Source organism: Amycolatopsis sp. (genome assembly GCF_036008905.1).
Lineage (GTDB): Bacteria > Actinomycetota > Actinomycetes > Mycobacteriales > Pseudonocardiaceae > Amycolatopsis.
In genome coordinates this window covers 1-57394 of the sequence record NZ_DASYMU010000020.1, presented here as the reverse complement: position 1 = coordinate 57394, position 57394 = coordinate 1, and the positions used below count along the sequence as shown (strand labels likewise).

At 66.4% G+C, this 57394-nt stretch carries 54 protein-coding genes and 1 tRNA gene (1 of these 55 cut by a window edge); 27 read left to right on the top strand and 28 right to left on the bottom strand.

The window, feature by feature from the left end; translation table 11 throughout:
* Together VGP60_RS03785 and VGP60_RS03780 are read left to right on the top strand one after the other, a co-directional pair.
* On the top strand, positions 1–93 hold the 3' end of the coding sequence (locus tag VGP60_RS03785; protein WP_327546416.1) for a hypothetical protein. It extends 399 nt beyond the left edge of the window; only the last 93 of its 492 coding nucleotides appear in the window; its start codon lies beyond the left edge, outside the window; its stop codon occupies positions 91–93.
* Positions 94–190: 97 nt separating this feature from the next.
* Positions 191–2752, top strand: a complete 2562-nt coding sequence (locus VGP60_RS03780) for a CHAT domain-containing tetratricopeptide repeat protein (RefSeq protein WP_327546415.1) — start codon at positions 191–193, stop codon at positions 2750–2752.
* A 291-nt stretch (positions 2753–3043) separates the two neighbouring features.
* Here the strand turns inward: VGP60_RS03780 and VGP60_RS03775 are convergent, their stop codons facing one another.
* A complete protein-coding gene (locus VGP60_RS03775) occupies positions 3044–3634 on the bottom strand; it encodes a dihydrofolate reductase family protein (RefSeq protein ID WP_327546414.1) in 591 nt (196 codons plus the stop codon).
* Positions 3635–3777: 143 nt separating this feature from the next.
* Here VGP60_RS03775 and VGP60_RS03770 point away from each other — a divergent pair, with 143 nt between their 5' ends.
* On the top strand, positions 3778–5031 hold the full coding sequence (locus VGP60_RS03770) for a cytochrome P450 (protein WP_327546437.1): 1254 nt from the start codon (positions 3778–3780) through the stop codon (positions 5029–5031).
* Positions 5032–5100: 69 nt separating this feature from the next.
* Here the strand turns inward: VGP60_RS03770 and VGP60_RS03765 are convergent, their stop codons facing one another.
* On the bottom strand, positions 5101–5625 hold the full coding sequence (locus VGP60_RS03765) for a hypothetical protein (RefSeq protein ID WP_327546413.1): 525 nt from the start codon (positions 5623–5625) through the stop codon (positions 5101–5103).
* Between the two features lie 142 nt (positions 5626–5767).
* Between VGP60_RS03765 and VGP60_RS03760 the strand changes: the two genes are divergently transcribed.
* From VGP60_RS03760 to VGP60_RS03750, 3 genes are read left to right on the top strand one after another with little or no spacing between them, the layout of a single operon-like run.
* Positions 5768–6079, top strand: coding sequence for a metalloregulator ArsR/SmtB family transcription factor (locus VGP60_RS03760; RefSeq protein ID WP_327546436.1), 312 nt, complete (start codon positions 5768–5770; stop codon positions 6077–6079).
* Between the two features lie 13 nt (positions 6080–6092).
* Positions 6093–6536, top strand: coding sequence for an SRPBCC family protein (locus VGP60_RS03755; RefSeq protein WP_327546412.1), 444 nt, complete (start codon positions 6093–6095; stop codon positions 6534–6536).
* A gap of 1 nt (position 6537) precedes the next feature.
* Complete coding sequence (locus VGP60_RS03750) at positions 6538–7848, top strand: MFS transporter (protein ID WP_327546411.1); 1311 nt, start codon at positions 6538–6540, stop codon at positions 7846–7848.
* Here VGP60_RS03750 and VGP60_RS03745 read toward each other — a convergent pair.
* The gene (locus tag VGP60_RS03745) at positions 7832–8545 is read right to left on the bottom strand and encodes a FadR/GntR family transcriptional regulator (protein ID WP_327546410.1); all 714 of its coding nucleotides are present in this window, start codon (positions 8543–8545) and stop codon (positions 7832–7834) included. The genes VGP60_RS03750 and VGP60_RS03745 overlap by 17 nt on opposite strands.
* A gap of 102 nt (positions 8546–8647) precedes the next feature.
* On the opposite strand from VGP60_RS03745, the gene VGP60_RS03740 reads away from it, so the two are divergent.
* A complete protein-coding gene (locus VGP60_RS03740) occupies positions 8648–9499 on the top strand; it encodes a carbon-nitrogen hydrolase family protein (protein WP_327546409.1) in 852 nt (283 codons plus the stop codon).
* The gene (locus VGP60_RS03735) at positions 9496–10812 is read left to right on the top strand and encodes an APC family permease (RefSeq protein WP_327546408.1); all 1317 of its coding nucleotides are present in this window, start codon (positions 9496–9498) and stop codon (positions 10810–10812) included. The genes VGP60_RS03740 and VGP60_RS03735 overlap by 4 nt, the downstream gene beginning before the upstream one ends.
* On the opposite strand, the gene VGP60_RS03730 is transcribed toward VGP60_RS03735, so the two are convergent.
* Positions 10809–11588 carry a TetR/AcrR family transcriptional regulator gene (locus VGP60_RS03730; RefSeq protein WP_327546407.1) on the bottom strand — a complete coding sequence of 260 codons (780 nt, stop codon included), beginning with the start codon at positions 11586–11588 and terminating at the stop codon, positions 10809–10811. The genes VGP60_RS03735 and VGP60_RS03730 overlap by 4 nt on opposite strands.
* 74 nt (positions 11589–11662) lie before the next feature.
* Between VGP60_RS03730 and VGP60_RS03725 the strand changes: the two genes are divergently transcribed.
* Both VGP60_RS03725 and VGP60_RS03720 read left to right on the top strand, forming a co-directional pair.
* A complete protein-coding gene (locus tag VGP60_RS03725) occupies positions 11663–13930 on the top strand; it encodes an excinuclease ABC subunit UvrA (protein ID WP_327546406.1) in 2268 nt (755 codons plus the stop codon).
* Between the two features lie 2 nt (positions 13931–13932).
* The gene (locus tag VGP60_RS03720; protein WP_327546405.1) at positions 13933–14784 is read left to right on the top strand and encodes a siderophore-interacting protein; all 852 of its coding nucleotides are present in this window, start codon (positions 13933–13935) and stop codon (positions 14782–14784) included.
* Positions 14785–14895: 111 nt separating this feature from the next.
* On the opposite strand, the gene VGP60_RS03715 is transcribed toward VGP60_RS03720, so the two are convergent.
* The gene (locus VGP60_RS03715) at positions 14896–15594 is read right to left on the bottom strand and encodes a TetR/AcrR family transcriptional regulator (RefSeq protein WP_327546404.1); all 699 of its coding nucleotides are present in this window, start codon (positions 15592–15594) and stop codon (positions 14896–14898) included.
* Positions 15595–15727: 133 nt separating this feature from the next.
* Here VGP60_RS03715 and VGP60_RS03710 point away from each other — a divergent pair, with 133 nt between their 5' ends.
* Positions 15728–16660: an NAD-dependent epimerase/dehydratase family protein gene (locus VGP60_RS03710; RefSeq protein ID WP_327546403.1), complete on the top strand. Its 933-nt coding sequence runs from the start codon at positions 15728–15730 to the stop codon at positions 16658–16660.
* A 53-nt stretch (positions 16661–16713) separates the two neighbouring features.
* Positions 16714–17157, top strand: a complete 444-nt coding sequence (locus VGP60_RS03705) for a VOC family protein (RefSeq protein ID WP_327546402.1) — start codon at positions 16714–16716, stop codon at positions 17155–17157.
* On the opposite strand, the gene VGP60_RS03700 is transcribed toward VGP60_RS03705, so the two are convergent.
* Positions 17135–18301, bottom strand: a complete 1167-nt coding sequence (locus VGP60_RS03700) for a hypothetical protein (RefSeq protein ID WP_327546401.1) — start codon at positions 18299–18301, stop codon at positions 17135–17137. The two genes, VGP60_RS03705 and VGP60_RS03700, sit on opposite strands and share 23 nt — an antisense overlap.
* A gap of 83 nt (positions 18302–18384) precedes the next feature.
* Positions 18385–18765 (bottom strand): YciI family protein, encoded by a 381-nt coding sequence (locus VGP60_RS03695; protein WP_327546435.1) that lies wholly within the window; start codon positions 18763–18765, stop codon positions 18385–18387.
* A gap of 153 nt (positions 18766–18918) precedes the next feature.
* Here VGP60_RS03695 and VGP60_RS03690 point away from each other — a divergent pair, with 153 nt between their 5' ends.
* Entirely contained in the window at positions 18919–19629 is a 711-nt protein-coding gene (locus tag VGP60_RS03690; RefSeq protein ID WP_327546400.1) for a DUF899 domain-containing protein, read from the top strand.
* Between the two features lie 251 nt (positions 19630–19880).
* Here the strand turns inward: VGP60_RS03690 and VGP60_RS03685 are convergent, their stop codons facing one another.
* The 3 genes from VGP60_RS03685 to VGP60_RS03675 all read right to left on the bottom strand — a co-directional run bounded on the left by VGP60_RS03685 (position 19881) and on the right by VGP60_RS03675 (position 22596).
* On the bottom strand, positions 19881–21488 hold the full coding sequence (locus VGP60_RS03685; RefSeq protein WP_327546399.1) for a GMC family oxidoreductase: 1608 nt from the start codon (positions 21486–21488) through the stop codon (positions 19881–19883).
* A 94-nt stretch (positions 21489–21582) separates the two neighbouring features.
* On the bottom strand, positions 21583–22065 hold the full coding sequence (locus VGP60_RS03680; RefSeq protein WP_327546398.1) for a nitroreductase/quinone reductase family protein: 483 nt from the start codon (positions 22063–22065) through the stop codon (positions 21583–21585).
* A 153-nt stretch (positions 22066–22218) separates the two neighbouring features.
* Positions 22219–22596, bottom strand: coding sequence for a DUF5997 family protein (locus tag VGP60_RS03675; RefSeq protein ID WP_414640288.1), 378 nt, complete (start codon positions 22594–22596; stop codon positions 22219–22221).
* 58 nt (positions 22597–22654) lie between these two features.
* On the opposite strand from VGP60_RS03675, the gene VGP60_RS03670 reads away from it, so the two are divergent.
* Positions 22655–23407, top strand: coding sequence for a LysR family substrate-binding domain-containing protein (locus VGP60_RS03670; RefSeq protein WP_327546397.1), 753 nt, complete (start codon positions 22655–22657; stop codon positions 23405–23407).
* Between the two features lie 109 nt (positions 23408–23516).
* Here VGP60_RS03670 and VGP60_RS03665 read toward each other — a convergent pair whose 3' ends face one another.
* From VGP60_RS03665 to VGP60_RS03635, 7 genes are all read right to left on the bottom strand, one after another.
* The gene (locus tag VGP60_RS03665) at positions 23517–24440 is read right to left on the bottom strand and encodes a hypothetical protein (RefSeq protein WP_327546396.1); all 924 of its coding nucleotides are present in this window, start codon (positions 24438–24440) and stop codon (positions 23517–23519) included.
* On the bottom strand, positions 24437–24784 hold the full coding sequence (locus VGP60_RS03660) for a PadR family transcriptional regulator (RefSeq protein ID WP_327546395.1): 348 nt from the start codon (positions 24782–24784) through the stop codon (positions 24437–24439). Before VGP60_RS03660 ends, VGP60_RS03665 begins: the two co-directional genes overlap by 4 nt.
* 222 nt (positions 24785–25006) lie before the next feature.
* Positions 25007–26584 carry a bifunctional 3-(3-hydroxy-phenyl)propionate/3-hydroxycinnamic acid hydroxylase gene (locus VGP60_RS03655; RefSeq protein WP_327546394.1) on the bottom strand — a complete coding sequence of 526 codons (1578 nt, stop codon included), beginning with the start codon at positions 26582–26584 and terminating at the stop codon, positions 25007–25009.
* A 4-nt stretch (positions 26585–26588) separates the two neighbouring features.
* Positions 26589–27839, bottom strand: a complete 1251-nt coding sequence (locus VGP60_RS03650; RefSeq protein ID WP_327546393.1) for a VOC family protein — start codon at positions 27837–27839, stop codon at positions 26589–26591.
* Positions 27836–28738, bottom strand: a complete 903-nt coding sequence (locus VGP60_RS03645) for a fumarylacetoacetate hydrolase family protein (RefSeq protein WP_327546392.1) — start codon at positions 28736–28738, stop codon at positions 27836–27838. The genes VGP60_RS03650 and VGP60_RS03645 overlap by 4 nt, the downstream gene beginning before the upstream one ends.
* A gap of 26 nt (positions 28739–28764) precedes the next feature.
* Entirely contained in the window at positions 28765–29364 is a 600-nt protein-coding gene (locus VGP60_RS03640) for a carboxymuconolactone decarboxylase family protein (RefSeq protein ID WP_327546391.1), read from the bottom strand.
* 43 nt (positions 29365–29407) lie between these two features.
* A complete protein-coding gene (locus tag VGP60_RS03635) occupies positions 29408–30007 on the bottom strand; it encodes a TetR/AcrR family transcriptional regulator (protein ID WP_327546390.1) in 600 nt (199 codons plus the stop codon).
* A gap of 1070 nt (positions 30008–31077) precedes the next feature.
* Between VGP60_RS03635 and VGP60_RS03630 the strand changes: the two genes are divergently transcribed.
* Positions 31078–37278 (top strand): PA14 domain-containing protein, encoded by a 6201-nt coding sequence (locus VGP60_RS03630; protein ID WP_327546389.1) that lies wholly within the window; start codon positions 31078–31080, stop codon positions 37276–37278.
* A gap of 459 nt (positions 37279–37737) precedes the next feature.
* On the opposite strand, the gene VGP60_RS03625 is transcribed toward VGP60_RS03630, so the two are convergent.
* The gene (locus VGP60_RS03625; protein WP_327546388.1) at positions 37738–37908 is read right to left on the bottom strand and encodes a hypothetical protein; all 171 of its coding nucleotides are present in this window, start codon (positions 37906–37908) and stop codon (positions 37738–37740) included.
* Positions 37909–37949: 41 nt separating this feature from the next.
* The gene (locus VGP60_RS03620) at positions 37950–38942 is read right to left on the bottom strand and encodes an IS481 family transposase (RefSeq protein WP_327546387.1); all 993 of its coding nucleotides are present in this window, start codon (positions 38940–38942) and stop codon (positions 37950–37952) included.
* Positions 38943–39338: 396 nt separating this feature from the next.
* Between VGP60_RS03620 and VGP60_RS03615 the strand changes: the two genes are divergently transcribed.
* Together VGP60_RS03615 and VGP60_RS03610 are read left to right on the top strand one after the other, a co-directional pair.
* Positions 39339–39800: a hypothetical protein gene (locus VGP60_RS03615; protein WP_327546386.1), complete on the top strand. Its 462-nt coding sequence runs from the start codon at positions 39339–39341 to the stop codon at positions 39798–39800.
* A 150-nt stretch (positions 39801–39950) separates the two neighbouring features.
* Positions 39951–40403, top strand: coding sequence for a DUF488 domain-containing protein (locus tag VGP60_RS03610; RefSeq protein WP_327546385.1), 453 nt, complete (start codon positions 39951–39953; stop codon positions 40401–40403).
* A gap of 236 nt (positions 40404–40639) precedes the next feature.
* Here the strand turns inward: VGP60_RS03610 and VGP60_RS03605 are convergent, their stop codons facing one another.
* Positions 40640–41245, bottom strand: coding sequence for a hypothetical protein (locus VGP60_RS03605; protein WP_327546384.1), 606 nt, complete (start codon positions 41243–41245; stop codon positions 40640–40642).
* A gap of 638 nt (positions 41246–41883) precedes the next feature.
* On the opposite strand from VGP60_RS03605, the gene VGP60_RS03600 reads away from it, so the two are divergent.
* The gene (locus VGP60_RS03600) at positions 41884–42756 is read left to right on the top strand and encodes a site-specific integrase (protein WP_327546383.1); all 873 of its coding nucleotides are present in this window, start codon (positions 41884–41886) and stop codon (positions 42754–42756) included.
* A gap of 242 nt (positions 42757–42998) precedes the next feature.
* Here VGP60_RS03600 and VGP60_RS03595 read toward each other — a convergent pair.
* From VGP60_RS03595 to VGP60_RS03585, 3 genes are all read right to left on the bottom strand, one after another.
* Positions 42999–43071 (bottom strand) — tRNA-Lys (locus VGP60_RS03595).
* A gap of 7 nt (positions 43072–43078) precedes the next feature.
* Entirely contained in the window at positions 43079–43507 is a 429-nt protein-coding gene (locus VGP60_RS03590) for a hypothetical protein (RefSeq protein WP_327546382.1), read from the bottom strand.
* Entirely contained in the window at positions 43491–43856 is a 366-nt protein-coding gene (locus VGP60_RS03585) for a hypothetical protein (RefSeq protein ID WP_327546433.1), read from the bottom strand. The genes VGP60_RS03590 and VGP60_RS03585 overlap by 17 nt, the downstream gene beginning before the upstream one ends.
* Positions 43857–44318: 462 nt before the next feature.
* Here VGP60_RS03585 and lanKC point away from each other — a divergent pair, with 462 nt between their 5' ends.
* The 4 genes from lanKC to VGP60_RS03565 all read left to right on the top strand — a co-directional run bounded on the left by lanKC (position 44319) and on the right by VGP60_RS03565 (position 50635).
* Positions 44319–46898: a class III lanthionine synthetase LanKC gene (lanKC, locus tag VGP60_RS03580; RefSeq protein ID WP_327546381.1), complete on the top strand. Its 2580-nt coding sequence runs from the start codon at positions 44319–44321 to the stop codon at positions 46896–46898.
* A gap of 39 nt (positions 46899–46937) precedes the next feature.
* Positions 46938–47072: a SapB/AmfS family lanthipeptide gene (locus tag VGP60_RS03575; RefSeq protein WP_327546380.1), complete on the top strand. Its 135-nt coding sequence runs from the start codon at positions 46938–46940 to the stop codon at positions 47070–47072.
* A 141-nt stretch (positions 47073–47213) separates the two neighbouring features.
* Complete coding sequence (locus VGP60_RS03570; RefSeq protein ID WP_327546379.1) at positions 47214–48881, top strand: ABC transporter ATP-binding protein; 1668 nt, start codon at positions 47214–47216, stop codon at positions 48879–48881.
* Positions 48878–50635, top strand: a complete 1758-nt coding sequence (locus tag VGP60_RS03565) for an ABC transporter ATP-binding protein (protein WP_327546378.1) — start codon at positions 48878–48880, stop codon at positions 50633–50635. The genes VGP60_RS03570 and VGP60_RS03565 overlap by 4 nt, the downstream gene beginning before the upstream one ends.
* Here the strand turns inward: VGP60_RS03565 and VGP60_RS03560 are convergent.
* Both VGP60_RS03560 and VGP60_RS03555 read right to left on the bottom strand, forming a co-directional pair.
* A complete protein-coding gene (locus VGP60_RS03560; protein WP_327546432.1) occupies positions 50589–51002 on the bottom strand; it encodes a thioesterase family protein in 414 nt (137 codons plus the stop codon). The two genes, VGP60_RS03565 and VGP60_RS03560, sit on opposite strands and share 47 nt — an antisense overlap.
* Positions 50996–52228, bottom strand: a complete 1233-nt coding sequence (locus VGP60_RS03555) for a hydroxyacid-oxoacid transhydrogenase (RefSeq protein ID WP_327546431.1) — start codon at positions 52226–52228, stop codon at positions 50996–50998. Before VGP60_RS03555 ends, VGP60_RS03560 begins: the two co-directional genes overlap by 7 nt.
* A 203-nt stretch (positions 52229–52431) precedes the next feature.
* Between VGP60_RS03555 and VGP60_RS03550 the strand changes: the two genes are divergently transcribed.
* The 5 genes from VGP60_RS03550 to VGP60_RS03530 all read left to right on the top strand — a co-directional run bounded on the left by VGP60_RS03550 (position 52432) and on the right by VGP60_RS03530 (position 56160).
* Positions 52432–54081 carry a thiamine pyrophosphate-dependent enzyme gene (locus VGP60_RS03550; protein WP_327546377.1) on the top strand — a complete coding sequence of 550 codons (1650 nt, stop codon included), beginning with the start codon at positions 52432–52434 and terminating at the stop codon, positions 54079–54081.
* A 218-nt stretch (positions 54082–54299) separates the two neighbouring features.
* On the top strand, positions 54300–55247 hold the full coding sequence (locus VGP60_RS03545) for an acyl-CoA desaturase (protein WP_327546376.1): 948 nt from the start codon (positions 54300–54302) through the stop codon (positions 55245–55247).
* 9 nt (positions 55248–55256) lie between these two features.
* The gene (locus tag VGP60_RS03540) at positions 55257–55433 is read left to right on the top strand and encodes a hypothetical protein (RefSeq protein WP_327546375.1); all 177 of its coding nucleotides are present in this window, start codon (positions 55257–55259) and stop codon (positions 55431–55433) included.
* Between the two features lie 238 nt (positions 55434–55671).
* Positions 55672–55875 (top strand): cold-shock protein, encoded by a 204-nt coding sequence (locus VGP60_RS03535; protein WP_315654129.1) that lies wholly within the window; start codon positions 55672–55674, stop codon positions 55873–55875.
* Positions 55876–55941: 66 nt separating this feature from the next.
* Positions 55942–56160, top strand: a complete 219-nt coding sequence (locus VGP60_RS03530) for a heavy-metal-associated domain-containing protein (protein WP_327546374.1) — start codon at positions 55942–55944, stop codon at positions 56158–56160.
* Here the strand turns inward: VGP60_RS03530 and VGP60_RS03525 are convergent, their stop codons facing one another.
* From VGP60_RS03525 to VGP60_RS03515, 3 genes are all read right to left on the bottom strand, one after another.
* A complete protein-coding gene (locus tag VGP60_RS03525) occupies positions 56161–56580 on the bottom strand; it encodes a YciI family protein (RefSeq protein ID WP_327546373.1) in 420 nt (139 codons plus the stop codon). It abuts the gene before it with no gap.
* A gap of 67 nt (positions 56581–56647) precedes the next feature.
* Positions 56648–56806, bottom strand: a complete 159-nt coding sequence (locus tag VGP60_RS03520; protein WP_327546372.1) for a DUF397 domain-containing protein — start codon at positions 56804–56806, stop codon at positions 56648–56650.
* On the bottom strand, positions 56766–57394 hold a 629-nt coding region (locus VGP60_RS03515; protein ID WP_327546371.1), incomplete at its 5' end, for a DUF5753 domain-containing protein. The genes VGP60_RS03520 and VGP60_RS03515, both read right to left, overlap by 41 nt.

Genomic DNA, 57394 nt, shown 5'->3' with positions numbered 1-57394 from the left:
GTCGTCGACGGCGTTCCCCATGGCATGACCCAGCTGGTCGTACGGCCGGATTCACAGCGCAAGACGGTCAGCACGCCGACCATTTCCCTGTAACTGTTACGAGATAACCGATATGCCTCCCGGTATGTCGGTTATCTCGAGTGCCCAAAAGGTGGATTGTGCCGCGGGGATCGATCCAGATACTTGATAGGTGCCCCAAGTCAGTCACTCGGAAATCGCCACGCGTGTACGTGAGCTCCACAAGCGCGGCGTCGAGCTGACCAATGGCGGGCATCCGGTGGCGGGCGCGCAGTCGCTCCGCGCCGGGTTGTTGCTGCTCGGCTGGCCGGAGGCCACGCAGACGGCGCCGTCGAACTGGCCGGAATGGGGGCTGCTGACGGCGAGGCTGCTCGGCGGCCTCGCCGTGATGGAAGTCGCGCAGGGCAACAGCGAACTCGGCTTCAGTCTGGTGGAGCGCGCGGAGGCACTGGTTCCCCCCGAGGATCGCGGAATCCTGCTGCAGAACCGCGGCCTGATGCTGACCCTGATCGGGCGGATGGAAGAGGCACTCGGCTGCTTCGACGACGCCATCCCCTTGTTGCGGCAGACGAACGAGCAACTCGTCCTGACCAGATCGCTGCTGAACCGCGGCATGCTGCACCAGATCGCCGGGCGGGTCCGGCTCGCGGTGGCGGACCTCGAACAATGCGAGCAGGTCGCGATGGCGCTGGGCGGCGTCGGTGACGGTATTCCGCGCACGATCGCCAAGGCCGCGCACGGCCGTGGGCAGTGCCTGGTCATGACCGGGGACATCCCCGGCGCGCTGCGGGAATTCGACAAGGCCGGTCTGGTCTACGCGGAGCAGGGGGGCGGCATGCTGCCGGTGCTCGCCGCGGACAAGGCGCGCGCGTTGCTCGCCGCCGGGCTGCCCACCGAAGCGGCCGCCGAACTCGACGTCGCGCTGGAGAAGTTCCCCGGCTCGCGGATGAACCAGGAGCACGCCGAGGCCGAACTGACCCGGGCCCGGGTGGCCCTCGCGCTCGGCGACGCGGCCACCGGCCGCAGCTGGGCGGTGCGCGCGGAGCGGCGGTTCGAGCGTCGCGGCAACGCCACCTGGGCCGCGGTCGCCGCGCTGACCAGGCTGCGAGCGGATTTCGTCGCGCGGCGCCGGCTGTCCGCGGTCGCCTCCGGGGCGGCCGAACTCGCCGTCCGGCTGAAGGCGCTCGGGCTGCCCAACGATGGTGAGGTCGCCGAACTGCTGGCCGCGCGGGCGAACATCGCGCTCGGCCTGTTCGGGGAAGCGCGGGGTCATCTCGGCGGGCGTGACCGGGCAGGCGCACCCTTGGAAACCCGGCTCCTGCGACGGCTCGCGCTGGCCGAACTCGGTGCGGCGACCGGGGAAACGCGCGAGACGTTCGCCAACGCCCGTGCCGGGCTGACCGTGTTGCGGGAGCATCGTGGCCGGTTCGGGAGTGTCGACCTGCAGACCGGCGCGACGCTGCTCGGTGGTTCGCTCGCCGAAGCCGGGCTCGCGGCGGCGCTCGGGCAGGGCAGTCCGCCAGTGGTCTACCGCTGGCTGGAACGGTCGCGCGCGCAGGCGTTCCAGATCCGGCCGGTGCATCGGCCTGCCGATTCCGCGACGGTTGACGCCGTCGCGGAACTTCGCCTGCTGGCGCAGCAGGTCCGGCTGGCCGAGCTTGACGGTCGGAAGGAACCCGAGATGCGGCGCCGCTGTGTCCAGCTGGAGCGGGACATCCGCGCCAAGGGCTGGCAGCTCGACGGCACCGGCGAGTACCACGCCCCGGCCGGGCTGGGCGAGCTGAGCGCGGAGCTCGCCGTCGCGAACAGCGCCGGGATCAGCTTCCTGTCCGATCGGGGCAGGCTGCGCGCGCTCGTGATCTCCGGCGGCAAGCCGTCGCTGGTCGGCTTGGGTGACGCCGCAACGGTTTTCGAGTCGATCTCGCGGCTGCACAGTGACCTCGACGCCTTGTGCGGCCGCCGCTTGCCCGCCGCGCTCGACAAGGTGATCCGGTCTTCGGCGCAGAGCCAGCAGCAGATGCTCGCGAAACATCTGCTCGAACCGTTGATGCCGCTGGTCGGTGATCTCGACGTCGTGCTGATGCCGACGGGCGCGCTGTCCGCGGTGCCGTGGGGTTTGTTGCCGGGGCTGAGCGGCCGTCCTGTCACCGTGACGCCGTCGCCGTCCGCCTGGCTCGCCGCGAAACTGGGGGAGCCGCCCGCGAGACGACCGCTGCTGATCGCCGGGCCGGGGCTCGAACACGCCTCGGACGAGGTGGCGAAGCTGGCCGAAATCTATCCGGAAGCCATTGTGCTGCAAGGAGAAGCGGCCACCGTTGAGGCGACGCTGAAGGCGTTGGATGGCAGCACGTCGGTCCATCTCGCCGCGCACGGGCACCACGAACAGGAGAACGTGTTGTTCTCCCGGCTCGATCTCGTCGACGGCCCGCTGATGGCGTACGACATCCACCAGCTCGACGCGGCACCGGACCACGTCGTGCTCTCCGCTTGCGATGTCGGGCAGACCGTGGTGCGCACCGGTGACGAAGTCCTCGGCTTCACCGCGGCGCTGCTCTACAGCGGGTGCAAGACCGTGGTTTCCAGTGTGGCCCGGGTGGACGATCAGGCGGCCGAGAGCGTCATGGTCGCCTATCACCGCGCGCTGACGCAGGGCTACGCGCCCGCACGGGCACTGGCGGACGCGGCGCTCGTCGAACCGCTCGTGCCGCTCGTCTGCTTCGGCCGCGGCAGCTAACCCCCTTCGCCATCTGTCGACAGATGGCGATCTCTTGGAAACTAAGAGATCACGTTATGTCGACATCTCGCGGGGCTAGTGGAGCTGTCACCGGCGGAGATGCCGTAGTTGACCTCGTCCGCCCTGACGCGGAGGCCGGGTTCGAAGACCGTGCCGAACCTGCCGGGCGAGACGCGGAGCCGGATCTTGCCGTTGATTTTGTGCTGCGGCCCGGCGAGGACCAGCTCCGCGATGCCGTGCAGCTAGCGGCGCGTCACGGCGAATTCGTTCTGATCGGCCATTGGCCCGAGATTACGCGGACTTCCTCACGTAGGTGAGGTGCATTACACCGCTGGTGAAGATCTTGGTGTCGGACAGCGTGAAGTGCTGCGACTCGAAGCCGCCCGCGAACAGCGGGACGCCGTCACCGGCGATCACCGGATTGAGCTTGAGGATGAGTTCGTCGATCTCCGGGCGCAGTACGCCGGCGAGCTTTCCGCCGCCGCACAGCCAGATGTCCTTGCCGTCTTCGGCTTTGAGTTCACGGACCTTCGCGAGCGGATCTTCGGAGATGATCTCGACGGCCGGGTCGGGGCTTTCGGTGATCGAGCGCGAGACGACGTACTGCCGAAGATGCGCGTATGGGCTGGTGACGCCGAGTTTGAGCCCGGGCTCGTAGGTCACGCGGCCCATGATCACGGTGTCGAAATGCTTGTTCTCGACGTCGGTCAGCCCCAGGTGGGCGCGGGCGTGTGCCGGGATGATGTCGGGGAATTCGGTGAGGACCTCGGTCTGGTGGTCGCCCTCGTCGACGAAGAACCCGATGCCGGTCGGGTCTTGGCCGTCCGGCGCGGCGATGAAACCGTCGAGCGTCGACGCGACGAAGTAGATGAGTTTTCGCAACGGTGCCTCCCAGGCTGGATCTTGACCACTGCGAACGTAGTACTACGTGCGTAGTGGTGTCAACCGGGAACCGGGACGGCGTGCGTGCCGACTACTGACACATGAGCGGGTATTCTTTCGGCGTGGGGAGTATTAAGTCACGCATTGTCGGCTGGGTCGGGCGCAAGTATTTGGCGCGTACGCAGAAGGACGGCTTCGACTTGTCGAAGATTTCGTTCCTTCCTGATTCCGTGCTCATGCCACTGAGACGTGACGGTTTGGATCCGGTGAGTGAGCTCGGCAGTATTCGTGCCGAAGCTCCCATCAGTCGGCTCGACCTCCCGTTCGGCATGAAGGGCTGGCTCGTCAGCGGATATGACGAGGCCAAGGCCGTGCTGGGCCGGGCGACCGGGGTCAGCAGCGATTTCACGAATCTTGTGGGTAACGCCGGTGTGACCGAGGAGCAAAATCCCGGTGGACTCGGTTTCGCGGACCCGCCAGTACATACTCGGCTGCGTAAGCTGCTGACTCCGGAATTCACCATGCGGCGCCTCGGCAGACTGACACCGAGAATCGAATCCATTGTCGAAGAGCAACTCGACGCGATGGAAAAGGCCGACGGCCCGGTCGATCTTTGGCAGGCCTTCGCATTGCCCATTCCGTCCCTCACGATCTGCGAACTGCTCGGCGTGCCCTATGAGGATCGCGACGACTTCCAGCGGTTGAGCACGGTCCGGTTCGACCTGTTCGCCGGTGCCGGTGGCGCGCTCGGCGCGATCTCCGAGTCGCTGACCTACCTGATGGAGATCGTCAAGAAGCAGCGTGAGAACCCGGGCGACGGGCTGCTCGGCATGCTCGTCAAGGAACACGGCGACGAGATCTCCGACCGCGAACTCGCCGGTCTCGCCGACGGCGTGCTGACCGGTGGCCTGGAGACGACGGCGAGCACGCTGGCGCTCGGCGCGCTCGTGCTGCTCCAGGATCCGGGTGCGTTCAAGCTCGTCCACGACGACGACACCGCGATCAACAACTTCGTCGAGGAAGCGCTGCGGTATTTGACCGTGGTGCAGATGGCGTTCCCGCGGTTCGCGACCGAGGACATGGAGATCTGCGGCGAACAGATCTCGGAGGGCGACATCCTGCTCGTGTCGCTGAGCGGCGCGAACCGGGACGCGGCGCTGGGCACGGACATGGAGAAGTTCCTGCCGGCGCGGAAATCGCCGTCACACCTGGCTTTCAGCTACGGGATCCACCGGTGCATCGGCGCGGAACTGGCCCGGATGGAACTCCGCGCGGCGTACCCCGCGCTGCTCCGCCGCTTCCCGAACATGCGCCTCGCGGTACCCGCCGACGAGCTCAAGTTCCGCGAGATCTCCATCGTCTATGGCCTCGATTCTCTGCCCGTCCTGCTGAAGTAGCCGCCATCTGTCGACAGATGGCGATCTCTTGGTCCCTGAGAGATCCCCATCTGTCGACATCTCGTGGCGTCAGCGGTACTGGCGTGAATCCCGTACCTGCGCGATGTACGCGCTGGAGCTGGGCATGAACGACAGCACCGCGGCGACGATGGCCGCGAACTGGCCGATGTAGCTCACGATGTTGCCGCCGGTGCCGAGCAGCAGCGAGATCAGCGCCAGTGCGGCAAGCACGGTCAGCACGATCCGGGCCCAGTTGCGGCCGGCCTTGAGCTTGAAGGCGAACAGGGCGTACAGCGCCGAGATCACCACGGCCACCACGATGACGATGATCACGCCGACGTTGGCGGCGGTTTCGATCTGCGTCTCGGTGAGTGCGCCGCCCTGGTTGTTGGCGTCGCGCAGCGCGTCGGCGATCTGCTGCTTCTGCCCGATGACCAGCAGACCACCGACCAGCCAGGTGATCGCGGCGACGAGGTAGGCCCAGAAGGCGCCGATGATCTCCGTCGGCGGTGTCGTTGGCGCGGCCGCGGAGCCGGTGTTGATCGGCGGCGGAGGCGGGTAGGCGAACGGTTCTTGGTCCGGTGAGTTGGTCATGGGAAAAATCTAATCCGGTGGGTTCGTGCCCGCATACCGAATATGTCGTTTTCCTGCGTAAAGACCAAGAAAGTTAAGCAACTACTTGACTATCAGGCTGTCCGCGGTGATAGTTAAGGATGTGGTTAACCAATCGAAACCGCTGGACAAGGTGTTCCAGGCCCTCGCCGACGGCACGCGCCGGGACCTGGTCGAGCGCCTGATCCGGGGCCCCGCCTCGGTCAGCGAACTCGCCCAGCCGCTGGCGATGTCGTTGCCCGCGGTGATGCAGCACCTCCAGGTGCTGGAGGCGAGCGGTCTCGTGCGGTCCGAAAAGACTGGCCGTGTCCGCACCTGCCACATCGAGCCCGCCGCCCTGCGCCTGGCCGAGGCCTGGCTGGGCGAGCAGCGCACCGGCTGGGAACGCGGGCTCGATCGTCTCGGCGACTTCCTGACCGAGAAAACCGATGAGTGACAAGGAGAAAGTCATGACCGACAACTTCGTCAAGCACACCACTTTCACCCTCGAGCGCACCTACGACGTCAGCCCGGCCAAGGTGTTCGCCGCCTGGTCCGACCCGACCGCGAAGGCGCGTTGGTTCGCCGCGCCGGATGGCGAGCACGAGCTCGACTTCCGCGTCGGCGGCCGGGAGAGCAACCACGGCATCCTCGGAGGCAACCGGATCAGCTTCGAGGCGTGCTACCACGACATCAAGCCGGGCGAGCGGATCGTTTACAGCGGAACGCTTTCCGGTGGCGGTGAGCTGGCGACGGTGTCGATCACGACCGTCGAGTTCGAAGCCGTGGGCGACGGCACCAAGCTCGTGCTCACCGAACAGGACACCTTCCTCGACGGCCAGGAAGAGCCGGAGTGGCGCCGTCAGGGCACCGGCGACTGGCTCGACAAGCTGGGCACGGAATTGGGTCGCTGACATGCCCGGCCGCCGCTGGTACGTACTTTCCTTGCTGGGCACGGCTTTCTTCATGACGATCCTCGACGGTACGAGCCTGCTCACCGCGCTGCCGTCGATCGAGCGGGACCTCGGTCTCGACGGGCCGGGCATCCAGTGGACCGTGACGGTGTACGCACTCGCCTTCAGCGGGCCGTTGCTGTTCTGCGGCCGGGCGGCGGATTTACTCGGCAGGCGCCGGGTTTTCCTGGTCGGCATGGTCTTACGCGTGGTGGCTTCGCTGCTGTGCGGGCTCGCGCCGTCGGTCGAACTCCTGGTGGCGGCCCGGGCGCTGCAAGGGTTTTCGGTGGCGATCATCGCGCCCGCCGCGTTGTCGATGGTGATGAACGTCTTCAGTGAAGGCACCGAGCGCAACAAGGCACTTGGCATCTGGGGCGGGCTCGGCGGTATCGGCGCGACGGCCGGGCTGCTGCTCGGCGGGGTCGTCACCGAAGGCCTTGGCTGGCAATGGGTTTTCTGGATCAACGTCCCCATTGGACTCTTCGTTCTCCTGCTCGCGCCGGCGCTGCTGCCCGAGAGCCGCGACCGTGAGCGTGCCCGCACCTTCGACCTCGCTGGAGCGTCGACGATCACCGCCGTGCTTGTCCTGCTCGTTTACGCGATCACGCGAGTGCCGCTGGCGGGTTGGGGGAGCGCTGTCGGGCCTCTGGTGGGCGCGGTGGTACTGGCGACGGCGTTTGTGCTGATCGAACGTCGTTCCGCGGCTCCGCTTATGCCGTTCCGGATACTGCGTTCGCGCACGCTGGTCGGCGGGAACCTGGTCGTTCTCGTGGCCGGGATGGCTGTCGACGGCATGCTCATCACGGTGACCGCCTACGCGCAGCAGACACTCGGCTGGTCCGCGGCGCATTTCGGCCTGGTGGCCGCGGTGATGACGGTGACCGCTGTCGTGGGGGCGTTGGTGGGTCAGCGATGCGTGACGAAGTTCGGCATCCGGCCGGTGGCCGCCACCGGCACGATTCTGCTTGCCATGGCGTGCCTGCTGTTCGCCCAAGGCCTGCTGGTCGTCCCGCTGCTCGTGTTCGGCGCGGGTATGGGCGGTGCCACGGTCGCGGCCCAGATCGCCGCGCTCAGCGGTGTCGCCGAGAAGGAATCCGGGCTGGCAGCGGGGCTGGTGGACACGTCGTTCGCCATCGGCACCGCACTGGGCGTGGCGGTTTGTTCCAGTATTGGCGGGCAGACAGCGTTTGTCGCCGCCGCCGCGTTCGCCGTTGCCGGACTCGTGAGCGCGCTGACCCTGCTGCGGCCCGCGCCGGTCAAGCTCGCGGTGTGAGTCCGACGAACATCGTTTCGTGCAGCGCTTCGACATGCTTGCAGGTCAGCTCCACGGCGTCGGCCGGGTCCTGCCGGGTGAGCGCGTCGACCAGCGCCGCGTGCTCGCGGTTGGAGTCGCGGAGGAATTCGACCGGGTACGGCAGGTAGTAACCGTAGAGCTCGCCGAGCACACCGGCATACCGCTTCGTTGTTGACTCGAGGCCGCTCGCGGCGGCCGCGGACCGGTGGAACTCGGCGTCGAGATCATGGAATTCCGCCCAGCTCAAGACTTTGTCCATTTTGTCGACCAGCTCGCGCAGGTGCTTGAGCTGCGGTTTGTCGCGGCGGAGTGACGCGAGGTGGACGAGACCGCATTCGAGGGCGAGACGATGGTCGATCAGCTCGTGGACTTCGGTGGCCGCATCGGTGTAGACCGCCATTTCCTGGACCCGGCCCAGCGCCGGGGGATCGGCGACCAGCGTGCCGCCCGCGCGGCCGCGACGGCGTTCGAGCACGCCGTCTTCGCAGAGTGACACGAGTGCCCGGCGAACGGTGATCTCACCGACGTCCAGTGCCCGCGCGATGTCGGCGTTCGACGGGAGCCGTTCGCCCGGTGCGAGCAGGCCAAGTTCGACGGCGAGGGCGATCCGGGCGCGGACGGTGTCCAAAGCGGACAGTCGTCGGATACCGGTCAGCGCGGGCACGTCGAGGGTCACCAGCACACCGTACCGGACAAAAGTGTTCAAAGTGAGCGCTCTTGTTTAACTGCTCAAGATGAACTAGTTTGCGGACAACCTGAATCGACGGAAGGTGTCCCTGTGTCGCGTCTCCTGCCGGTGGCACTCGTGCAATCGCCGCCGCGGCCGCTTTCAGGCTTCGCCGGCGACGTCGAAAAGCTGCTGGACCAGCATCGCGATACCCGTCTGGTCGCCTATCCCGAGCTGCACCTTTGCGGAGCGGGTAGTACCGAAGAGCTGCAGGCGTTGGCCGAACCGCTCGGCGGCCCGCGCGACCGTCAGCTCGCCGAACTCGCCGGTGACCTCAAGATCTGGCTCGCCCCCGGCAGCGTCTGCGAGCGCGGCGACGGCGGCGAGCTGTTCAACACCGCGCCGGTCTACTCACCCGGCGGTGAACGGATCGCCTTCTATCGCAAGATCTTCCCGTGGCGGCCCTATGAGCCGTACGACCCCGGCGACCGGTTCGTCGTCTTCGAACTCCCGGAGATCGGCCGGATCGGCTTCTCGATCTGTTACGACGCTTGGTTTCCCGAGGTCGCCCGGCACCTGGCGTGGCTCGGCGCCGACGTGGTTTTGAATCCGGTCCAGACGACGACCCGCGACCGCGAGCAGGAACTCGTGCTCGCCCGCGCGAACGCCATCGTCAACCAGGTCTTCGTGGCCAGCGTGAACACCGCGGGCCCGCTGGGCGTCGGCTCCAGCCTGGTGGTGGACCCCGAAGGCAAGGTGCTCGCCGAGGCACCCGGGCCCGATGAAGCTGTGCTCGTCCTGGAACTCGACCTCGACGAGGTCACCCGCGTGCGCCGCGACGGCACCGCCGGGCTCAACCGGATGTGGGACCAGTTCACCGAAGCCGACGCACCACTGGAACTTCCGCTCTATCAGGGGCGGATCGATCCGCGCCGGTGGCACCCGCGAGGAGACGCGAAATGACCGAACCCACAGGGCTCACCCGGCATCTCGGACTGCGCTCGGTTGTCCTTTTCGGACTCGCCTACATGACCCCGTTGATCGTGCTCGGCACGTTCGGGATCGTCGCGGACACGACAGCGGGCACCGTCCCGACGGCGTATCTCCTTGCCCTGGTGGCAATGCTGTTCACCGCCGCGAGCTACGGCAAGATGGCTGCCGCGTACCCGGTCGCCGGTTCGGCGTACACCTACGTGCGCAAGGCGATCGACTCGCGGCTCGGGTTCCTGGTCGGCTGGGCGGTGTTGCTCGACTACTTCTTCCTGCCGATGGTGATCTGGCTGATCGGCAGCGCGTATCTCTCCGCGCAGTTCCCCAGCGTGCCCAGCTGGCTTTGGCTGATCACGTTCATCCTGCTCACGACCGTCCTCAATGTACTGGGGATCAAGGTCGCGGCGAAGGCGAACTTCGTGCTGATGGCGTTCCAGATCCTGGTGATCGGCTTCTTCGTGGTGCTTTCGGTGCGCGATGTGGTGTCCGGCGGCGGTGGGCTGCTCAGCTCCACGCCGTTCTTCCACGGCGGTGCCTCGCTGACCACGGTTTCCGCGGGCGCGGCACTGGCGGCGTACTCGTTCCTCGGCTTCGACGCGGTCACGACGTTGACCGAGGAAGCCATCGAGCCACGCAAGACGATCCCGCGGGCGATCCTGCTGACGGCGTTGATCGGCGGTGGCGTGTTCGTGCTGCTGGCCTACGTGACGCAGCTGGTGCACCCGGGCAGTGTGTTCGACGACCAGTCGTCGGCGGCCTTCGAGATCGCGAGAACCATTGGTGGCAACGCTTTCGCCGCGTTGTTCCTGGCCGGGCTCGTGGTGGCGCAGTTCGCTTCGGGGATCGCCGCGCAGGCCGGCGCGTCACGGCTGATGTACGCGATGGGCCGCGACGGCGTCTTGCCGAAGAAGCTTTTCGGTTACCTGCAGCCAAAACTGCACACCCCGGCGTTCGCGATCGTGCTGACCGGGGTGGTGGGGCTGGTGGCGCTTTCGCTGGACGTCAGCACATCGACGTCGTTCATCAACTTCGGCGCGTTCACCGCGTTCACCTTCGTCAACCTGGCGGTGATCGCGCGGTATGTGCGGCATCGTGGGCCGGTGGTGACGAACCTCGTGTTCCCGGCGATCGGTGCGATCGTCGACGTCTGGCTGCTGTTCAACCTCGACGGGGTCGCCATCACCTTCGGGCTCGTGTGGCTCGGTCTCGGTGTCCTGTACCTGGCCTACCTGACGCGCTTCTTCCGCGTCTCGCCGCCGGAGATGTCGTTCGCCGAGGTCGTCTAGGTCGTGCGGGCTTCGATGCCGTCCAGGATGACGGCGAGCCCGGCGGTGAAGGTCTCGATGGCTTCCTGCTCCAGGTACGGCACGGTTTCGTCCTCCATCTGGTAGGCCTGCTCACTGTCGAGCAGCGTCACCAGCGGGAACTGCTCGGCGAAGTCGCCCGCGACCTCCATCAGCAACGCCGAGCGCGTGTACCACCACTCGTCGTCGGACATACCCGTCGCCGCCGGGGCCTGGCGTGATTCCGCGACGACCTGCACCGCACCGCGCACGAACCCGGTCAGCGTCCCGACCAGCCGCTTCACCATCTTGGGCGGCAACCCGGTCGCGAAGAGGATCCGCAGCAACGTCTCGAGCAGGACGTATTCGTTCGGCCCCAGCACCGGCCGCGCCTGCGACACCTGCAGCACCCACGGGTGCTTGAGGTAGAACGCCCAGTGGTCCCACGCCCACGCCGTCGCGGCCGTGCGCCAGCCCGCGTCGAGGTCGTAGTCGGTGGGCAGTTCGATGAGCACCTTGTCGTACATGAGGTCGACGAGCTCGTTCTTGCTCGGCACATAGGTGTACAGCGCCATGCCGGTGCGCCCGAGCTGCTCGCCCACCGTGCGCATCGACAGGCCGGCCATCCCGGCGGAGTCGGCGACGGTGATCGCCGCGTCCACGATGATGTCCACGGTCAGCGCCGGTTTCGGCCCCGGGCGCACGTCCTCGGTCCGCGCGCCACGCCACAGCAGGCCCATCGAACGGCGGGCGTCACCTTGCCCGGCGTAGACGACCACTTGCAACTCCTTACAGCATAAAGTAACTTCGTCAATCCATCCCTTTATGCCGTAAAGATATCAGGAGAACCCGTATGCGCCCGGCTGCCGCCGACAGTCACGACGTCATCGAGGTCCGAGGCGCCAGGGAGAACAACCTGGCGAACGTCTCGCTCGACATCCCCAAACGCCGCTTGACCGTGTTCACCGGCGTGTCCGGCTCGGGGAAGTCCTCCCTGGTCTTCGGTACCATCGCCGCCGAGTCGCAGCGGCTGATCAACGAGACCTACACCGCGTTCATCCAGTCGTTCATGCCGAGCCAGGGCCGCCCCGACGTCGACGCGCTGCGCAATCTCAGCGCGGCGATCATCGTCGACCAGGAGCGGATGGGGGCCAACTCCCGCTCCACGGTCGGCACCGCGACCGACGCCCACACCATGCTCCGGATCGTGTTCAGCCGGCTCGGAACGCCGCACGTCGGGCCGTCCACGGCGTTCAGCTTCAACATGGCCGAGGGCATGTGTCCCGCGTGCGAAGGGATCGGGCGCGTGTCGGCGATCGACGTCGACGAGATCGTGGATCGCGAACTTTCGCTCAAGGAAGGCGCGATCACCGTTCCCGGGTTCACCCTGGACAACTGGTACGTGCTGAGCTACATCAACTCCAGCTTCCTCGACCCGGACATGAAGCTGAAGGACTACAGCGCCCAGCAATGGGAAGACCTGCTGTACAAACCCGCCACGAAGGTCAAGATCGGCACCACCAACATCACCTACGAAGGCCTCGTGGTGAAGCTGCAGCGGCTGTTCCTCTCGAAGGAACGGGAGTCGATGCAGCGGCACATCCGGTCGTTCGTGGATCGCGCGGTGGCGTTCACGACCTGCGGCAGCTGCGAGGGCGCGCGGCTCAATCCGGCCGCGCTGTCGTCGAAGATCGACGGCCGCAACATCGCCGAGTGCTCCGCCATGCAGATCAGTGACCTGGCCAAGTTCGTGCGCGGCATGGACGACCCGTCGGTCGGGCCGCTGCTGGTGACGCTGCGCGAAACGCTGGACTCGCTCGTCGAGATCGGGCTGGGCTATTTGAGCCTGGATCGCGAGTCCGGCACGCTCTCGGGTGGTGAGTCGCAGCGTGTGAAGATGGTGCGGCATCTGGGTTCCAGCCTCACCGACGTCACGTACGTCTTCGACGAGCCGACGATCGGGCTGCACCCGCACGATATCGAGCGGATGAACAAGCTGCTGCTTCTCTTGCGGGACAAGGGAAACACGGTTCTCGTCGTGGAGCACAAGCCCGAGGTCATCGACATCGCCGACCACGTCGTCGACCTCGGGCCGGGCGCGGGCCCGTCCGGCGGGCAGATCTGTTTCGCCGGCAGCGTTGGCGAACTGAGGCAGTCGGGGACGTTGACCGGGCGGCATCTGGACCACCGCGCGCAACTGCGTGACGAGGTCCGCAAGGCGCAGGGACAGCTGTCGATCAAGGGCGCGAACTCGCACAACCTCAAGAACGTCGACGTCGACATCCCGCTCGGTGTGCTGACCGTGGTCACCGGGGTGGCCGGTTCGGGTAAGAGCTCGCTGATCCACGGCTCACTGTCCAAACGCGACGACATCACCGTGGTCAACCAGGCCGCGATCCGCGGCTCCCGCCGTAGCAACCCGGCGACCTACACCGGATTGCTCGACCCGATCCGGACGGCGTTCGCCAAGGCCAACGGCGTCAAGGCGGCCCTGTTCAGCGCGAACTCCGAAGGCGCGTGCCCGAAATGCAAGGGCATCGGCCTGATCTACACCGATCTCGCCATGATGGCCGGGGTGGCGTCGGTGTGCGAGCAGTGCGAGGGAAAGCGGTTCACCGCCGAGGTGCTGACGTACAAGCTGCGTGGCAAGAACATCAGCGAAGTGCTGGGCATGTCGGTGACCGAGGCGCACGAGTTCTTCCCGAACGGCCAGGCCAGGGCGATCCTGGACCGGCTGATCGACGTCGGCCTCGGCTATCTCGGGCTCGGGCAGCCGCTCACGACGTTGTCCGGCGGGGAGCGGCAACGGGTGAAGCTGGCGATCCAGATGGCGGAGAAGGCGACGACGTACGTGCTCGACGAGCCGACGACCGGACTGCACCTCGCTGACGTCGACAAGCTGCTCGCGCTGATGGACCGGCTCGTCGACGTCGGCAACACGGTGATCGTCATCGAGCACCACCAGGCCGTGATGGCGCACGCCGACTGGCTCATCGACCTCGGTCCCGGCGCTGGTCAGGACGGTGGGCAGGTGGTGTTCACCGGCACCCCGGCCGAGTTGGTCGCCGACGGAAAGTCGCTCACCGCGCAGCACCTGCGCGAGTACATCGGAGGGAAGTAGCCGTGGAAGCCTTGCCGATCTGGTACGTCCAGGTCACCGGCGTCCGGCGGATCACGCCGCGGATGGCGCGGATTTCGTTGGGCGGTAAGGACTTGGCCGGGTTGTCCGGGATCGAGCCGGACCAGCAGGTGAAGCTGTACTTCCCGAAACCGGGTCAGTCCCGGCCGGTGCTGCCTTTGCCGGGCGGCGACTTTATGGGGTGGTACCAGGCTTTCGCCGCTCTTTCCGAAGCGGAACGGCCGTGGACGCGCAGTTACACGATCCGCGCGTACCACCCGGAGAACGACACCGTCGACGTCGACTTCGTGCTGCATCACGACGCGGGTCCGGCGACGAAGTGGGCGCTGTCGGCCAAACCCGGTGACACGCTCGGCATGTTCGGCCCGTCGACGACCTTCGCCCGGCCGGTTCCGCTCCAGACGTCCATCGCCGCCGCCGATTGGCTCCTGCTCGCCGGAGACGAAACCGCGCTTCCGGCGATCGGCTCCCTCATCGAGTCGTTGCCTTCGGGAACCCGAGCCGTGGCTTACATCGAGGTCGCTGACGCCTCCGACGAACAGCCACTTCGCGGTGACGTCACCGTCCACTGGCTACATCGCAACGAGGTCCCACCCGGACACTCCGACCTGCTGGTCAAGTCCTTACAGAGCGCCGAATTCCCGCCAGGTTCGCCCTTTGCTTGGCTAGCCGCCGAGTCCACCGCCGTCCGCGCGCTACGCCGTCACCTCGTCAACGAACGCGGCGTCCCGAAACGCTCCATCGAGTTCACCGGCCACTGGCGCCTCAAACTCACCCAAGACGACGCCCTCACCCCCGAAGACCTCGCCGAAGCCCAAGAGCGCCTAACCCCCTGACCCCCCGGGGAATATGTCGACACTTTCCCCACCTCCGAGCCCCCAAACTTCCGAATATGTCGACAACTCTTGTTAGCTTGCCTAACGGAAGTTGTCGACATATTCGGAAGTTCAGGCCGTGTGGTGGGGGACGCCGCAGAGGTCGGCCATGAGCGACATGTGGTGGTCGAAGTACTCGGCGCGGGCTTCGACGAGGCCGTTCATCCGGCCGAACACCTCGAAGTTGAGGACCCCGAACAGGTGCGCCCAGGCGACGAACGCCCGGTCGAGCCACTCTTCTGGGAGCTCACCGGGGCTCTGCTCGATCACCCGGCGCAGGTCGGCGCGGACGGCGTCGGGCAGCGCTGACGGCATCGGTGCCGGAGCCACCTCACCGGCCCCTTCGGCGAGCACGCCGACCAGCAGGAAGATCACCTGCTCGGCCAGCGCCGTGGTTTCCTCCGGTGCCGCGTAACCGGGCACCGGACTGCCGTACAGCAGCCCGTACTCCGCGGGATGTTCAAGCGCCCACTCGCGGACCGCGCGGCACGTCGTCAGCCATCGGCCGCGCAGGTCCTCGCGGGGCACGGCCGCTTCGGCCTCGATCGCCGCCGCGCCCAACGCGCCGTACGCGTCGATGATCAACGCCGTCAGCAGCGCGTCGCGGCTCGGGAAGTACCGGTACAACGCCGACGCGACGATGCCCATCTCCCTCGCGACCCCGCGCAGCGACAGGTTCGAACCGTCCACGGCGAGGTGTTTCCGCGCGACTTCCTTGATCTCGTCGTTCATCTCCGAGCGGACCCGGGCGCGCAAGGAAGGTGCAGGCATACCCGCAGTGTCGCACAGCCGGAGAACACTCGAACTTACCGAGAACACTGTTCTTGACGCGGTGACCTGGTCGTGAGTACGGTGTACTTATTCGAGAACACTGTTCTCGGTCAACTTGAAGAGGGGTTTCCGCATGTCGCTTCACGTTGTTGTCGGAGCCGGTCCCGTCGGCTCGGCCACCGCCCGGCTGCTCGCGGACCAGGGTGAGCAAGTTCGTCTGCTGACCCGTAGTGGCAGCGGGCCGGAGCACGCCGGAGTCGAGCGCGTCGCCGCCGACGCGTCGGATTCCGACGTCCTCGCCCGCCAGACGAAAGACGCCGTCGCGCTCTACAGCTGCGCCGGCCCGGCGTACCACCGCTGGCTCACCGACTGGCCGCCGCTCGGCGCGGCCATGATCCACGCCGCGGAGGTCACCGGCGCGGTGCTCGTCACCACCGGAAACCTTTACGGCTACGGCAAAGTCGGCGCGCCCATGACCGAAGAACTCCCGCTGAACCCCAACTCGGTGAAGGGCGAAGTCCGCGTCAAACTGTGGCGCGGCGCGCTCGCCGCGCACGAAGCCGGGCGCATCCGCACGGCCGAGGTCCGCGGGTCCGACTACCTCGGTGTGGGCACGCTTTCCCCGTTCAGCGCGATGGTCCTGCCCAAGGTGCTCACCGGAAAGCGCGGCTCTCTGCCCGCCGACCTCGACGCGCCACACAGCTGGACCTATGTCGGCGACGTCGCCCGCACGCTGGTCGCGGTCGCCGCCGACGAATCCGCCTGGGGCAGGCCTTGGCACGTGCCGACGGCGCCGCCGTTGTCCGTCCGCGCGCTCGCCACCCGCGCGGCCGAACTCGCCGAAGCGCCGACGGCCAAGGTCGGCACCATGCCCGCCTTCGCGCTCCGGCTCGCCGGGCTCTTCAACCCGGCCGCGCGGGAGATGCTGGAGGTCCAGTACCAGCTCCAGGCGCCTTTTGTGCTCGACTCGTCCGCCGCGACGGCCGCTTTCGGCATCGAGCCGACGTCGACCGACGACGCCTTGCGCGAGACCATCGCGGGCCTGCGTGCCTTGGCCATCCGCTGAAATCTTCCCGATAGCGGACGAAAACTGACCGGAATAGGCGTCAGGGTGGTCGGATGACAGAGACCGCCCCACGCCCCGCTTCCTTGCACGCCTACCTCGCTTACCGGGACGCGCCCGCTGCCCTCCGCTGGCTCGAACGCGCCTTCGGCTTCGAAACCGCCTTCGAATTCCCCGACGAGGACGGCGGGATCATGCACGCCGAAGTGCGGTTCGGCAACGTCGCTTTCTCCCTGTTCAGCGACCTCGCCGGCTACGACCGGCCCGCGCTGAAGGACGTCACCGTCGGACACGGGCTGTACGTCGTCCTCGACAACGACGCGGCCATCGACGCCGTCCATGCCACGGCCGTCGAAGCCGGGGCGACCGTGGTGCTGACGCCCGAAACCACCGAGTGGGGCTCGTACCGCTTCCGGGTGCTCGACCCCGAAGGCTACGAATGGACCTTTGGCACTCTGCGCTTCGGCGAGGACGTCGCTACAGGAGACGATTCCTGGTGAGCTCCGCCTGTTCGGTGGTCCGTGCCGCGAATGCGATGTCGAGCGCCTGATGCACGGCTTGGTGATCCTGTGTGGCCGGCCACGCCACGCCCTCCGGGTGCGGCAGTACCTCGTTGGCGATCATCGGCGCGCCGTCGTCGGCGAAGGTGGCCTCGGCGTGGAAGAGCGTGTTCGCGGACTGGAGCCCGTCGAGCAGGTGCTCGAGAAGGTCCCGCGCGGGGCGCCGCGGATCCAGCGGCGTCAGGTGCGTGGGCAGTAGCTCCGCATACGCCTGCTCGCGGACGTCTTCCGGGTACGCCTCCGCCTGCTCCTGGGCTTCGACGACGTGCTGGATGAGGTCGTCGAGGTCCGGGATTTCGCCGTCACGGACCCGTGCCGCGCCCAGCAGCAGCGATGTGACGACCTCGTGCGGCGCCGCGTCGTCTTCGTCGATCGCGTGGACCACGAGCTGGGGCACGTCGATCGAGCAGGGCTCGATGTTGTTGGCCTCGGCGAAGATCGATGACGGCGGGATCTTGAGCGTGCCGCCGACGGTCACGGCCGCGGCCGTCAGCCAGTGCGCCGCGGCGACGCAGGCCGACGCGGGGTCGAGCGAGATGAAGAGGTCGTCGTCGCCCAGTGGGTCGCGGGCGAACACGGCGTTGGCCGCGGCGACCTGCGACGGCGAAGTGTCGAGATGGTCGAGCGAAGTGGCCTGCGCGGCGCGCCCGTTCAGGTCGCCGAGCTCGGCCCGCTCGACGGCGTCGATCTCCCGCTCGAGATCGGCTACCACGGCGTCGGTCAGCGCGGTGTCGTTGATGCGCAGCAACGCCCGGCCGGTGCGGTGGCTGGCCTCGTCGAGGACGTCGTAGGAGACGACCAGTGCGCCCTTTTCGTCAGGCAGGCGCGGCTCGCGGATGCCGGCGGTGATCTGGTTGAGCGGCATGACCGCGTGATCGTGCTCGTCGTCCGGTTCCGGCGGCGGATCGGTATAGGTCTGCCACATCGTGGTCGACAACTCGGTCAGCTCTTCGCACAGGATCGCGACGTCGGCGAGCTCGGCCGTCTCGGCGATTTCGGTGATCCGCGAAGCATGGTGGCCGCTTCCCTTGGGCCAAACGGCGATCAGCTGCCGTTGTTCGGGATCGTGTGCGTAGATCGTCACCGGTGTTCCCTCGCATGTCGCCCGAACTTACTGTCGGTGGCGAGTATGCCGTCTTATGCCGACAAGACCGCGCATTAAGGCGTTCACATCTCGAGCCCGGACATGTCCATGATCGGCCGCACCTCCACCGCGCCGTACCGCGCGTCGGGAAACCGGCTCGCCAGTTCGACGGCCCGCTCGACGCTGTCGCAGTCGACGACGAAGTACCCCGCGAGATGTTCCTTGGCTTCGAGGTAGGGCCCGTCCGTGGTCAGCACGTCTTCGTCGCGAACCCGGACGGTCTTGCTCGTCTCCGGTGCGGCCAGCGGGGCAGACTCGACGAGTTCACCCGATTCGGTGATCTCCTCGATCAACGCCGTGAACGCCGCCATTCGCTCCTCGCGTTCTTCGGGGGTAAGGGTTTCCTGCTGGTACAGGAACATCGGATGTCCCCAGGCCGCCGGGTTGCCGCGGATCAACAGCATGTACTTCACATCGCACCTCTCGTCTGGCTCGTCTGCCACCAAGTCGGAGCCGAAGTCCCGATTTCGACATCCTCGCGCATGTCGAAATCCGCTTGCCGGTTCCGACCTACCCGCGAAGGCGAAGAAGTCCGGCGTCCATAGGAGGAGACCGACATGACAAACGCCCAGGTGGTGTCCCCGGCCGAGTGGCTGGTCGCCCGCAAGGACCTGCTCGCCAAGGAAACCGCGGCCGCCGAAGCCCGCGAGGCCGTGAACGCCGCCCGCCGCGCGTTGCCCAAGGTCGAAATCGCCAAGGACTACCGCTTCGAAGGCCCGGACGGCAAAGCCGGTCTCGTGGATCTTTTCGACGGCCACCCGCAGCTGATCGTCTACCACTTCATGTTCGACCCGAGCTGGAACGAAGGCTGCAAGCACTGCTCGTTCCTGGTCGACAACATCGGCCACCTCGCGCACCTGCGCGCCAGGAACACGTCGTTCGCGATCGTGTCGCGGGCGCCGCTGGCGAAGATCGAGCCGTTCAAGGCCAGGATGGGCTGGTCCTTCCCCTGGTACTCGTCCTTCGGCGGCGATTTCAACTACGACTTCCACACCACCCTCGACGAGGCGATCGCGCCCGTCGAATACAACTTCAAGGACAAGGCCACCCTCTTGGCCGACGGCGAAATCTGGTTCACCCAAGGCGAGCAGGGCGGCATCAGCGTCTTCTTCCGCGAAGACGACACGGTGTTCCATACCTATTCGGCCTATGCGGAGGGAACCGAACTGCTGCACGGCACCCTCAACTACCTCGACCTCACCCCGCTCGGGCGGCAGGACGGGCCGGGGAGCCCGTGGCTGCGGCACCACGACAAGTACCGCGGCTGAGCCCTTTCCTGGGATCGGTAGGCGGCTTCGCACCCGCAGTCTTGGTCGCGAGATGACCAAGACCTGACCCAGGTCCGGCTCGCGGCCGCCGACCCGGCCACCGGCGAGGTTCTGTGGGACACGCAGCTGTCCGACGACATGATCCGGCAGGCGGCGGTTCTGGCCACGGGCGAGCGATACGCTTACGTCGTAACGGATTTCGGTCTGACCAAGGGGCGGCGAACCGTCCTGACGCGGCTATCGCGTGTGGGTCAGCTCTGTGTGTCCGCTTTCATCATGGCCGCGCAGTGCTCGCCGATCATGACGGCCGGCGCGTTGGTGTTGCCGCCGGTGATACTCGGCATGATCGACGCGTCCGCGACGCGCAGCCCCTCGATCCCGCGCACGCGCAGCCGCGGATCCACCACGGCCCGCTCGTCCACGCCCATCCGGCAGGTGCCGACGTGGTGGTAAACCGTGGTCGCGCGGTTGGGTATCTCTTGCGCCAACGTCTTGTCGTCGGGGTACTTCTCACCGGGCGAAAGTTCGGCGGTGACCCCAGCGGCGATGATCTTGTTCGCCATCACCTCGCGGGTCAGTTTCATGGCCTCGAGCAGGGTGTCGGTGTCGCGCTTCTCGGTCAGGTAGCCGGGATCGATGAGCGGCGCCGCCGTCGGGTCAGCCGACGCCAGCCGGAGCGTGCCGCGGCTCTCGGGGTAGATCAGCGTGGCCATGACCGTCAACGCGGGCCGGGTGTCCACCGCGTGCCGGACCGGCGCGTCCTGGTTGGGGAACGGGTAGGACCAGGGCAGGGCGAGCAGCTGGATGTCGGGTATTTCGGTCGCCATCGAACTGCGGACGAACCCCATGGCTTCGAACACGGTCCGCCCGACCCAGGTGCCGCCCTTGAGCGTCTCCTTGACCACGCCCGCGGCGAAATATCCCGCGGTGCCACGGTTTACGGCGTCCTTGGTCAGGTACGTCATCGGCACGAACATGTGGTCGTGCAGGTTGTCGCCGACGGGAAGATCGGACTTGACCTCGATCCCCTTCTCCCGCAGATGCTCGGCGGGCCCGACGCCGGACAGCATGAGCAGCTGCGCCGACCCGAACACCCCGGCGGCGAGCACGACCTCCTTGGTCGCGCGGATGGTCTGAGGCCCGGCCTTCGTCAGCACCTCGACCCCGGTCGCGCGCCCGTTCTCGATGACGACCCGGGACACCGTCACGCCGGTCTCGACCCGCAGATTCGCCTGGTCGCTCTTGAGGTAACCGATAGAGGAGCTGTACCGCAGCCCGCGATCGATGTTCTGCTGAACGAAACCCGCGCCCTCCTGCACCTCGCCGTTGTAGTCGTCGTTCTTCTTCACGCCAGCGGTCTCGCTCAACGCCTCGACGAACGCCTCCGACGCGGGCGTGATGTCCTCCTGCCGCGTGACCTTGATCGGCCCGCCGGTCCCGCGCAGCTCGCTGGCGTCGCCTTTCCAGTCCTCCATGCGCTTGAAGCTGGGCAGCACGTCGTCGTAACCCCAGCCGGTACAGCCCTCGGCGGCCCAGTCGTCGTAGTTCTTCCGGTTGCCGCGAACGAAGATCATCCCGTTGATCGAACTCGACCCGCCGAGCACCTTGCCGCGGACCATCGGGATCCGCCGGTTGAGCGCGTGCTCCTGCGGCGTCGAGTAATAACCCCAGTCCAGGCGCTTCTTGAGCTGCGGGATGTTGTGGAAAACCGCGATCAGCCCCGGCTTGCGGACCAGGCGGGACTTGTCGCCGCCACCGGCTTCGAGCAACACCACGCTGGCTCCGGTTTCAGCGAGGCGCTGTGCCACGGCACAGCCAGAACTCCCCGCTCCCACCACGATGTAATCGGCCTCGTTCATGCGGTACCCCGTGTTCACGCCAGTCGCGTCGCTCCCCGCCATTGGGGCTGCATCTCACAGTAGAACACGTTCTAACTTTGGTGAAGGGGCAATCTCAGGCCGGCCGCAAGATCACGACGGGAATCTCCCGCTCCGCCCACCCCTGATACTTGTCGAAGTCGGCGTACGCCGCGATAAGCCGAGGCCACAGCCGCGCCCGCTCCTCCGCCGTGGCCGTCGCGGCGCGAACCGGCCTGCGCTCGGCCCGAATCTGCAGCTGTGTGTCCGGCTGGGCGACCAAGTTGAGGTACCACTGCGGATGCTTGGGCAGCCCGCCCTGCGAAGCCACGACGATGACGTCGGCCCCGTCGGTGATGTACAGCAACGGCACCGTGAAAGCCTTCCCCGACTTCCGTCCACGATGGTCGAGCAACAACGTCGGCACCGGCTTCCGAAACCCCGCCCCGAGCCGCCACTTCCCCCCGACCCGCCCACGCGTGCGCCGGTAAACCCACGTCTGGGCCTTGGCCATGTACTTGAAGACCTTGGGCACCAACGGCGAGTCGAGCTGCGCTGGTCGTGCCGGCGGGGTGGGCATCATCGTCTCCTACTCGGACAGTTGAGCCGAGCGGCGACTGTAGCGCACGTAGAACCTGTTCTGGTTGGGCTGGGGACCTAGGGCCAGTGGGCGGGTGGCTCGTGAGTGGCAACGAGTGTTCTAACACTGGTAAACACTCACGACCCCGGGGACTCAGGAGCGCGGGCGGCGTTCCTTGGCGCGGGCCTCTTCCTTCTTCGCCTCGGCCAGCGTTTCGCGCTCCCGCACGAGCCAGTCGGGGTTGTCCGCCTTCACCGCGTCGAGCTGCTCAGTGGTGAGGGACTCGGTGATTCCGCCACGCGCGAGACCGCCGATGGAGATGCCCAGTTTGGCCGCCATGACCGGCCGGGGATGCGGGCCGTTGCGGCGCAGTTCGCGCAGCCACTCGGGCGGATCGGTCTGCAGGGCGTTCAGCTCGTCGCGCGAGACGACACCCTCCTGGAACTCCGCGGGGGTGGCCTCGAGGTACACACCCAGCTTCTTCGCCGCTGTCGCGGGCTTCATCGTCTGGATGGTCTTGTGCGACGTCATGGCATCAAGGGTAACGAGCGCGTGCGCTACCGCCGATCACGCCCGGTAATCTGGCCTCGTGACCGGCCCGGACGTACCTCAATCATTCGCGCTCGCGTACGTCCCGGGGGTGACGCCCGGCAAATGGGTGCGGACTTGGAACGAGCGGCTGCCCGAGGTCCCGCTGACCCTCATCCAGGTGCCTGCCCCCGAAGCCGCCGCCCTGGTCCGTGGCCGTGGCACCGACGCGGCTCTCCTGCGGCTGCCGATCGACCGGGACGGCCTGCACGCGATACCTCTCTATACCGAGGTGACCGTCGTCGTCGTCCCGAAGGACCATCTCGTGGCCGCGGCGGAAGAGGTGTCCATCGACGACCTGGCTGACGACGTCGTGCTCCATCCCCTCGACGACACCCTCGACTGGGAGAAGCTGCCCGGCCAACCGGCGATCGAGCGCCCGGCCACCACCGCGGACGCCATCGAGCTGGTGGCGGCGGGCGTGGGCCTGCTCGTCGTCCCGCAGTCGCTCGCCCGGCTGCACCATCGCAAGGACCTCACGTTCCGGCCGCTCACGGACGCCCCGGAGTCGCGCGTCGCGCTGTCGTGGCTGGAGGACGAGACGACCGATCTGATGGAGGAGTTCATCGGGATCGTCCGTGGGCGGACCGTCAACAGCACCCGCGGTCGCGGACCGGCACCCGAGGCGCAGACACCGAAGAAGCCCAAGCGTCCCGACGCGGGTGGTCGGAAGCCCGCGCCCGCCAAGTCAGCCGGCAGGCGTGGTTCCGGCGCGCCCAAAGCCGGTAAACGCGGCAAGCCCCGCCGCCGGTGACAGACCCGTGGAAGTGGGCTGGCGAACGACCAGCGGGCACCGCTGCGCTGAGCCTGGCAGCGTCACTTTCCGCGCAGTGCGCGCACCAGTAGCGCACTCGAAAGGACAATCACAAACGCCACGGTGACCCAGTACCACGTGGGTCGGTGGTCACCGAGCACGGCGGGGGAGAGGCTGGCGACGGCCACCCCGAAGAACACCAGTAGCGGGTGATCTCGCGCTGCCACCACAGGGGCGCGGCGGGTTGGTGCTCGGCCACCGTCATCGCGTACTCGTCGACCGGCCCGAACTCCTCCTGCGGCGTGCGCTCGCTGGTGGCCAGGTGCTGCGCGGCCTCCTTCACCAGGTCGTCGGCCCGCGCGCGTGACACGTCGTGTCGGCCTTCGAGTAGTCCTCGCAGCTCGTCGAGCCACTCTTCGGCGCTCTCTGTCGCCTTGGTGAGATCGCTGGCGGACTCTCGGCGATAGCCCCACCACGCCAGCAGTCCACCCGCCACGAGGAACAGCGGCGCCGGCATGGAGCCGACCGTCTCATGCGAGAGCTCGACCAACGCGTACGCCGCCAGCAAGACCAGGACACCCGTGGCGATCCACGCGGGTACCACGGTCCTGGGCTTGCCGATCCGCCGCGCGATGGTGCTCGCGTACAACATGCTGAGCCTCGCCGCGTAGGCGATGGGCACGCCGACGAGCCCGGCGACCGTGAGCGGGATGATCAGTCCCTCCTTGATCCACACCAAGACGCCTACCAAGACGGTGGTCAGCGCGAACTGGGCGATCACCGAGGACCACGCTTCGAAGACCGTCGTGCCGCCTCGGTCACGCTTCGCGCGGTCCGCCGGCGGTACCCGTTCCGCGACGATCTCGGCGGCGAAGTCCGCGGGCGTGCCGAAAGCCTCCTCCGGCGACTCGCCACTGTCGGCGCAGTGCTGCTCCACCTCGGTCAGTACCACGCCGATGAGAGCCGCGTCCACGCCGAGCAAAGCGAGTTCCAGTCGTGCCCGGTCACTCCAGGAAACAGAGGTGGTCGTCATGCCTTGGCCCTTCGTACTGATTCGACGAGCCGGTCCACCGCGGCGGAGAAGTCCCGCCAGTGCTCGATCTCTTCGTCCAGTCGTTCGCGGCCCTCGGGAGTCAGCCGGTAGGTCTTGCGCCCCGGGCCGCCTTGTCCCGCGACCCACTCGGCCTCCACGAGACCGGCGGCCTCCATCCGGCCGAGGACCGGGTAGAGCGCACCGCCGCGCACCGTGCCGAGCCCGAGTTCGGCGAGCCGCTGCACCAGGGCATACCCGTGCAGATCGGCGTCGGCGAGCACGGCCGCCACCGTCAGCTCCAACGTCCCGCGCAGCCAGCCCCTCGATGGATCAGCTTCCGGCACCTGTTCTACCAACCATCTAGTGAGTGTTTCAGACTATTCTGATTTCAGACTAGCAGGACAAGGAGGAGCCTGCGCCGCGGCGAGGTGGCCGCGTTGATGCGACTCAGCTTCGCCAGATCGGCAACGAACAATGTCCTCGCTGATCAGCGAGGACATTGAGGTTTCGGCAACGGAGTCCGGACGGAGCCCGGAAAGTCCTATGTGGACGGTTTACGACCCGGCCTAGGCCAGGACGTGCACGGCCAGGTGGTCAATCAGGTCGCCGGTGGCGCTCGGGTGGAGGACACCGCCGAATACCTGGAAGTCGGGGCGGATCAGGACAACTGAGGTGTTCAGGCGGTCGAACCATTGCGCGTACTTGCCTTCGGCGTCGGTCAGGCCGCCGGGTCCGAAGTGGGCACTGCGGCCACCGAGTTGCCACCAGGTCGCACGCTGGACCGGGGAGAGCAGCTCGGTCGGGTCGCCGTCGCGCCCGAGCAGGACGAAGCCCGGTGGCGGGATGACGTCGTCGAGCAGCGCGGGTCGCGTCGGCGTGTTGACCGTGGCCTGCAGTCCCAGTTTGCCGCCGGCCCCGTCATCTTTGAGGGTGCCACCGCTCAAGGTCCAGTCCGTCAGCACCTGTTGTGTCCCCTGGGCGCCGGCGCCCCTGAGCTGGGCGTCGCGCTGAGCGGTCCGCACCGGGTCGATCATGCAGATCAGCCCGCCGATGGCGACGGTCGCTTCGACGATCTGCGCGACCTGCGTACGGCGTTCCGTGACGTAGTCGTCGAGGAGGGATTCTTTGCCCTTTCCGTTGACCAGCAAGGCCAGTCGCCAGGCGAGATTGGCCGCGTCACGGATGCCGGAGTTGAAGCCCTGTCCCAGAAAGGGTGGCATCTGGTGGGCGGCGTCACCGGCCAAGACCACCCGGCCGCTGCGCCACTGGTTGGCCCAGCGGCCGCGGAAGGTGTACCGCGCGTGCCGGACCAGGTCGGCGTTGCCGGGGTGGATTTCCCAGGTTTTGAGCAGTCGCCAGGCGTTCTCGTCGGTGTCGATGTCGTCCTGGTCGTCGGTGGGCATGATCATGAATTCCCAGCGCCGCCGCCCGGGGCCGGCCGGCACGAGGGTGGTCGGCCGGGCCGGCCCCAGCATCTGGCAGGCGTAGGGCAGCCAGGTCAGCGGAACGTGCGGGAGGACGTCGACCACCAGCCAGTCACGGTCGAAGCCGAGGTCGGTCATCTCCAGCCCCAGCACGGATCGGACGGTGCTGTTGGCGCCGTCGCAGCCGACGGCGTAGGCCGCCCGCACGGTATGCGGACGTCCATTGTGGACAAGACCGGCGCCGGTGTGCGGCAGGATCGTGACGCTGACACCGGTTTCATCGGCGGACAGTTCCTCCAGCGAGAACCCCCGATACTGCTTGATCAGCGGCTCGGCCTGCACCCGCCCCTCGAGCAGCTGTTCCAGATCCGGCTGCGAAAAGCCGGACATCATGGCGAATCCAGAGTCGGACTCCAGCGGATAACCCGACTCGGCCAGCGGCTCTCCCGAGGAGTCCGCGAAGCTGAAGGTCTGTCCTTCGCGCCCCCAGGGCTCCAGCAGGACGGAAAGTTCCTCGCCGAGGTCGAGCTGCCGCAGGACGCGCAGGACGTCGTGGGCGATCGCCACCGCACGCGGCAGCGGATAGGGCTGCGCCCAGCGTTCCACAATGGACACATGCAGCCCCTGCTGGGCGAGTAGCAGCGCCAGCACCTGCCCGACCGGCCCGGCTCCGGCGATCACCACGTCGCAGTCGTGTCGTTCGATCTTGTTGTCGTTCATCGCCTCAGCCCACCGGGCCCATGAAGGTCTGGTCGGCGTAGGTGTCCGAAAGCGGGGTGAGGGTGTCGGGCCAGGGGTCGGTCACGGTTCGGCGCTGGCTCTGCGGCCGGGGTTTGCCGTCCCACCCGACTTGTTCCATGTAGTAGTAGAGGCAGACCAGGTGGCCGTCGGGGTCGCGCAGGTGGGCCGCGTAGTCGATTCCGAGGTGGAGTTCCGGGGGGATGTTGTCGACGAGGGTGTGCCCGTTGTCCACCAGGTGCGCCACCGCGGCCCGCAGCTGGCTGTAGCTGCCCACTTCCATGCCCATGCTCAGGCAGGAGGTGTGCTCGCTGAGTCCGAGTTGGCTGCGCAGCGCCTTGTCCGCGAGCACGAAGCTGTGGTGCTCGACGCCGCTGCGCAGGTACACGACGCGCTTGCCCGAATACTCGGTCTCCTCCACGATCTGGAAGCCGAGGAGCTCGGTGTAGAACGTGAGCATCTCGTCCATCCGCTCGGTGAACATCGAGACCGGGCCGAGGCGGGTGACCTTGAACGGCCGCGGGAGCAGGATGCCGCCGACGTCGTGCGTCTCCTTGAGGTGCGTCTCGGCCGGGGTCCAGCCGGAGCCGAGGTCGATGTCGCGGTCCAGGGCGTCCTGCAGTTCGGCGGCTTCCGACATCTGCGGGAGGGACGGCGCCTCCATGAAGGCCCGGTAGTGCATCGCCTTCGGCCGGGACTTCCGCTGCCAGCCGATCTGTTCCATGCCGTAGTACAGCTCGACGGTGTTGTCGTCCGGGTCGAGGAAGTACACGTGCCAGTTGCCACCGGGCATGTCCCGTCCGACGCGGACGATCTGCACGCCCTGCTCGCGCAGGAATGCCTCGCCGTCGATGACCTCCTGCAGACTGCCGACCTGCCAGGTGATCTGGCTGAGGGTGTTGTCCTTCGCGATCCGGTCGTTGCCGATGAGGGTGCCGAAGGTGCGGTGCGCCAGCAGCAGCGCGTGGTGGTCGGAGGAGTTGCTGGTGAAGATCATCCGCGGATCGGTGACGACATCTGTTATGGCGGTGCGCAATTCCGGTGGCGCCTCCGGGGGCAACTGGTCGAACAGGCTCATCTCGTCGGTGACGCGGAACCCGAGCACGTCGGTGTAGAAGGTGATCGCGTCGTCGAGCCGGTCCATGTTGAAGCCGAAGTGGCCGAAGCGCCGGATCTTGAAGGGACGCGGCAGGAGCACTCCGCCGACGTCGAACTGCTGCGGTGCGGTGGTCGTCATGACTTGTCTCCAGTCTGGTTGTCGTCGTCGGTGTAGTCGTGGCCTGCGGTCACGGGGTTGTGCAGCTCGCCGATGCCCTTGACCCAGCTGACGAGGGTGTCGCCGGGCTTGAGGAAGACGGGCGGTTTGCGGAAGGCGCCGACGCCCGCCGGGGTACCGGTGAAGATCACGTCGCCGGGCAGCAGCGGGCACACCGTGGAGATGTACGAGATCAGCTCGGCGACCGAGAAGATCAGGTCGGAGGTGCGGCCCTTCTGCATGACCCGTCCGTTGAGGGTGCAGCCGATCTCCAGATCGTCGGGATCCTCGAAGGCGTCGGGGGTGACCAGGACCGGACCCATCGGGCCGAATGCGGGGAAGGACTTCCCCATCGAGAACTGCGGGGCAGGCCCCGCCATCTGCAGGACGCGTTCGGAGATGTCCTGCCCCACGGTGAGACCTGCGACGTGGCGCCAGGCGTCCTTTTCGGACACTCGCTCGGCGTGACGGCCCATCACGACGACGAGTTCGACCTCCCAGTCGACGTTGCGGCTGGGCAGCGGGATGGCGTCGGTGGGACCGGCGAGGCTGCTCCGGAACTTCGTGAAGATCAACGGGTCCTTCGGCAGGAACTCCCCGATGTCCGCGACGGCGCGGCCGGACGCCTCCGCGAGGTGGTCGCGGTAGTTGGCGCCGATGCCGAAGACCTGGCGCGGTGCCGGGATGGGGTTCTGCAGCTGGTCCAGGGGCAGCCGCTGCCCGTCGGGCCGGGCCGTGGCCGCCCATTCGGCCAGGGTGTCCCAGGTGTCGAACAGTCGTGCCGGGTCGGCGGGGAAACGGCCGTTGCTGGCCTGTTCGAGGTCGACAGCGGTGTCGCCGTCGACAAGGACCAGTCGGTTGGCTAGCACTCCGAGGCGCACGATGACGCCCTCCTTCGGTTGATGGTTTAGCGGGCGGCTTTCGGTTCTGGCCGGGCACTGTCGAGGGGCACCGCGAGCGATCGGAGCGTCCCGGCGAGCAGGGCGTAGTGCCCCACCAACATGGGCAGTTCGACGAGCTGTTCGGTGGTCAGCAGTTCGGCCAGCGCGTGCCAGGTGGCATCGGTGATGGTGTGGTCGGTGTGCAGTTCGTCGGCCGCGGTGACCAGCAGCTGTTCACGCGGTGTCCAGGCCGGCGAGGCGTCGCCGGTGAGCGCGGCGAGATCGCGGTCGGACAGGCCGACTTCGGCGCCGAGCTTGAGGTGGTGTTCGAGCTCGTAGGCACTCGCGCACAACGACGCCGTCCTGATGATCAGCAGCTCCCGCTCCCGGGGCGGGAACACCGAATGCATCAGCAGCTGCATGCAAAAGGGGAACCAGGTTCGGTACAGCGCCGGATGCCGCGCGACCGTGCTGAACAGATTGGGCGCGCCGTCACCCCCGATCGCGGTGAGCAGTTCACGTTGCTCCGCCGTGCCCTGGGCGGATCGCAATGGGGTGAGGCGCTTTTCCACCGGAGAATCGGTGCGGGCCTCGGCTGACTGTGGTTCGGGCAGGTCGTGACTCATGGCATGAACCTCCAGAAAGAAGGGAGTTGCTGAGGGCGCGCGATCAGGAATGCAGCAGCGCGGGCAGGAGCACGTCGTCGACGCATCTGGTGAGGTAGTCGGTATCGGCGCGGCTGCCCTCGAACATCCGACGGGTCACCACCGCACTGAGCAGCAGCTGCGGCAGGAGGTCCGCGGCGGCAGGCCGGACAGGCAGCTCGCGGCGTTCGACCGCCCGGTCGACGACCTCGATCAGCTCAGCACACCACGGGTCCAGCATCGACGTACGCACCGCGACGGCGAGCTCTTCGTCGACGAGCACGGCGTGCCCCAGTGCGGCGAACAGTGCCGTGGCTCTGTCCTCATAGGAACCAAACACGCCGACCATGGTCAACAGATCGCCGCGGAGCGTGCCGGTGTCTATCTCCTCGACCCTGATCGGCCGCGTGTCGTAGAGCGCGGCGGCCACAAGTTGCGGCTTGCCCGGCCAGAGCCGGTAGAGCGTGGCCTTGCTGCAGCGCGCCCGGGACGCGACCACATCCATCGACAGGGCCTCATAGCCGGCCTCGCTGAGCACATCCAGCACGACATTCAGCAGTTCCAGCCGTCGGGCTTGGGTCATCCGGGGACGGCGGACCGTCGAACCGGCAGCATCGGCCGACATCAGGACCTCCAGATAGTACGAAACGGTTTCGTACTATCAAGGTAGCCCGAGCTCGGGAGAAACGCAACCGTACTATCCGCCGATGGCCTCGAACGGGGCCATGACGTTGTCTGGTGATTGTCGGGTTTCCGTAGATCGGAGCACTCAGGGAACCCTCGCGGAGCCCGCAAGATCAACATGGCGCTCGAGAAAGATCGCCAACGAACAACACCCCCACTGGTCAGCGGGGGTGTTGGGTGGTGGGTCGTGTGGGACTCGAACCCACAACCTACGGATTAACAGGATTTTTTGGGCGTCGTCCAGTGTCGCCCAATGACGGGTAGTGCCCGTTATTGCACGTCAAAACGAGAGTACCAATTTTTTGAGTGTCGTCTGGTGTTGTGTTGTGTCGGGCAATGTTTCGGCAACGGAGCCCGGACGGAGCCCGGGCAAGTCCTATGTGGACGGTTTGTGGGCGGTGGGAGCGCTCTGTCGGGAGGCGTCGAACCTGGCGTGCGCGGCGCCCATAGCGGCACGCCAGAGCGCCTGCTGTGGCTACTGGTTACTTCAATCTGGTAGTCAGCCGGATACGTTCACGGCAAATGGCGCTGCGCTTCGTTTCCGTGAGTTTGAGACCGTCGGCAATATGCCGAAAGGCATTACCTCATTCGTGGTGAATAAGTCTCAATCATGAAGGGTTGCACTTCTGGCGCGGTGATGTTTCACCGATGGAGTTCGAGGAAGCCTTCTGGCAAGGCGGGCTCGCGCGGTTCCTGCGGCAGCATGAGACCACGGGTGAGGAGGTCTCCAACGACCCCGGGGTGGTCCAATCTGTGATGAGCTCAAGCGCACAGTAGGCCTGGGCGCCTTCGACGTGACTCATCGCATCTGACCCGTCATGAGCGGGGAGGGTCGGTGATCGTCCGACTTTCGCGACGTGAAGGCAATGTGTGGTCGCTGTGAGGTGTGTCGCAGATTGTGAGAGACCTAACACGTAACGTCGTGCTGCCGTTGCAGCGATGATGCCACTGATGGGGTCGGGCCCCGTCCATAGCTTGCGCCGGGGTGCTCGCCAGTGTCGTGGTCGGTCGATGTCGTTCGGTCTGAGCGGGGTCGTGCAGGGGGGATTCGTTGTGCTGCGGTTGTCGCGCGCTGCCCGAGTGAAGGTCTGGACCAGATCTCTCGCCGTTGTCCTGGTCGCCGCGGTGACGGCCGGCGGTGTCGAGGCGGTGGCCGCTCCCGTAACGGCGGAGGCCGTGGTCCGGGTGGATCCGCGGGACGTCCCGGTGCTGTCCTCCCCGCCCGCGGCGCCGGTCGCCGGCGGAGCGGTGACGTCGGCGGGGGATTTCACCGCTCAGTCCCGGTTGGATGGCGGTGCTGGTAGTCATTTCGACCCGGCGCGGTCGACGCTGATCTCCCGGTCGATGTTTGTCGAGGAGTACCGGAACCCGGATGGCACGCAGTCGGTGCGGCAGTCGAACCAGCCGCTGAATGTGCAGGACGCCGCCGGGGCGTGGCTGCCGGTGCGGACTGACCTGGCCACTGATACCGCGACGAAACGTGCGGGGGTCGAGGATCATCCGTTGAGCCCGTCGTTGGCGGCGAAGGCCAATGACGCGGCGGTCATCGAGGTCGAATCGGGCGGTCACACGGCGAGTCTCGCGTTCGACCAGGCAGCCCCGGCCGCCGCTGCCGTCAGCGGCGACTCAGTGAGCTACCCGGACATCGCGCCGGGCACTGACCTCGACTACGAAGTGACTCCGGGTGCGGTGAAGGAGACGATCACGCTGAAGCGGTCACCGGCCGATGGGCGTTCGTCGTGGCGGTTCAAGCTCACCACCGGTGGCCTCACCCCGACCCTGACGCCGTCCGGCGGCGTCACCCTTGTCGATGGTGCGGGTGTGGCGAAGATCGTGCTGCCGCCGGTGGAGACCTGGGATTCCGCCGGGCACGGCGAGACCGCGCCCGCGCTGACCGGCGGCAGCTACGGTTTGGAGCAGGCCGGGGAGCAGTGGTGGCTGACCGTTTCTGTCGACCCGGTTTGGCTGCGTGCGTCTGAGCGGGTGTACCCGATCTTCGTCGACCCGACGTTCACCTTCGGCGTGACCGAGTCGCACTCGTACCGCTCCGACGGTTACCCGTGTGATGCGTGTGGCCTGCGGATCGGCAACAGCCAGTCCAACGGCGACACCTATAACCGCAGCGTCTTCCACATGGACTATTCACCGCTGTTCGGTAAGACCGTGGTCGGCGCGCGGATGGATGTCTCACGTAACACCAGTGTGGTGGGGTCGGTGAAGACGTGGAACGCGAACCTGTATCACGCGTCGGCGTTCGATTTCAACGGCGTCGGCGGCTACATGGCCAGTGCGCTGGTCGGTGATGTCGGTAGTTTCGCCGCCGAGGGTTTGACCGGGTTCATCCGCGAGCGGGTCAACGCCGGGGATGGTTCGGTGTTTTTCATGATGCTCGGCGCGGAGAACCCGGGCACGTGGACGTATAAGAACCTCAACGCCACCCTGGTCGTCGACACCGGCTCCGCGCCGCCCGCGGCGACGCTCGCCGCTCCGGCCGACGGCACCGTATCGACCTCGCTGACCCCGACTCTGGCGGTCGCCCCGGTGACCGATCCCGATGGCGATCCGGTCACGTATTGCTTCCGTGTCGCGACAGGCGCTGACGCGAAGTCCGGTGTGGTCGTCGACTCCGGCTGCCTGACCACGCCGACCTGGACTGTCCCGCCGGGTGTGTTGCAGGACGGTGTTGCCTACACGTGGCAGGCGATGACCTACAGCGGCACCACCACAACGACCCCGCCCTGGATCGGGCACCTGAAGGTCGACCAGCGCATCGGTGATCACGGACCGTCCCCGACCGATGATGCGGGGCCGGTGACGGTCAACCTCGCCAACGGCAACGTGACCACCTCGGCGTCCACCCCCAGCTTCACCACGGTCGGCGGGAACGCCGGGCTCAGTTTCACGTACAACTCGCAGCAGGTCGTGTCGCAGGGTTTGACGGCGTCGTATTTCGCGGATTTGTCGCATAACGGGTTGATCAGTGATGCGCAGCAGCCGGTGCTGGTGCGGACCGAGCCGCAGGTGAATGTGGATTGGGGCATTGAGTCCCCGTTCGCCCCGGCGCTCGCGGCCGATTGGTTTGTGACTCGGTGGGAGGGGTTCTTCCAGGCTCCGGTGGCGGGGACGTATCAGTTCGCGGGTGTGCATGATGACGGCGCGGTGGTGTGGATCAACGGTGCGAAGGTGTACGACGTTGCTGGTGTCAGTGATGTGAACTGGACCCAGTCCACGGGCGTCACTCTGACCGCGGGGCAGCGCGTCCCGATCAAGGTGGAGAACGCCGAGGCTACTGGCCCGACGAGGATGCGCCTGTTCGTGCGGACCGCCGATGGTACGACGGTGCCGTCGCAGATCGTGCCCGCCGGCTGGCTGTACACCTCGGACTTGCCGACGTTGTCGCAGGGCTGGACGTTGTCGGCTGATCTCGACGGGAGCGGTACCAGTTATACCGAGGCGAAGGTCGCCGATCAGACGATTGTGTTGACTGATGCGACGGGTGCGAAGCACACGTGGACGAAGAAGAGCACCGGTGGTTACGCCCCACCCGCTGATGAGGACGGCACGCTCGGGCTGGACACCGTCGGGAAGGTGACGTTGCAGGAGGGTGGTGCTGTTTTCTCGTTCACCGCTGAGGGCAAGCTCGAGGGTCAGTCATCCACTGTGGACTCGCGGAAACCCGCCGCGTTGCAGAACATCTACGACGGGACCCCGTCGCGGCTGGTACAGATCAAGGACCCGGTCAGCGGCCGGGCACACGTACTGCACTACAACCGCCCCGGCGACGATTGCTACGGCGGGGCGACCCCACCGCCAGGTGCGGACGGGTTACCGCCGACCTACATGCTCTGTCGCATCAGCTACTGGGACGGCACCGAGACCCGCGTCTGGTACTCGGGTCACACCGTCGCCCGGATCGAAGACCCCGGCAGCGATGTCACCGACTATGGTTACTCCAGTACCGTCGGGCCTCTCGTCGCGGTGCGATCCCCCTTGGTCAACGACTGGATCGCGGCGGACCCTGCCAACCGCACTAACCGCACCGATGTCCTCACTGGCATCACCTATGACACCAGCGCCAAACCGGCGGCCACCAGCGTCACCGAACCTGCTCCCGCCCCAGGACAGCCGCGCCCGGCGACCAGCTACCGCTACGACCCCGCCAACCGGCAGACGTTCACCGACACCGCGGGGCTGAGTCCGGCGATCGGGTTCGCCAGCAAGGTCACCTACGACGAAGCCGACCGGACACTGTCCACGACCGACGCGACAGGCAAGACGTCGACGCAGGAGTGGTCCCCGAAGGACTTACCGCTGTCAAGCACCGATCCCGCCGGGCGTAAGACGACCACCGTCTATGACTACGCGGACCGGCCCGTCGATTCCTACGGCCCGGCACCGTCGTCCTGCTTCACTGGTCAGGCACCGACCACGGTGTGCGCCGGGACCGTTCCCCACACCCACACCGGATACGACGAGAGCGTCAACGGGCTGGCGGTGTCGTATTACGATAATGACCAGGTAACGGGTTCCCCGAAGGTCTACACCACCGGGATCGGGACTGTGGATGGGGCGCTGGTGAAGAACTGGAACAGCGACGCACCCACTGACGGTATCCCGGCGGATCATTTCTCGTTGCGTGCCACCGGGGATATCGTCTTCCCGGCGTCCGGTGACTACACACTGCGGCTGCTAGCCGATGACGGCATCCGGGTGTGGGTCGACGACAAGATCGTCATCGATGACTGGCGCAACTCATCGCCGACATGGCGCCAAGGCGTGGTGCACAGCGACGCCTCTGGGCAGGCCAAGCGAATCCGGATCGACTACTACGAATTCGACGTCACCGCACAACTCGAACTGCACTGGACTACCCCGGCCGGAGTGCAAGAACCGGTACCGGGCGCGCAACTCCGCCCGCATTACGGCCTGAAGACCTCGACGACGACGTCGGAGTCGGACGGTGTCCCTGACAAGGTCGCCGGCGCCCAGTACTCGGAGAACGGCCTTGACGCCACCTATGGCCTCGCGACCAGCGCGACCACCGGTAGCAGTGCCGGCCAGTTGACAGCCAGGGCCGGGTACGAGACTCCGGCGACCGGTTACCTCCGCAAGGTCTCGAAAACCATGCCGAGCGGCGCGACCACTACCTATTCGAACTATGGGGATTCCGAGACACGGGCCAATCCGTGTGTGTCGGGCAGTGCGGCGGTGAACCAGGGCGGTATGCCCAGACTGACCACTTCCGCGGCACCGGCCACGGGGTCGGCGCGGGTCGACGAACAGGTCTATGACGCATCCGGACGGGTGGTCGCGAAAGCGACGTCCGGGGACTGGATCTGCACAACCTATGATGCACGCGACCGGGTTGTCGCGGTGAAGACCCCGGCAAATTCGACGACCGGGGAGCGGACGGTGACCACTAACTACGCGGTGGGCGGCGACCCGCTGACCAGTTCGGTGGCGGACACCTTCGGCATCATCACCACCCAGACGGACTTGCTCGGTCGCACAGTGTCCTACACCGATGTACAAGGCACCCGCACCGACAGCACTTACGATCTCATCGGGAGGGTCGTCCAGGAAACAGTCACGCCACCCAACCCCGCGGATCCGCCTCAGGTCACGACTTTCACCTCTGACGACGCAGGACGTCTGCTGAGCACCAAACTTGGCGACGTCGTGCTGGCGACCTCAACCTACGACAACGCAGGCGAGCCGGCCAGCGTCACCTACGCCAACGGTTCCGCACTGACTGCGATCGGAAAGGACAACGCCGGTCGCGCGACCTCGCTGACCTGGAAGACCAGTGACAACAAGAACACCGTCTCTCAGGTCACCCGCACGAGAGCGGGCACCGTCATCGACGAATCGCTCGCCGGCGTCGATGCGCGACCCGATGGTCCGAACTACATCTACGACACCGTGGGCAGGATGACCGAGGCATACGTCGTCGGGCACCACTACACCTACGACTTCACCTCCACCGCTCCCGCCGCGTGCCCGATCGGCACTCAGCCGAATGCGGGATTGAATACCAACAGAGTCCGCTTGCTGGATCAAACCAGCGCGGGCACAGCGGAGACCGGGTACTGCTACGACGCGGCCGACCGTCTCCTCGCGACCACCGGCGCCACCGCGCTGAGCGGGATCGGGTACGACACTCACGGCAGTACCACGCAATTCGTTATCGGGGATGCCACTACCTACCTCGGCTGGGACTCCGCGGACCGCAACCTCACCGCCCGCACCACTGGCTCCGATCCGGCCGATATCGCCTACGTCCGCGACGTCACCGACCGCATCACGCGCCGTGGCGCTACGCAAGGAGACACCACCACCGATGTCCTCTATTCCTACACCGCGAGCGGTGACAGCTCCGACCTTGCCTTGGCTGGCGACAAACGACTGCTGACCCGCACGGTCAGCCTGCCTGGCGGAGTCCTCTACACCGTCCACGGTGGCGGCGGGGAAGCCGCATCCACCTGGGACATGCCCAACGTCCGCGGTGACCTCGCCCTCACCTGCGACAACACCGGGAAGCAGGTCGGTGACCTGCACATCTACAGCCCCTACGGTGAACCCCTCACCGCCACCGGCACAGTCAATCCCGACAATGTTCCCGACAATCAACCCGGGAACATGGACTACGGCTGGCTCGGGCAGCACCAACGTCCCTACGAACACGCCGGCTCGCTCGCCTTGGTCCAGATGGGCGCACGCCCCTACAGTCCGCTGCTGGGCCGGTTCCTCTCCGTCGACCCCGTCGACGGCGGCTCCGCCAACGACTACGACTACGTCGTCGCCGACCCCATCAACAAGACCGACCTCAACGGCCAATGGTGGTCCTGGCTCAGTAAGGCCGCAAGCGCTGTCACCAACCCAAACGTCTGGCGCCCCATCGCGTCGATCGCTGTCGTAGTCGTAGGCGCCATCGCAGTGGGAATGTGTGGAGCGACGATTATTTGTGGTATCGCGGTTGGCGCAGCGGCGTACGCTGTATCCACTCCGAAACCCACTTGGAGAGGTTTAATCACGGCGACGGCCGTAGGCGGTGTAACGGGAGGTTTTGGACGGGTGTGGGCGGGAGCTGGTGCAGCAGCAAAGCTCACCAGTCGGACGTGGTCTCGACTTGGCAAATTTGGGCAAGCCCGCGCAACATGGCGTAAAATGAAGCCATTTGTCAAGCGACGGTGGGGACATTGGAGGCGTTAAGTGGTGAATGGCATGACCTTAAGCTGGCTGGGCGCTTTTAAGGGTGGCGTCTTGAAGCGACCGCTCAGAATCTCGATTGTTGTGCTGATACCTGTTGTTTCATGGATCATTGGCTCAGTCAGTGGACTCGTTGACCCATTATTGCTCATGATAGGGTGCAGCTTCTTGATCGCTTCACCATTGGTTAGCCGTTGGGTTAACGCCTATCGTCGCGATCAACATCCAAGTCACTGAGCCTTTCCGTGTATTTACTGTCGCGTTGCGTGATTGGTGGTTGTGGATCATGCAGTCCGGTGGTATTAGTGGTGTAGCAGGACCAGTGCGGGTGCGACGATGTTGCTGAGGTTCCAGGACAGTCGCAGTAGCGGTGCAGCCTTGTAGGTGGTTTGGGTAGGGGAGTTCGCGTCTCCCAGGCAACGCAGGGCGCCGTGGTTGGCGTTGTAGGTCCGTGGCCGACGGTCAGTTCTCCGTTTTGGGTTTCTTGAAGGGGATTGTGAAGATGGTGGGCTCGCCGTCGTATCCCAGGTTGGCCAGGCTGAGTTGCCCGTCGCTGACCCACGCGGCGATCAGGGTCAACAAGTCGGGGTCGGTGCGGGCCGCGGTGGTGTCGTGCTCACGGTCAGGTCGCACATCGGAGGTCCACAATGGCCACCCGTCCGGGCGGACACGACCTAGGTGTATTGCCCTGTGAGGTTGGGGACGCGGGTGGCGGGTGGTTTGCCGCCGAGTGCGGTGTGGCCGCGGTGGTGATTGTAGGTGTGGATCCAGTGTGGGTAGGCGTCGCGGCGTTCGGTTTCTGAGGTGTAGGGCCGGCTGTAGGCCCACTCATCAAGCAGGGTGCGGTTGAACCGTTCGACTTTCCCGTTGGTCTGCGGCCGGTAGGGGCGGGTGCGTTTGTGGGTGATGTCCGCGTCGCGCAGCGTGTCGCGCCAGAGATAGGACTTGTAGCAAGATCCGTTGTCGGTCAGGACCCGGGTGACGGTGATACCGCAGGCGGTGAAGAAGGCGTGGGCGCGGGTCCAGAACGCGACCGCGGTTTCTTTGGTCTCGTCGGACAGAATTTCGCTGTAGGCAAGCCGGGAGTGGTCGTCGACGGCGTTGTGGATGTAGCTGGACCCGACGTGGCTGTTGCCGTTGCGGTCGCGTTTCTTACCTGGGGTGAGGGTGCGGTGGCGTTGTCCGGTTTGCCGTCCTACCGCCCGGTGGCCGCCGCCGTCGGGGATGTTGCCGAGTTTCTTGATGTCGACGTGGATCAGGTCACCGGGTGCGGCGTGTTCGTAACGGCGGACCGGCCGGCTGGTGGCGCGGTCGAGATGGGCCAGGCGGGCCAGTTTGTAGCGGGTCAGGACGCGGTGCACGGTGGCGGGATTGAGCCTGAGGAGGTACGCGATGCGGGCGGGTCCCCACCGGCGCAGGACCCGGACTTTGATGATGCGGCGTTCGGTGCGGGTCGGGGTCCTCGACGGGCTGTGGTGTGGGCGGGAGGAGCGGTCGGTCATGGCGGCTTCGCCGTGGTCGCGGTAGCGGTCGGCCCAGCGTTTCGTGGTGGTCACCGAGACCTGGAATCGTTCCGCTGCCCGCCGCAACGGCCAGCCGTCCTCGACGACACACCGGGCCAGGCGCAGTCTTCCGACGGGGGTCAGGGGTGCGTTAGCGTGGGTCACGAGGGCCTCCTGGTGCTTCGGGGTAGATGTCGCAATCCACACCGAACCCGGAGGCCCTCCCTCATTTCAAGATCATCGTGTTACGTGTCGCCCGTAACCAACCTCCATGGTCAATACACCTAGACGTTGCCGCCGTGATGGGTTCCCTCGTCATTGGGAGGTGTACCCATGATCACTCGTGAACTAGGGCTTCCGGCGTAATAGGACCGGGCGTGTCGCTGACATCGTGGTGATTGCGGAAGTAGCGGCGGAATTCCCCTTGGTCGATGACCTCCGGCAATACCGCGCCCAGCAAGGCCACTACCAGCGACAATCGACCCACGAACCATGACCATCACAAACTACGGCTGGAGTACTAGGACACCGAATTGGCAGCGCGCCTCTACGATGTGGTGTGTGGCCCCGGACGAGCTCCCCCTTGACGTGCTCACCGAACTCGGGCGTGTGACGTGGGCCGTGATCAAGCTCGAGGACTACGCCGAGGACATCTGCGCACGCGTGCTTGGCAACTCCAGGTTCGACAGCACGAAGCCGGTCCGCCGAAAGATCGAGGCCGCCCTGACGGACCTGGCCGGGCGGCCGGCTTCGGACCTGCGCGACGCTGCCACCCGCTGGCTGACCACGGTCGACCGCGCCCTTACACAACGCAATGAGGCCCTGCACGCGAGGCCGCTGGTCTGGGTCGAGATGGACCCCGCGAAGCGTCACGATCCAGCCCAACATCGGCTAGGAGTCATGCCCCGCGGTGGCCGCTCCTACTCGGAGTTGCCGCTCACGGTCGAGTCCCTGGGTGTGCTTCGACAAGAGCTCGTGGCAGCCGTGACGGGATGGCGCGACCTGGTTCTGGCTCTGCCTTAGCCAGTCAGCGGCGTCCCCGGCGCCGAACCCGGCAAGGTGGACGCGATACACGGCTAGCGGATGCCGTGCCAGGGCACGTTTCTACGACTCGGCTGGAAAGGTCATTGACCTGTCAATCCGTGCTTTGGGGGGACGTGACAGGGTGAGGCCATGACGGTCACACAGACGGCGGGTGTACTTGGCGTCGGCTATGAAGGACGCGAGATCGTGAACTTCGTCGCCGACCTGGTCGAACGTCAGGTGTCGCGGCTGGTCGACGTGCGGTTGACCCCGATCTCGCGGAAACGGGGCTTCAGCAAGACCGCGCTGCGGACCGCGCTGGCCGAGGCTGGTATCGCCTACGATCACCGCCGCGAGCTGGGCAACCCCAAGGACAACCGGGCGGGTTTCGGTGGCAGTGAAGCCGAGCTGGAACGCGCCAAGGCCGCCTACACTGACCTGCTTACCAGCGATGGCGCCCAGGCAAGTCTCGACGAACTCGGCGATCTAGCGCGCACGGAGCGCATCGCGCTGCTCTGCTTCGAAGCCGACGAACGCCGATGCCACCGCGACGTCGTGCTCGGCGAGCTGGCGCGCAGGCTGAGCCCGGCGGCGCGGCGCTAGCGCTTCCGCTTCGGGTAGTACACGCCCAGCACACTGAACACTCGTGGGCGCTTGGCCTGGTTGCCGACGTAGAACGCGATCTCGCGGTCTGTCGCGCACATCTGTGCCAGGAACTTCTGCGTCAGCGCCTTACGCGCGGCGCTGTCGTCGCGGTCGTGGAGGTGGCGCTGCAGCGCGACGAATTCCCAGTCCAGGATTCCCTGCTGATGACCTGGGCAGGCGTCGTCGTGGCAGAGCTATCGGTAGCTGCCGCTGTAGCGGGGGGCCTCTAGCGCGGAACGGTCGGTGTTGCCGAACAGGTCGAACTGGCCGACGTACTGCTCGATCTTCGCCCGCTGCTGTGGGGTCCAGCCGGGATGGCGGTCGATCTTCAAGCCGGTGACCAGCCTTGGGCGGATCAGGGCCAGCGAAGGGCTGTCCGTCGTCGCGCCGCGGTGCAGCTGGCACATGGTCGTGTCGGTCGAGATCGCCGGATCCAGCCAGGGCCGGCGATGGTGCCACTCCTGCAGATGGTTCTCCACCTGCAGCGTGGTCATCCGGGGTCGCCAGCTTTCCCTCCGTGAGTCCTGCCTGGCCGGCACGGCGTCGACCGAGATGACGTCGTATTTGCGGAAGGCGGCGTCCGCGCCGAGCTCGCGGAAGTTGATCGGATACAGCCGTACCCAGCCCGGTCGGACAGGGTCGGTGCTGAGCCCGGCGACGCATACCGTCTCGCCGTATTTGTCCGACGGGTTCGGTGCCGCCTTCACCGTGACCAGAACCTGCAGCCGCACCACCTGGTCGCCGACGGGTTTCGGTTCAGGTTCGGTTGGTGGTTGCCCGAACATCGGCAGTTGCGTCATCCGCCCTCCCCAGGTGTCGAGTACTCCTGACCGTAACCCGATGTCGCTGGAGCGGGGACGTCCATCCGGGTGGTGATCTTCGAGGCTTTGACCAGCACTTTCACATGATCGCTCATGTGCGTGTGCAGGTGCACCATCGAAGGATTCGTAGTCCTGGCGATGGATTGAGGTGTCGTGATGAGGGTGTCATCGGATGTGTTCAAGCGGTGCAGTTGCCGGGACGGGACCGGCCAACTGCTCAATGGCCGGTGTCCGCGGTTGGGTGAGCGTGGGCACGGCAGCTGGTACTTCCGGCTGGAGATGCCCCGCGGGCAGGATGGCCGGCGCCGGCAGTTGCGCCGCGGTGGTTTCATCTCGCGGGCCGCGGCACGTCAAGCCCGCGATTATCTGGCTAATCCTGCTGCGGCGGATCCGTCGGCGGCGGTGGTGACCACCGGGCAGTGGTTGTCGCTGTGGGTGGATATGCGGTTAGGAACACAGCGGTCCACGCTGCGTGGTTATCGCCTGCACATCCGCGCCTATCTGAAGCCGTACTTGGGTGAGGTGTTGTTGCGGGATTTGACGGCGGCGAGGGTGCAGGCGATGTCACCGCGATCGTCCGCACCCACGGCGCCGCCGGGCGGGCTCTGTCGGCGGGGATGTTGCAGCGGATTCACGCGACGCTGCGGGCGGGTCTGAACGCCGCCGTGCGCCGGGGTCTGATCGTGCGCAACCCGGCGCGGTTTGTGGAGTTGCCGTCGGGGCGGCGTCCGCACGCGGTGGTGTGGACGCCGCCGCGGGTGGCGCAGTGGAAGGCGACGGGGGAGCGGCCCAGGGTGGCGGTGTGGACGGCGGAGCAGACCGCGTCGTTCCTGACCGGTATCGGTGAGCACCGGCTGTACCCGTTGTTTCACCTGGTGGCGTTGCTGGGGTTGCGCCGCGGTGAGGCGGTGGGGCTGCGGTGGTGTGATCTGGACCTCGACCGCGGATACCTGACGGTGTCGCATCAAGTCCGCCAGATCGGCGGGCATGTCGAGATCGGGAAGCCGAAGAGCGAGGCGAGCAACCGGGTCCTCACTCTGGACCACCGGACCACCACGCTGCTGCGGCGCTATCGCGATGCCAGCCGTAGCCCGGTGTTCGGGGAGCCGGTCGGGTTCCTCTTCCACACCGCCGACGGCGGGGCGGTCAAGCCGGACCGGGTGTCGAAGCTGTTTCGCGCGCTCAACGACGACTCGCGGTTGCCGCCGGTGCGGTTGCACGACCTACGGCACGGGGCGGCGAGTTTGTCGCTGGCGGCGGGCAATGACCTTAAGACGGTGCAGAGCATGCTGGGGCACGCCAGCATCGTGCTGACCGCCGACACCTACACCAGTGTCCTGCCGTGTTTGGCCCGCCAGTCCGCTGAAGCGACAGCGCGACTGGTGCTGGAAGCCGCCAGGTCCACCGGCATCCGGCTCCGGCAGCGCCGCAAACCCGGGAAACCCCGCCGGTCTCCGGGCCGCCGGCCCGTCGCCGCCGGTAGACGCTGACCACAGCGGTCAGCTGGATAGCGGTTTCGCGATTGGTGCTTCTTAGCTTTGCCGTCGACCAGGAAAGGGATAAATCATTGGGGCTCGACCCTGCCCTGGTGACGACTTTCCTCTACCATTTAGAGGGTCTCCGCAGGTCAGAGCCCTCAGGGAACCCTCGCGGAGCCCACAAGATCAACAAGACTCTTGAGCAAGGTCCACATGAAGAACATCCCCGCTGGTCAGCGGGGATGTTGATCGAGTGGGTCGTGTGGGACTCGAACCCACAACCTACGGATTAAAAGTCCGCAGCTCTGCCAATTGAGCTAACGACCCCTGCCCATCAGCCTACCGGGCGGTCAATCGGATTCTGCGGCCTGGGTGCGGTGCGGCGGAGCCACAGGAGGCCGAGCACCGGGAGGACCAGCGGGATGAAGAGGTATCCCTGCCCGTAGACGGACCAGACGGTGGCTTGGGGGAAGGCGGCGGAGTCGAAGATGCTCAGGGTGCCGATGGTGAGGACGCCCAGGAGCTCGACGGCGCAGGCGGCCAACGCGATTCGCCAGGCTGTCTCGCCGGAGCGGGCGAGGGCGAAGGTGGCGAGGACGTAGATCACGGCGGCGAGGGCTGACAGGAGGTAGGCGACGGGGGCCTCGTGGAACTTCGTGGCGATCTGGACGCCGGCGCGGGAGGTGGCGGCGAGGGCGAAGATCGCGTAGACGGCGACCAGGACGCGGCCTGGGCCGGTGGCTGTCTTAGGCGGTTGCGCCATTCCACACCTCGTTCAGTCTGAGGACCATCACCGGGATGGCCACGCACGTGATCCCGAGCACGGCGGTGCTCGACCGGCTCCGTTCGGCCAGCGCCCACACCGTCCCGACCGGCAGGACGAGCAGGCAGCCGATCAGGTAGGCCAGGTACGTGGCGATGCTGCCAGGTCGCTCGCCGCCGACGAGCAGCACCACACCGATGATCAGCTGGACGACCAGCAGCAGCTCCACCGCGGCGAGTGCGCCGAGCAGGGCCTTCGACGGCTCACGGTTTCGCGCGGACAGCACGAAGCTCCATACCGCCGCAAGGACCGCGCATGCCACGATCGTGATCGCGAATCCGGTGATCACCATTCCTCCATTTGCCGCACGGTGCCAAACTACTACTAGGCCATCCGGCCTTTCTTTCCCTGCCTTCCATGGCGGATGCCGAAGCGCCTGTCGGTGTCGGACCCATAGTCCTTTGTGGACATTGTGCGCGTGCAGGGTCGGGTGGATCTGGTTAATAAGTCACGGAATCAGTTAATGGCATTCTGCCAATTCGTGGTACGGTATTAATCGCGTTGTGGTCCGACCAGTGGATATGAGATCCTGGGTCTCCGTTACATCGCGACCGGGTGGTCGATGATCGAATCGAAATCACCCAGAGTCTGCTTACAGCGGGTCAGATGTCATTCTTACCCACCCTGAACGGGCTAGCTGAACCCCCTCAATGGCGGATGGCCAGCGCCCTCCTCGGCATGGGGGAATATCTCTCATCGGCCAAGTGGTGGCAGCGACATCGGCCAAGCGAATCGGGAAAGGATTCCGGCTATGGATCTCAGATACGAAGCGTTTTGCTTCGCGGATCCGCTGTTCTTCGATGAGCAGCGTGACTCCGGTGTATCTGGGGACGACTTCGCCGCGGACCTGCCGCTCCCCGAGTCCGGATGGGTCGAAGGGGACCGTGGAGTCTGGCGTTCTCTGGCTCCCGAAGGGCAGCGTTTGCCCTTGCAGGGCTGGAAAATCCATATCTCGGCCGGCCTCGACAACGCCGAGCGAGTGCTTGCGAAGGTGCACGTGCATTGTATCGAGCACCGCTTAGCTTATAAGCATCTGCGAAGCAAGTTGATCTTGTTGGCGCGCAATTCCAAATATGCTCCGCGTGAAGGCAGCGCCAAGCTGATCACTATTTATCCGGCCGACAACAAAGAACTGCAGCAGGTCCTGGAAGATCTTTCCGTCGTACTGCGGGGTGAGCACGGAGCGTATATCCTCAGCGACCTGCGTTACGCCGAAGGTCCGCTCTTCGTCCGTTACGGTGGATTCATCGAACAGTGGGTCGAGGCGGACGGAACGCGGGTTCTGGCTGTCACCAAGCCGGACGGCTCTATGGTCCCGGACAAACGGCAGCCGACTTTCTCCACTCCCGATTGGGTGAAACTCCCGGATTTCCTGGCGCCTCACCTGGCGGCTCGCAAGGGTGGCGACCCGGCGCAGTTCCCCTACAAGGTGACCTCTTCTCTGCACTTTTCCAACGGCGGTGGCGTGTACCTGGCCACCAGGAACGCCGACGGCGAGCAGGTCGTCCTCAAGGAAGCCCGCCCCCACGCCGGCCTGGACAGGGACGGCGTCGACGCGGTCGCCAGGCTGCGCCGGGAGCACGAAATCCTCGAGCGCCTGGCGGGCATTCCGGGCATACCGGAGGTCTACGACCTGTTCCCCGTGTGGGAGCACCACTTCGTGGCCATGCAGCACATGCCGGGCCTCGCGCTCGGCTCGTGGCTGGCCCGCAACTACCCGCTGACCCGCCGCGACAGCACTCCGCAGGATCTCGTCGACTACACCGCACGGGCCCTCGCACTGGTGGGCAAGGTCGAGCGGATCATTGCCGCCGTCCACGAGCGTGGAGTCGTCTTCGGAGACCTCCACCCGCTGAACATCCTGGTCGAAACCGACGAGGTCACCGGCGAAGACACGGTCGGCCTGATCGACTTCGAGATGGCGTCGGAGATCGACGCCGGCACCAAACCGGCACTGGGTGCGCCCGGCTTCCGGGCACCGGCCGATCGCAGCGGCTTCGACATCGACGAGCACGCGCTCGCCGCCCTGCGCCTCTGGATCTTCCTACCGCTCAACACGTTGCTGGAGCTCGCCCCGAACAAGCTGTTCAAGCTGGTCGAGTTCGTGCAACGCCGTTTCGACCTCCCCGAAAGTTTCGGCGCGTCGGTCCTCGCCCACCTCACGACCCGTGAGGAAGAGAAGCTCGACGCGCCGGCCAGTACCGCGCTGGACCAGGATGAACCGGACTGGAACCTAGTCCGGAAGTCGATTTCCGAGGCCGTCCTGGCCAGCGCGACCCCCGAGCGCCACGACAGGCTGTTCCCCGGCGACATCGAGCAGTTCCGCGTCGGCGGCGCGTGCTTCGGGGTCGGCGCGGCCGGGGTCCTCCACGCGCTCGACGTCACTGGCGCCGGTCGTTTCCCGGAGCATGAGGAGTGGCTGCTCGCGTCGCTGCGCCGGGAGCCTCCCGCGCGGCCCGGGTTCTACGACGGTTCGCACGGAATCGCTTACGTGCTGGAGAACTTCGGCCACCACGACATGGCGACGGCGTTGCTCGAATCCTCGTCGGAGCTCGTCGCGCAGACCACGGACCACGCGCTCGAAGGCGGTCTCGCCGGTATCGGCCTGACCCAGCTGCACTTCGCCACCAAGCGCGGGGACAACGAGTTCGGCCGTCAGGCGCTCAACATCGCCGTGCGGATCGCCGAGGCACTGGAGACGGCCGCCTCACCGGGCACGTTTGCCAGAGCGGGCCTGCTCAACGGCTGGTCAGGACCGGCGTTGCTGTTCATCCGGCTGTTCGAGCTCACCGGTGAACGCGCCTGGCTGTCCTTCGCCGACCAGGCGCTCCAGCGTGACCTCGAGGAATGCGTCGCCACCGACGACGGTTCGTTGCAAGTCCGCGATGGTGAGTTGCGCACCCTGCCGTACGTGGGCGTAGGTAGCGCAGGCGTGGCCATGGTGCTCGAAGAGCTCGCGGTGCACGCGCCGGACGCCGAGAGCGTCGCGAGTCTGCCCGGGCTGCGCGAGTCCTGCCGCGGCGAGTTCGTCATCCACCCCGGCTTGATGTTCGGCCGCTGTGGCCTGCTCACCGCATTGGCCATGGGCGAGCGCCGCGTACACGATCCCGTCGTCGCGGAAGCGATCGACGTCCATCTTTCCCGCCTGGCCTGGTACGCGATGCCGTTCCACGGCGGGATGGCCTTCCCCGGCAACCAGTTGTTGCGGTTGTCGATGGATGTGAACACCGGCGGTGCGGGCGTGTTGCTCGCGCTGGCCGCAACCCTGGACGGATCCCCGGTGCTGCCGTTCTTCGGCGCCGCTCCGTCCCCACGAACCCCCGGCCAATGATGACCGGAGGAGCTGAAGAAGCAAGGAAAGGGAACCATCATGGATCTCGTACTCGACCTGCAGGGCATGGAAGCTCCGGCGAACGGTGGCGGCGGCGGTGGCGGCGGCACGAGCAACCTGAGCCTGCTCGCCTCGTGCGCCAACAGCACGATCAGCCTGCTCACCTGCCACTAGTCCCAACGCAGGTACCGGTTTGACCGAACAATGACGAGCGCGGGAGCGGCACAGGCCAAGTGCGCCGCTCCCGCGCTTTCATTCTGCGCCATTTCGGCGCTCAGGAATACGCCCGCGGATGTACGTCTTGGAGGTTCTCAGATGACGAGACCGGGAGATCGGTTGCTGGGCGAGGTCGCCCGGCTCGATCCGGCCCGGTTGGTCTTGATCGTTCTGTCCGCGATGGTCGCGACCGCTGCCGGCCTTCTGCTCCCCGGTGCGCTGGCCGCGGCGGTGGACGCCGCGATCGGCGGAAGAAACAGCTGGCCAGAGGTCGCTTGGCTGCTCACGCTCGGCACGTCGGAGATCGCGGCCGACATCTTCGGCGGCATCCTCGCCGTCCGCGTCACGAGTTCCGGGACCGCGTGGCTGCGCCGCAAACTCACCGACCGCCTGTTCGGCCTCGGCACGCGGTCGAAATTCGCCGAGGGCGACGCGATCAGCCGCCTGACCGGTGATTGTGTCGGCGCCGGGGCCATCACGTCCATCGTCGTCCAGCTCGGCTCGGCGGTGCTGATCTCCACCGGCGCGATTGTCCTGTTAGGACTCCTCGATTGGCGTCTCGCACTGGTCTTCCTCGGCAGTGTGCCACTCGCGCTGTTACTCGCGCGCGCCCACTTGAAGCACACCGCCGACGACGTCCTGACCTACCAACGTGTTTCCGGTGAGCTCGGGGCCCGGCTGCTCGACGCCGTCGCCGGGCTGCGCACGATCGCCGCCTCCGGCACCGCCGACCTCGAGACCGAGCGCGTGCTCCGGCCGTTGCCGCAGCTCAGCCGGGCCGGTCGCGGAATGTGGAAGACGCAGGCGCGCATGGTCTGGCGGGCCGCGTTGCTGCTTCCGGCGGTGGAACTCGCCGTGCTCGCGGCCGCGGGATTCGGAGTGGCCTCGGGCCGGTTGTCGATCGGTGAGGTGCTCGCCGCGCTCGGCTATGTGGCCCTCGGGATGCGGATGGTCACGCAGATCCCGTTGCTGACCACCCTCGCGCGGGCGCGCTCGTGCGGGCAACGCCTCATGGAGGTGCTCGACTCGCCGGTGCCCGAACGCGGAAACCTGAGCCTGCGGCCGGGCAACGGCACGATCCAGCTTCGGCACGTGAGCCTCGAAGGCGCGTTGGACGACGTGAGCCTGACTATCACCAGTGGCGCTTTCCTTGTGGTCGTAGGGAAATCTGGCTCCGGCAAGTCCGCGCTGGTCAACGTCCTCGGCGGGCTGCGGCCACCCGACAGCGGGCAGGTGCTGCTCGACGGTGCGCCGCTGGAAAAGCTGCGCCCGGAGGAACTGCGCGCTGTTGTCGGCTATGCGTTCGAGCGGCCGGCGTTGCTCGGCGCGACAGTCTCCGACGCCGTCGGCTACGGCTCGTGGGCCGGGGAAGCCTCGGTGCGCAACGCCTGCCGGATGGCGCAGGTGCACGACGTCGTCGTCCGGCTGCCCGACGGCTATCACACGCCGCTGACCGAAACCCCGCTCTCCGGCGGGGAAGCGCAGCGACTCGGGCTGGCGCGCGCGATCGTCCACAACCCGCGTCTGCTGATCCTCGACGACGCGACGGCGAGCCTCGACACGGTCACCGAAGCCGCGGTGGAAGAAGCGATCGAGACGGCTTTGCCGGGCCGCACCAGAGTGGTGGTCACACGCCGCGCGACCACGGCCGCCCGCGCGGATCTGGTGGTCTGGCTGGAAAACGGGAGGGTCCGGGCGGTCGCGCCACACGCCTCGTTGTGGCACGACCCTGGCTACCGCAGTGTGTTTACGGAGGACTCCCAGTGAGTGTCGGCCGGCTGTATCGCTCCGCGCTGGTCGGCCAGTGGCGCGGCGGTCTCGTGCTGCTCGGCTGCTCGGTGCTGGAAAGCGTCCCCGCGTTCTTCTCCGGGCGACTCGTGGAACTCGCCGTCGATCAGGGCTTCGCCGCGGGAAAACCCGGCACCGGGCTGGCCTGGCTGGGCGTGTTCGGACTCGTCGCGCTGCTCGGCGCGATCGGCTCACGGTTCGTCTGGCACCAGCTCGGCAAGGTCATCGAACCCATGCGGGACGCGCTGGTCACCGCGGTTGTCCGCGGTGTGCTGCACGACGATTCGCCGCCACGCAACCAGCCGGACGCGAGCGGGGTCGCGCGGATCACGCAACATGTCGAGGTCGTCCGCGACGCCACCGCCGGGCTTCTCGTGCAGGCACGCGGAATGATGGTGACGACCGTGGCCGCGCTCGCCGGGTTGTTCACCGTCGCCGGGTCGCTGGCGTGGATCGTCTCGATCCCGGTCATCGTGTCGGTGGGCCTCTTCGCGGGCATGCTGCCGTCGCTCGCGTCCCGGCAGCGCGCGCTCGCGCTGGCCGACGAACACACCGCCGAGACGGCCGGGTCCGCGCTGGTCGGTATGCGGGACGTCGTCGCGTGCGGGGCCGAGCCGATCGCGTCGATGGCGATGTACGGCGCCGTCGACGGTCAAGCCGAGGCCGCGATGCGCATGGCCAGGTCAACGGCGTTGCGCACGCTCGTGATCTCGATCGGCGGCTTCCTGCCGTTGCTGCTCGCGTTGCTGGTGGCGCCCGGGATGGTCATCTCCGGCGAGCTGACGGCCGGGGCCGCGCTCGGCGCGCTGGTGTACCTCGCGGCGACGATGCAGCCCGCGTTGCGGGGCCTCGCCGCGACGGCCAGCACGGTCGTGCTACGGCTCATCGTCGCGTTGCGGCGGCTTTCGGAGACCGCGGAAGTGCCGGAGGTCGTCGAGGGACACGCTGCGCCGCGCGGTGCGGCGGTGGCCGTACGCGGGCTGACGTTCGGCTGGGGCGCGCACGCGGAACCCGTTGTGCGCCAACTGGATCTGGACCTGCGACCGGGGGAGCACCTGGCCGTGGTCGGGCCGAGCGGGATCGGGAAGTCGACGCTGGCCGGGCTCATCACCGGCATGATCAGCCCGCAGGAAGGCCGGGTGTTCCTCGGCGGCGCGCCGGTACGGGAGGTGCGCGCGGCGGAACGGCATCGGCTCGTCGCGCTGATTCCCCAGGAGGCCTACGTCTTCGCCGGAACCGTGCGGGACAATCTCGCCCTGTTCTCCCATGACGCCACGGATCAGCAACTGCTCGACGCCGCCGAAGCGGTCGGCGCCAAGGAATTGGTCGCTCGCCTCGGCGGGCTGGAGGGCGAACTCGGGCACGCCGGTGAGGGAATTTCACCGGGGGAGGCGCAACTCCTTGCGCTGGCCCGGGTTTACGCCGGTTCCGCGCGGGTGATCATCCTCGACGAAGCGACGTCACATCTGGACCCGGTCGCCGAGGCACAGGCCGAGCGCGCCTTCGCCGCCCGAGGCGGTGTGCTGGTCGTCATCGCGCACCGCCTGTCGTCCGCGCTCCGGGCGCGCCGCGTGCTCGTCATGGATGGCCAGGAAACCCTTCTGGGCCAACACGAAGAGCTCCTCGTGACGTCTGCGCGCTACGCCGCCATGATGCAGGCCTGGATCACTCCGGCGCCGCTTCGCCTTAGCTCACCTTCAACGCTTCCAGCGACTCCCGCAGCTTCCCGGTGATCTCGACCGGCCGCCGGGTTTCGCGGTCGACGAAGACGTGCACGAAATGCCCTTCCGCAATGACGTCTTCCCGGTCTTCGCGGTACATCCCGATTTCGTACCGCACGCTCGACCGGCCGAGATGCGCCACTCGCAAACCCACCGAAAGCGTGTCCGGAAAGGACACCGAGCCGTGGTAGTTGCAATGCGACTCGACGCAGAGCCCGATCGCCTTCCCATTCTCCACGTCGAGGTCGCCCTGCTCGATCAGCCAGGTGTTGATCACCGTGTCCATCAGCGAATAGTGGACGACGTTGTTCACGTGCCCGTAGACGTCGTTGTCCTTCCACCGCAACGGAACCGCCTGCCAACGCGCGTAGCTCACCAGAGCACCACCGAGTCGCGCAGGATCCCGGCCAGGTCTTCCTCGGAGGCCTCACGTGGCGCTGTCGCCAGCAGTCGTTGCTGCTTCAAGGTGCCCTGAACCAGATCGTCCACATCGGACTCCGAATAGCCCACCGCGCCGATTCCGTTGGGGATGCCGATTTCCTGCATGAGCCGGATCAAGACCGCGGGCAAATGCTCGGAAACGTCTCCTGGCCATTCGAAATCGGGAGCCAGCAATCGGGCGACGCGTTCATGCCGGTCCGGTGCCGCCGAATAGGTGAATCTGAACGCCGCCGGAGCGGTCAGCGAAACCGCCATTCCGTGCGGGACCATCGCTTCTTCGTCCGGATAGCCTTCGGGCCGGAAATCCCTTACCTGGCCCGCGATCGGATACGCGTTGGCATGCGGGATATGTACCCCGGCATTACCGAAGCCGAGTCCGGCGAACGTCGCCGCCAGCGCCATGTCCTCGCGGGCCTTCAGGTTGCCGCCGTCGGCGACCGCCGCGGGCAGTGCCCAGGACAACAGTCGCAGCGACTGCTCGGCGAACATGTCGGCGAGCGGGTTCGACCCGCAGTAGGGGACGCGCTCTTCGGGCTTCTTGCGCGCGAATTCGGTGTATGGCCGGGCGGTGTAGCTCTCGGCGGCGTGGCACAGGATGTCCATCCCGCTGGCCGCCGTGACGCCGGCGGGCTGGCTCACCGTGAGCCGCGGGTCGACGACGGCGAGGGTCGGCCGGAGCCGGAGATGACTGATTCCGCTCTTCACTCTGAGTGATAAGACGTCGAGCACGCAGACCGTGGTGCTCTCCGACCCGGTCCCGGTCGTGGTCGGCACCGCGACGAGCGGCTTCAGCGGCTTGCTCGGCGCGAGACCGCCGCCGACGGGTGCGTTGATGTAGTCCATCAACTCGCCGTCGTTGCTGGTCAACAAGTTCGCGGCCTTGGCGGTGTCGATACTCGATCCCCCGCCGACGGCCACGAATGCGTCCCACGGGCCGGTGCCGCGCGCGAAGTCGATGGCCTTCTGCATGCTGACGTCGGTCGGCTCGATGTGGACGCCGTCGAAGATCTCGACGTCCAGCCCGTACCCGGCGATGCCGTCGGCGATCCGCTGCGGCCAGCCCGTCGCGGCGACCTGGGGGTCAGTGATCAACAAGACTCGGTGAGCGCCGTATTGTGACAAATCGTAACCGATTTCGTCACTCGATCCGCTCCCGTATTTCAGCGCCGGCGCGCCATAGGTAAAAACAGTTTCATGTTCGCTGCGGTGTGCCTTGCTTTGCTGTGCATGGGCTGAGCTCAAGGCACAACCTCCTGTGTCGGGAAACCGGTCAATACCGACAATCGCTAACTTACGTCCCACATCATCGGAAGATCACTTGACTGGACCAATGGTCCTCATAAAAGGTTGTCCTTATCAGGTATCAAGTGGGGTCATCCGTAGCCCAAACGGGTGTACGCATCCTCGTCGAGGCTGGAATTCGTCGCGTCTACGCAGTGTTAGGGGAGTCCTTCCTCGAGTTGCTCGACGCGCTCCAGATGGAGTCGGCGATCAACGTGATCTCCGCGCGGCACGATACCGGCGCTTCCTTCATGGCGGAGGCCGACGGAAAGCTGACCGAGCATCCGGCCGTGGTCCTCGCCAGCCGCGGTCCCGGCGCCGCCAACCTCGCCATCGGCGTCCAGACCGCCTACCAGGACGAAACGCCGATGGTGGTCCTCCTGGAGACCCCGGCGTCGACCCCGATCGCCACCGGCGGACTGCCCGCTGTCGACCTCCGGGCGATGTTCAAACCGCTCGCGAAATGGTCCGGCTACACCGAAAATCCGGACGAAGTGCCCGGCCTGCTCGTCGAGGCGCTCAACGCGTGCCGCTTCGGCAGGCCCGGGCCGGCCGTCCTCGCGGTACCTAGTGATGCCTGGGGCGTGCCGTACGACTCGGCCAAGCCGATCGCCGAAGTCCTCACGCCGGTCACCGGCGCGCTCGGCATGGCGGCCGACTCCGTCGCGCAGCTCATCGACGAGGCCCGATACCCGGTGGTCATCGTCGGCGGCAGGGCGCGCTCGGCGCGTGATGAGCTGATCCTGACCGCCGAGGAGCTGGCCCTTCCGGTCTACAACGCCTTCCGCCGCCAGGACGCCTTCCCCGAGAATCACGCCCGCTACGCCGGTCACCTCGGCCTCGGCATCCCCGAGCGGCAGCTCGACGCCCTCGAGCGCGCGGATCTCGTGCTCGCGCTCGGTACCCAGCTCGACGAGGTCACCACTCAGTCTTACCGCTACCCGACTCCGACGCAGACGCTCGTGATGGTCGGTACCGGTTTGGGGGAGACCCACAAGAAGGGGCTCACGTTCCGTGTCGAGTCCGAAGTCGAGCCGTTTCTCCGTGAACTGAGGACGATCGCCAGGCCGCGCCCCCGCCGCGCGTCGGCCGCGAACGCCGCGGTGCACACCTTCATGACCCCGCCCGACACCAGCCACAACGCGCGCGTCCACCCCGTCGACGTCATCCGCACGCTGCGCCGGCTCGCGCCCGAAGACACCATCGTCACCAGCGACGCCGGGAACTTCGCGCAGTTCATGCACCGTTACTGGTGCTTCACCGCACCACGCAGCCAGCTGGGCCCCAGCAACGCGGCGATGGGCTACGCCGTCCCGGCCGCGGTGGCCGCGAAACTCGCCGAACCGCGACGCACAGTAGTCGCCATGGTGGGTGACGGTGGCACGCTGATGACCGGCCAGGAGATCGAAACAGCCGTTCGCTACCGCGCGCCGATCATCGTGGTGGTGTTCCAGAACGGCGTCCACGGCGGTCTCGCGATGCACCAGGCGAAGGCCCGGGGCAGGCTTTCCGGGGTCGCGGTCGAACTTGTCGATTTCGCCACCTGGGCGCGTGGCCTCGGCGCCGCCGGGTACACCGTGGAAGGCCGTGACGAGCTCGAAGCGATCATCGCCAGCGCGCTCGTCCGCCAGCGTCCGTGTGTGATCGACGTCCGCACCGACCCGGATGTCGTAACGCCCGATATCCGCCTCAGTGGGCTGCTTGCCGCCGCCAGGCAGCTGCCCATCGTCGAGTAATTGAACATTGTTTGGGGAACTTCAGTTTGGGGAACTTCCCGCATTCTTAGAAAAACCTTAGAAATAGCACGTTCCTGGCTTCCTGCGGTGATGTCGCGTAGCTTCGAGGTAGGTGGGGTCAGCCGTATGAGGCGCCTGCCGGACGAAACCTTCGTCGACGCGTTCAGCGTCCCTACGCGATGAATTGATCATCGCGCCCCCTAAAGCCTGAGGTGTGTATGCCCGCAACCAAAACCCCGACACGACCGGCGAAACCCATCGTCTCCGGTGCGACTTCGCTCCCGGAGCATGTGACCGTCAAGATCTTCGTCCTGACGCCGATCGTGGCGCTGGCGGTGGCGGTGCCGTTCGCGTGGGGGTGGGGGTTGAGCTGGCTGGACATCGGGATCGGCGCGTTCTTCTTCGTGCTCAGCGGTCTCGGGGTGACGGCGGGCTACCACCGGCTGTTCACGCACGGCTCGTTCAAGGCGAACCGGCCACTTCGGATCGCGCTCGCGATCGCCGGGAACATGTCCGCGCAGGGCCCGGTCACCACCTGGGTGGCCGACCATCGGCGGCACCACGCGTTCTCCGACCGCGTGGGCGACCCGCACTCGCCGTGGCTGTTCGGCACCGGCGCGAAAGCGCTGGCGAAGGGCTTCTGGCACGCGCACATGGGCTGGCTGTTCGAGCGTGAGGTGACCAATGTGGATCGCTTCGCACCGGACCTCGCGGCCGACAAGGACATCCGCATGGTGGACAAGCTGTTCCCGGTGTGGGTGCTGCTGACCTTCCTGCTCCCGGGCGTCATCGGCGGCCTGATCACCTGGTCCGTGTGGGGCGGCGTGACGGCGTTGTTCTGGGCCGGACTGGTCCGCGTGGCGGTACTTCATCACGTCACGTGGTCGGTCAACTCGATCTGTCATATGATGGGGGAGCGCCCGTTCGCCAGCCGTGACAAAGCGGCGAACTTCTGGCCGCTGGCGATCCTCTCTTTTGGTGAGTCGTGGCACAATCTGCATCACGCCGACCCGACTTGTGCTCGGCACGGCGTGCTACGGGGGCAGGTGGACATCTCCGCCAGGCTGATCTGGATCTTCGAGAAGCTCGGCTGGGCGTCCAATGTGCGTTGGCCGACACCCGCCAGATTGAGCCGGATCAGCGCGGATCCACAGACATCGATTTAAGGGGTAACAATGGGCGAAGACACGACACTGACCGAGAAGAACTCGGTCTCCGGCGTCACCCCGGTGACGTTCAGCGCCGTGACGGACACGCACGACACGGCCATCTCGGTGGCGAGTGACCCGCGGGCGATGCGCAAGTCGCCGTTCGGTCCGGATGTGCCCGCTTCCGGCCTCGGCAACGACTAGCCCGACAGTGCCCGATAATAAAGTGGGCCCACGCTGGTGATGTGGCCTTGTCTGCGTCACTCTCGTGTGCTTTACTTTCGGCGGTCTCAGGTTTTTGTGTCCGTGTTAGCCCACGCTCGCAAGGCTTAGCGGGCGTAGTGTCTCCTCCGATGTGAGTCGAGGAAGCAAACCGAACGTATTCGACCCGGGTTGCTGAAGTGGCTTCCTCGTTTTTGTTTGTTACATATGGAGACTTTTTATGACTCAGGGCACTGTGAAGTGGTTCAACTCCGAGAAGGGGTTCGGCTTCATCACCCCCGACAACGGCGGCGGCGACGTCTTCGTTCACTACAGCGAGATCCAGGGCAACGGGTTCCGTAGCCTCGAAGAGAACGCGCGCGTCGAGTTCGAGATCGGCCAGGGCGCCAAGGGCCCCCAGGCGACCTCGGTCAGCGTCATCTGATCTGACTCTCAGAGGAAAAGGCCGTCGCCCGATCGTGGCGGCGGCCTTTTTCGTAAACTCGCGCTCATGATCAAGGCGAGCTACACCGTCACCGGCATGTCCTGCGGGCACTGCGCCCAGTCCGTCACCGACGAGCTCATGGAACTCAACGGAGTCTCCGAGGTCGCGGTGGACCTCGAGGCCAAGCTCGTGACCGTGACCAGCGAAAACCGGCTCCCCGACGCCGCTGTGCACGCCGCCGTGACAGAGGCGGGCTACAGCGTCGCCGAGCCCGCCACCGCCTGATCAGCGCTGGCTGACCTGCTCGCGCAGCGCCGCTTCCTGAGCGCGGGCCTCGGGTGTGAACTCGTCGCCGAAGTCCTCCTCCACAGCCACCCGGCGGATGTCGATCTCGACGTCACCGACGCATTCGGCGAACTTCTTCGCCCACTCGACGGTTTCGTCGATCGACTCGACCTCCATGATCACGAACCCCGCGATCAGCTCCTTCGTCTCCGCGAACGGGCCGTCGGTGACGGTGAGCTGGCCGTTGGTGAAATTGAGCCGTTTGCCGGACGATGAGCCGTGGAGGCCCTCGCCGGCGATGAGGATGCCCGCGTCGCCCATCTCCTGCATCAGGGCGCCCATCTTGTCCATGAGTTCCTGGGTGGGCGGGACGCCCGCTTCGCTGGCGGCGTCGGCTTTGTGCATCATCATGTAGCGCATTTTTGTGCCTCCATCTCGGTGTCTTCGACTATGCGTCGAACGGGAGACAGCCGGATCGACACCCAGACTAAAACTTTTTCGTGAAGGCTCGCCACTGGTCCGGGGTGAAGGTCAGGGAGCCGCCGGATCGATCTTTGGTGTCCCGAACGCGCACGTCAGACGGGGTACTAGCCACCTCGACACACTCACCGTCTCCCGCGCTGTAGCTGCTCTTCCGCCAAGTCATGCTGGTCCTCTCGGTCCGAATACAGCTCCCTCGCCTGGGTGACGAGCAGCTGCTTGGATTCTTCCGGACCAAGCGCGGTATCCGCCAGAGACGCGAGGATGCGCCGGTAGGCGGCGACCTCGGTGGTTTGCTCCAGGAACACCGACGACATCTCACCCTCCAGGTAGATCACCGGGGTGAATCGAGGAAACTCCATCAGCGTGAACGGACCTGCCGTACCCGCGTGTGCCCCGGCCGAACACGGAACGATCCGTAGCTCGAGATTCGGCCGTATCGCCATTCGCAGCAAGTGGTGGAGTTGCTCGGACATCACCTCCGAGCCACCGACCGGGAGCCGCAACGCGGACTCATGCAGGAAGTAAGTGAAGTCAGGCCGCGGATAGCGGTTGAAGATCTCCTGCCTGAGCATCCGAGTATGAACGCGGACTTCCACCTGTTTGCTCGGGACATTCACCGATCGGCTGATGACCGCTCGGGCGTAGTCCTCTGTCTGGAGCAATCCCGGCACGAGCGCCAGCTGGAAGTTCCGAATCCCGATGGCTTGCGTCTCGTGGGCGATGTAGGTGCGTAGTTGTTCCGAAGGGGGTT

Coding starts and splice junctions, on each gene's coding strand:
- VGP60_RS03535 (WP_315654129.1), top strand. CDS start 55,672: ATGACTCAGGGCACTGTGAAGTGGTTCAACTCCGAGAAGGGGTTCGGC.
- VGP60_RS03635 (WP_327546390.1), bottom strand. CDS start 30,007: ATGTCGGCCGATGCTGCCGGTTCGACGGTCCGCCGTCCCCGGATGACC.
- VGP60_RS03655 (WP_327546394.1), bottom strand. CDS start 26,584: ATGAACGACAACAAGATCGAACGACACGACTGCGACGTGGTGATCGCC.
- VGP60_RS03685 (WP_327546399.1), bottom strand. CDS start 21,488: ATGAACGAGGCCGATTACATCGTGGTGGGAGCGGGGAGTTCTGGCTGT.
- VGP60_RS03525 (WP_327546373.1), bottom strand. CDS start 56,580: ATGCGCTACATGATGATGCACAAAGCCGACGCCGCCAGCGAAGCGGGC.
- VGP60_RS03640 (WP_327546391.1), bottom strand. CDS start 29,364: ATGAGTCACGACCTGCCCGAACCACAGTCAGCCGAGGCCCGCACCGAT.
- VGP60_RS03520 (WP_327546372.1), bottom strand. CDS start 56,806: ATGACTTGGCGGAAGAGCAGCTACAGCGCGGGAGACGGTGAGTGTGTC.
- VGP60_RS03665 (WP_327546396.1), bottom strand. CDS start 24,440: ATGACGACCACCTCTGTTTCCTGGAGTGACCGGGCACGACTGGAACTC.
- VGP60_RS03650 (WP_327546393.1), bottom strand. CDS start 27,839: ATGACGACCACCGCACCGCAGCAGTTCGACGTCGGCGGAGTGCTCCTG.
- VGP60_RS03690 (WP_327546400.1), top strand. CDS start 18,919: ATGACAAACGCCCAGGTGGTGTCCCCGGCCGAGTGGCTGGTCGCCCGC.
- VGP60_RS03630 (WP_327546389.1), top strand. CDS start 31,078: ATGTCGTTCGGTCTGAGCGGGGTCGTGCAGGGGGGATTCGTTGTGCTG.
- VGP60_RS03540 (WP_327546375.1), top strand. CDS start 55,257: ATGGGCGAAGACACGACACTGACCGAGAAGAACTCGGTCTCCGGCGTC.
- VGP60_RS03710 (WP_327546403.1), top strand. CDS start 15,728: ATGTCGCTTCACGTTGTTGTCGGAGCCGGTCCCGTCGGCTCGGCCACC.
- VGP60_RS03755 (WP_327546412.1), top strand. CDS start 6,093: ATGACCGACAACTTCGTCAAGCACACCACTTTCACCCTCGAGCGCACC.
- VGP60_RS03705 (WP_327546402.1), top strand. CDS start 16,714: ATGACAGAGACCGCCCCACGCCCCGCTTCCTTGCACGCCTACCTCGCT.
- VGP60_RS03530 (WP_327546374.1), top strand. CDS start 55,942: ATGATCAAGGCGAGCTACACCGTCACCGGCATGTCCTGCGGGCACTGC.
- VGP60_RS03695 (WP_327546435.1), bottom strand. CDS start 18,765: ATGCTGTTGATCCGCGGCAACCCGGCGGCCTGGGGACATCCGATGTTC.
- lanKC (WP_327546381.1), top strand. CDS start 44,319: ATGGATCTCAGATACGAAGCGTTTTGCTTCGCGGATCCGCTGTTCTTC.
- VGP60_RS03545 (WP_327546376.1), top strand. CDS start 54,300: ATGCCCGCAACCAAAACCCCGACACGACCGGCGAAACCCATCGTCTCC.
- VGP60_RS03680 (WP_327546398.1), bottom strand. CDS start 22,065: ATGCCCACCCCGCCGGCACGACCAGCGCAGCTCGACTCGCCGTTGGTG.
- VGP60_RS03675 (WP_414640288.1), bottom strand. CDS start 22,596: ATGACGTCGCACAAGACCATCCAGACGATGAAGCCCGCGACAGCGGCG.
- VGP60_RS03570 (WP_327546379.1), top strand. CDS start 47,214: ATGACGAGACCGGGAGATCGGTTGCTGGGCGAGGTCGCCCGGCTCGAT.
- VGP60_RS03600 (WP_327546383.1), top strand. CDS start 41,884: ATGTTGCAGCGGATTCACGCGACGCTGCGGGCGGGTCTGAACGCCGCC.
- VGP60_RS03715 (WP_327546404.1), bottom strand. CDS start 15,594: ATGCCTGCACCTTCCTTGCGCGCCCGGGTCCGCTCGGAGATGAACGAC.
- VGP60_RS03575 (WP_327546380.1), top strand. CDS start 46,938: ATGGATCTCGTACTCGACCTGCAGGGCATGGAAGCTCCGGCGAACGGT.
- VGP60_RS03735 (WP_327546408.1), top strand. CDS start 9,496: ATGACCGAACCCACAGGGCTCACCCGGCATCTCGGACTGCGCTCGGTT.
- VGP60_RS03725 (WP_327546406.1), top strand. CDS start 11,663: ATGCGCCCGGCTGCCGCCGACAGTCACGACGTCATCGAGGTCCGAGGC.
- VGP60_RS03605 (WP_327546384.1), bottom strand. CDS start 41,245: ATGACGCAACTGCCGATGTTCGGGCAACCACCAACCGAACCTGAACCG.
- VGP60_RS03750 (WP_327546411.1), top strand. CDS start 6,538: ATGCCCGGCCGCCGCTGGTACGTACTTTCCTTGCTGGGCACGGCTTTC.
- VGP60_RS03590 (WP_327546382.1), bottom strand. CDS start 43,507: ATGGCGCAACCGCCTAAGACAGCCACCGGCCCAGGCCGCGTCCTGGTC.
- VGP60_RS03610 (WP_327546385.1), top strand. CDS start 39,951: ATGACGGTCACACAGACGGCGGGTGTACTTGGCGTCGGCTATGAAGGA.
- VGP60_RS03765 (WP_327546413.1), bottom strand. CDS start 5,625: ATGACCAACTCACCGGACCAAGAACCGTTCGCCTACCCGCCTCCGCCG.